We start from the raw sequence: 57,671 nt of genomic DNA, 5'->3' as shown, positions 1-57,671 counted from the left end.
TTTCATGTCCTCTTTGCTGGTGTAACTGCCAATCTGCTTATGGTATTTCAGCGCATTTTTAAGGGTAGCCTCGATTTTTTTCTTAGACCCCTCATGCAATTGCAGTTCATCGGTGTATTTCAATTTGATTTTTGCAGGCTTATCCGTGGGGTCCACCTCGACGAGGATGCGTACCCAATGGTTACCGCGCGAGTCAATACGGCTATGACCGTCTTCCCCGAGGTTAACAATTAACGGGATAACATAGGGTGCGGGAGGTTCATCATGTTGATGCTGCTCGCGCGCAAAATGAAGCGCCAGGCCAAGATCATCTTCTGTGAACGGGATAATGTGACAATCAGTAATGCCTAAAATTTTTAATTGCCGCTGGATATCGACATCTGTTAACCACTCATCTTTCCTTAACTTGCCGGCAAGGAATTTTTCAAAAAGACCGGGAAAATCGGCTCGCTCGGGACTGAAATTCATGCGAATGGGGCGTTCACCTTTCCATTTGAGCCAATGGGTTCTTGCAGCGAGGGTATCGAGCGTCAGATTGTAAGTGTCCTCTAAATCGCCTGATACTTTGTTGACTGCGATGTGTCGTATAAACACATCGTAAAAGATAGCAAAATCCGACAGATGAATAGCCAGTGTTTGTTCATTGGTGACAGCCAGGGGACTTAAGGGCAAATAATCGGCATGTTCCGCATCAAAGCGCTTTAACCCGTCCATCAGCGAAGCATCGGTATTCACAATGCCGGGTTCAGCTCTTGTTAAGAGAGCAAATAATGTTTTAATGGCCTTGTCCGTTGGGTTTGCTGAGTCCAGTTTCTCTGGATTGCGCGTTTTTTCTTCCAATTGCGCTGGAGACAAGCGGGCAATTTTTTGCAGCTCGTCAGGCGTGATTTCGCCCTTGGCAATGGCCTGCTGTAACTTCACAATACGAGAAAGCAAAACTTGGGAGCGGGATTCTGTATCAGGCGTATTAAAAAACATGGCTTAACCAACTGATTTAATATTATCTAGTTATAAAATAGCATAAAAAGCTTACCCGAATATTAACATCTGGGGCACAGTTATGATTAATTAATGATCAGAACCGCTTTAAAAAAGGGCATCAAGAGCATGCAAAATGATCTTATTGATTAAAAGTTGATTAAATGGTATAATAAAAGTATTTATCTATTGCAGGGGCTTTAATGAAATTCATCATCCGATTTGCATGTGAAGGCATGGAAGACCAAATCGAGACAACCATAGACCATAAACAAGGGCTTTATGAGCTCGCCCGCTCTTTAATCGCGGCTCACTTAGGCCTCGATAAGAATGAATGTGAATTTATTCGTCTCGCCGTCAATGAATCACTGGGTTATCAAAATACTAAAAATGATGAAGTCTTTTTAAACTATTTAGTCAAGAAAGTGGGTAAAGAAGAAGAGGAGACTGAATCGGTTAATCTCTATGCCTCGGAATCTCAGGAGTCACGAATTACTCATGGAGGCTTGTCCGATGGCACACCATTAAGCCGTGTGGGCTCAGAACCTGGCACGGTCGAATTCACTGCAAATGCCCCAGACCTGAATCGGCCCCAGTCAACACCGCCTACTTTAAATCCCCGAGGACTGAATCGTTCCCAGTCGACGCCCTCGAGTCTCTTTACTAATAAAGAGCGATTGGATCCTCAGCTACGCCAGGATGACGATGAGCATGGTTCGAAACCTCAGATAAAATAGAATCCAAACCCGCGGCAAGCGGGTTTTTTATGTCAACGCTTTTGCCAGTCAGCCTGTTCTTCACCATACAACAGCACACCGCCAATGACCGCGGATGGCATGGTCAGGACATTCAATAAGGGAATGAAATTAAAGAGATTGATCATGGTGCCAAAGCCCAGCGACTTCAGGCGATGACGCTGTAAATGCTGTTTCATGGCGGTAAAGGTCAACAAATTATTATCCATGACAAAATCCTGGTATTGCATGCTGAGCATCCAGGCATTGAAGGTAAACCAGATAAAGGGGTAAACCGGTTGGATAAACGGCACAAAAAAAAGGGCTGCAGTGAACAAAAAGCGGGGTAGGAAATAACGCAGGAATTGTCCCTGACGTTTGATGCTGCGGCCAGCCATCTCGATAAAGGGTTGGGACGGGATATCGCTTTGAAAGAAATAGCGTTGCGCTTTTTCGGCCAATAACCCGTTAAAAGGGGCGGCAAGCACATTGCAAAGGGCAGTAAACAGCATCAAAAACAGCAAAAAGAAGCTCACCACCACCAGAATAAAAAACAGCGTACTTAAAAAGCTTAACCACGAGGGGAGTTTATCCAGGTAGTAGTCGGCATAGGGAAGAAGATAATGGTAAAACAGGTAAAACAAGCCAGCAAACAAGAGGGCGTTAAAGAGAATCGGCAATACAATAAAACGCCGTAATCCTTTGGTCGACAGCCGTTTTAAACCCGCAATGAAATACAACATGCCTTGGATGAAATGGCCCATGGTTTGTCCGTGAAAAGTCATCTGTTTAGTTTACACCACTTTTGTCCAGCCACAGAGTCATTGCTTTTGTTTGAAAACGAAGGTCATTTTGTCTTCTCATTGATCAATGTGTTATAATTTTGTTGTGTTTTGTAATGGAGTTCTTCATGGCTTATACCAAAAAATCGGCGGAAAGGTTGAGGGACATCAGAAATGACTGGTTTCATGTTGCGGGTGGTGTGGCAGATAATGCTGTACCGGATAAGCTCGATAAAACAAAACATGTTGAGCCGTTTTGGCAATTTCGAGTAGCCATCAAACCCACTCGCGAGAATGCCATAAAGGCGGCTGAAGCCTTAGGTAAGCTTGAACAATTCAGTAGGGACCCGCACCCGGAATTTAAAGTATATATTCCAGATGAGAATAATCAACTTGACGGTTGGGATGGGACTATTAAAGGTGCCGATCGGGCTCAGCGCGGGAAAGAAATCTGTGTTTATATGGAGCATGAGCCTGGAAAAAATCCTGGGTACTATGAAAACGGCTATCCTAGTGCGGAGTATTTAAAAAAATTAATGCTGGATATGTGGGAAGCCTTAGAAAAAGCGGGTGTGGAAATGGCCTATATTGCCCCGGACCTGGTGAGAAGGCAATTTTAGTAGACGATGGGACGTTAACACCCTTTTCATATAGTAGTAATAAGCCCTGGAAAGGGCGTCACGGCATTCTGCACTCGGAGGAATATAATCCTCACAACTTTCAAGATCCTTTGCAAAACGTTCGTTTTATTGCGGCTGATTTGGAAGAACATAGTATTACGCCGCTAAAAGCAGACGCTCGTATAAAGCAACTGGTTTATCAGCGTCTACATTACACCAAAGGGATGACGTGTGCTAATGCTGATTTACATACTCCGTTTGAGAAAGATGAAATTTATTCTTCCGTGGTCAAACAATTAACTCAATTAGTGAACGGGAAGAAGACACTGACAAACGAGGAGATTAAAAATTTTATTAACCTGCTTCAAGAACCAAACAAATCGCGTACCCATGAACCATTTCATGCTTTAGGGGCGTGTGGTTCGGAAATTTTTACTAAGGTACGAAGAGACTTGTCCCAAAGACCTCAGGACGCAAAGCAAATCTTGAGCTCGTTATTGGAGAGAATTAATACCGAAAGGGTGATGGCGGTTAATGAAATGTTGGATATATTACCGGCCTCTTCAAACATCAGCAAAGCCAGGTTGGAAGAAAAATTTGACAGTAACCCGGCGGCATTTCATCGTCTTTATCAACGCTATGCTTTATTGGCTCAGGAAAACAAAACGAATGAAACCTTTATCAAAAAAACCTTCCCCACGTCTTACCAGAAATTAGATCAGGAAGACTCATTGAGTGCTGCCCGCAATCTTTTAAACGATTATACCAAGAATAACTCAGCGGGTGGGCGAGCATTTACGTTCCATTGGTTTCGTCACCACACAGACGAAGTTAATCAAATTGTCGAAAAGATCGATAAAGGGAAGATTATGAGTGTTGATGAACTGATTAAAGAGCTGAGAGAGATTAAACTGACCAACTCCAAAGGTTCATTGTCCCGACGCATTGATTTTATTGTATTTCAGCATGTGGAAGCTCAGGCGAAAATGGCTGATCTGGGGGACATTCAGACTAACCAAGCGGACATAATAGAAGACACCGATAAGCAGTCATTTAGAATTTAAGGGCTTCAGGTTTCCTCATCGTCCCGCGGTTGGGGCTCTTTCATGAGCCGCCGCAGTTCGACGAGTGAACCTTCGTTTTTAAAGATTAGTTTTTAGCTACAGCCAAACCTTTGAGAATCGTTAAAGCGGCATACAGTTGATAGTCCTCATACAACAGGGTCTGATCATCTTTATTGGAATTATCCGCTTTTTCACTCGAATTATTATTTTGATTGAGCAGATGCCCATTCAGTTCCGCTTCGCTAAAGCTGGTTAAATCCTTTGCTTTACTGGATTTAGGCACGGCGATTTCTTCAATAATAATATCGGGGGTAATGCCTTTCGCCTGGATAGAAACCCCGGATGGTGTGTAGTACAGGGCGGTGGTTAATTTAATTGCCCGTTTCTCATCCAGCGGCAGCACGGTTTGCACCGAACCTTTACCAAAGCTTCGCGTTCCCACGATAATGGCGCGTTTATTGTCCTTTAAGGCACCGGCCACAATTTCTGAGGCGGAGGCAGATCCATTGTTGATAAGCACAATCAGCGGCGCATTTTGCAGAATATCGCCAGGATTAGCGAGGGCGGTAAATTTAGATCCGGGGAGTCTCCCTTGCGTGTAGACAATCATTTCTTCGCTGCCTTTCTTGTCGTTATCGATGAAGGCATCGGAGACTTGAATGGCTGAATCCAGTAAACCACCGGGATTGTTTCGCAGGTCAAGGATTAAGCCCTTGAGCTTGCCGCCGGATTGCTGTTTCAGCTGGGCAATGGCTTTTTCCATGTCCTGAGCGGTCATGGCCTGGAATTGAGTTAGACGCACATAGCCATAACTGTCATCAAGCAGTTTGCTTTTCACGCTTTTGATGAGGATTTTTTCGCGAATCAGCGAGAACGTGAGCGGCTTGTTCACCCCTTTGCGCAAAATGGTCAAATCGATGGTTGTTCCTTCCTTGCCGCGCATCATGTTCACCGCATCCTGCAGGCTGATGCCCTGCACGGATTTAGCACCCAGTTTAATGATGTAGTCGCCTGCTTTGATGCCGGCTTTAAATGCCGGGGTATCCACTAAAGGCGTCACGACTTTGACAACGCCGTCTTCCATGGTGACTTCAATGCCCAAACCGCCAAACTCCCCGCTGGTGGAGGTTTGCAATTCCTTGAAGGAATCCTCGTCCAGATAGGTTGAGTGGGGATCCAGACCACTTAGCATGCCACGAATGGCATTATCAAAGAGTTCCTTGTCATCGACCGGCTTGACATAATATTTCTTGATTTGGCCAATGGCATTGGAAAATCGTTGCACATCTTCCAAAGGGATTCGCTTGTTCGGTTCTTCCTCCGTTGCGGCGAATCCAGGTAAAGGCAGAAAAGCTGTTGTGACTAATGTAAGTAATGCACCAGATAACAGGTTGCCACGCATTGTATTCTCCTTGGATAGTTGTGGGGCGCGGCGGGCGCCCACCTCTTCCCGCTTTGTATGAAGCAAGCAATATAGATGCCAGGGGGCAAGTTAAGAGAGCCAATCAAGCGGAGGAACAGCTTTACCACGTTGCCTTACCTCGAAGTATAGTCCGTTTTGTTTTAGTCCGCCGCTGTGGCCGACGGCAGCGATGGTCTCTCCCTGCATGACATAAGTGCCTTTGTGTTTAAAGAGAGACTGGTTATGAGCATAAAGGGTCATAAAGCCTTGCCCATGGTCAATAATCATGAGTAAACCATAGCCATTGAGCCAATCGCTAAAGACCACTTTGCCGGGATAGACGGCATGAACCGGTGTGCCTTCGCCGGCAAAAAATGTCACCCCCTGATTTAAGCGCTGCACCGCATTGCGGGCAACCTGCACCGGTCTCGGCAATTTATGACGCATGACCGTAAACGGTTGTTTGGGGCGGGCAATGCTTTCAGTAGCCAATGTTTTTAACAGACGCGACAGATTGTCCTTGTTGCGTTGGTATTCCGAGAGCGTGTGCTGTTTGCTTTGAATATCCTGGTTGATAGTGTGGATCACGGCCGTATGGTAACGTTTATTCTGCTCAAGCTGTTGCTGATGGGCGTGTAATTTGTGCTGAAGTCTTTCTTGTTCGGCCAGTTCGGTTTTTAAATTGTCCTGGTTGATGGTCAGGTTTTTCCTGGTGGTGGCGATTTCATCGATGATGGTTTGACGGGAATGAACCAGGTATTGATAAAAGGTCAACAAACGGCTGACCGTATAGGGGTCATCCTGATTCAAAAGCCATTTAAGAGGCTGGTATTCTCCCATTTTGTACCGGGTGCGTATGTGTTGAGCCAATAATTGTTGCTGTGCGGCCAACTGTTTGTTTAATTCATTGACATGGGCTTGCAAGGCGTTAATGCGTTGCTGTTTACTGGCCATGTTATTCTGAATGCTGCGTAAATGCCTGACGTTTTCACCGATTTGTTTTTCGGTGCCCTCCAATTCGCGGGTCAATGTGCCGCGTTTATCATGGGCAGTGGCTAAGGTTTGTTTCAGCTTGTTGATTTGATTATCAAGTTGCTTCAGCCTCGATTTGGTTTGAGTAACGCGCGCATTTTCAGCGCCGATCCATGTAACAGGCAATAAAGTCAGCAGAATGATAGCCAGGCGGCCAAAGCGCGAATTAATGTGAATGGGCATTATCTTCCACCAGCAGTGCGTGGCCGGTCATATCGGCCGGTTTGTCAATACCAAGCAGGGCGAGGATCGTAGGCGCCACATCAATCAGGCTGCCCTTGCTTTGCTTGAAATGCCAATCTGCACCAACGTATACAAAAGGCACGGGTTGACTGGTGTGAGCGGTATGGGCCTGATTGGTTGTCTTGTCATACATGCATTCTGCATTGCCGTGATCCGCGGTAATTAACAGGGCACCGCCTACTTTGGCAAGAATCTGCCATACATTGTGCAGGCATTGATCAAGGCATTCAATGGCGCGAACCGTGGCTTGAAAATCACCGGTATGTCCTACCATGTCGGCATTGGCATAATTACAGATAATAACATCGTAGGCCTCGCTTTTAATGGCGTCGATAAGGGTCCGTGTTAATTCCGGCGCACTCATCTCCGGCACCAAATCATAGGTGGCGACAGGGGGTGAAGGAATCAGAATGCGATCCTCATTGGCAAAAACCTGTTCATTGCCGCCATTAAAAAAGAAAGTGACATGGGCATATTTTTCCGTTTCGGCTATGCGAAGTTGGGTTAAGCCCTGACGGGATAATACTTCCCCCAAGGTGTTACGCAGGGTTAAGGGGGGAAAGGCCGTTTCGGTTAAAAAATGTTTCGCGTAGCGGGTCATGGTGACAAAATGGGTCAGAATCGGCTGTTTATGGCGAATAAAATCATCAAAGTCGTCATCAACGAACGCCTGCGTCAATTGCCGGGCCCGATCGGCTCGGAAATTAAAAAAGAAAATCGAATCACCCGATTCGATGGCCCGTCCTTCACCAATGAGGGTAGGCGGTATAAATTCATCGGTTTTCTTTTCATCATAGAAGCTTTTGATGGCCTGTTCGGCGGTGGCAAAACGATAACTGCTTTTGGCTTCGGTAAGCATGCGGTAGACCGGAGCAACGCGTTCCCAGCGTTTATCCCGGTCCATGGCAAAATAACGGCCGCAAAGAGAGGCAATCGTGGCAACAGGGGTGCGCTCAAGTTGAGCGTTTAACGCAGCAAGGCTTTGCAATGCGCTTTGCGGCGGTGTGTCGCGCCCATCTAAAAACAAATGCAGATAAACCTGATTAAACTGGTATTCGTGACATAAATTTAAGAAAGCAAACAAATGCTGTTCATGGCTATGCACGCCACCTGGTGATAATAAACCCATGACATGCAAGGCTTTGTTTTGTGCTTTCATGTCCTGGATGACCTCAATGAAAAGAGGGTTATTGGCAAACTCGCCAGAGGAAATGGCTTCGTTGATTCGAGTAAAATCCTGGTAAATAATCCGCCCGGCGCCAATATGCATATGACCTACTTCGGAATTGCCCATCTGCTTGTCCGGAAGCCCGACGTCATGCCCTGACGCATCCAGTAGAATATGGGGACGGGTATGCCACCATTCATCCCATTGCGGCGTGTTAGCTGCAGCGATAGCATTATGGGCCTTGTCGTTTTGATAGCCCCAGCCGTCAAGAATCATCAGGACGATTGGTTTCCGAGGTTGCATTGTAGCTCCGTAAAGCAATTGATTGGGTTTGAAACACCGATGCCTATTATTACATTTACCTGAGCGATTGACGAGACTGTCGGTTAGAATATCGCCTGGGAAGCTATCGGGGTTGCGCGTCAACCACGGGTTGAAATAACGCAGAGTGGGAGTCCAGTGAACAAGCGGGATCCTCTGTGTGTGGCTTAAAAAAAAGAATGCTGCTTTTATTCAATGCGGTAACCGGTTTTTTTTCGGGAGAAGAATCGGGTAATGGCAGCATTGATGGTTGCTCTTCGGGATCAAAATCGTCCTGTGCATTCAGCCCTGATTGGTCGGGATTTGCAGTTTCACCGGTTGTTTTGTGAACCAGACGATAAACCAGATACGCCACAAGCGACGTGATAATCAGCGTGATCATCATGGTCAACATCACGGCCAGGATGGGATGCATGAGCGCGGAACAAGCCAGTGCAAAAGCAGGTGAGGCTTTAAGAAGCAGGGAAACGGCTATGCAGGCTAAAACAGGAACTCCCAAAGAAACCGTATAATAGCCAATAGGCCATTCTCGACTGGGGGTAAAAAACGGGTGGCACTGGGTTTGCCATCCCGGTGTGATTGCTGTTTCAACCGCGAGCCGATTGGATGCCGTTGTAAACAACGAGAGTTTAAAGGATTGCTTTGGTCCGCCCAGGTTGACAAAGGCCTGTTTAAAGAGTGCGGCAAGATGCTCAATGTTTTTGGCCTGGACCATGAGTTTTTTATGATTGGCATCAACAAAATACCAGTGTTTCTTTTTAATATCATAACCGAGGCTAATCGCATGCCTGAAATTAGAGCAGTAAATGAATACGGCTTGCTTTGGTTTATGCGGATTAAGGCATGAGTCCAGATTGTGAGCCAGAGCTACTAAGAAATCCTTAAATTTTTGCGCATTGTTTAAATCGATATCGACAAGCGCTTGGGAATCGATCAATGCTAATCCCCCCTCCTGCTCCAATTCGACAGACTCTAATGCCTTAAGGAGCCTTAACGTGGATGGGGTAGCCTGACCCAATGCCTTATCCCATTCTGAGTAATCACAGGATTGCGTTAATTCTACGCCTTCACTGAAGGTGGTAAAATCGAGGTAATCTTGTTGACTTTGACTTAAATTATCCTTATTGGCCCGATGAATTTCCGCTTGCTGTATTATACCCGGTAGGTCGATGTACGTTGTGCTTTTGACCAATTTTGTACGGCGCATAAACTGGCTGGCGCCATCCGCCAACAGCGCTTGTCCTCCAAAGATAGCCACAGCATGACAAATTCCCTCCGATCGGACAGGCAGTCCAAGGCTTTGCATGCGACGAATCAGCCAGAGTTGGGTATTGAGTTCAAGTGACGTGAATTTTGTCTTTAAGAAAGAAACCAATAGACTATCGCCGGTTATCAGGCTCAACATGCGATAATGGCCTGCCGCCAGTGCCATTTCTTGCGGCGTATAGCCGTATCGTTTTTCACGAAAGGCGGGATTAACCTGATAACCCAGTTCCTGATAGCGCTTAAAAGCGGCTAAATGATTATTGCTGATTAACCAGATGAATAGTTCCTGGGGCGTTGTGTTGTTGCGCTCCATTAAATACTCAATCAGGTTCGTATGGAGAGGATCGCGGGTAATCGCTTCAGTCAGCAGGGCGGATAACTCTCTTTTTTTTAAGTTGGGTGTATTTTTTAAACAGGTCAATGCTTCGCCAGGATTTTCCCTGATTAATTGCTTCAGGAGCTCAATGGCGGGATTGGCTGCAGGCATTGGGTTGGCTTCAAATTGATTTAATTTTGAACATTATAACGTTTTATTAGTCATCCGGCAACCATTTGTTGCCGGTTCTAGGGAGAGGGCTCTAAAACCACGACAACAATCGGACTATCTTTTTAACCCAGGGTGAGAACAGTTTAGGCGCATAGAATTGATTTGCCAGACGTTTACTGAGTTCATTGCGGGTAGGGTAGGGCATGATGGTGTCGGTAAACAGGCGTAAAGAACGGCGTTCCCGTACAGCGACTATCCAGGGAAAAATCAGCTCACCTGCGTTATCAGCGCACAGACTGGCCCCTAAAATCCTGCCTTTTCGGGTAACGACGACTTTAAGCAGACCCAGGGTATTCCCCTCGGTATGTGCGCGGTCATTGGCTTTAAAATCCAATTGCAGAATGCGGTACTGTTTGGGGTGTTGCAACGCCTCTCGTTCACTCATACCGACCTGGGCAAGTTCAGGGTGGGTGTAGGTGACGCGAGGGATTGCTTTTTCCTGTTGTTTGGCCGGTAATTTAAAAGCAATCTGTTTTAAAACAAGGCTCGCATGATCATTGGCCACATGGGTAAACTGAAGCCCGCCAGCGGCGTCACCGATTGCAAAAACACACCGATTGCTGGTACGCAGTTTTTTATCGACTTCAATGCGTTGGCCATGACAGCGGATTCTCGCGGCGTCAAGGCCCAATTCATCCACCCTGACTTGTCTGCCCGCGGCTACCAGCAAGTGGCTGCCTGTCAGCTCAAGGCTTTTTTCATGATGTTGCGCCACAAGGCGGATGCCGTCTGCATCTTTTTTAATGTGGTTGATCTGAGCCCCTTCATACAGACGCACGCCCGTTTCCTGCATAGACGTACGGACGATGGCGGTGCACTCGCGATCATCGCGGCTTAACAGGGCATCGCTTTCAAGTAAAGACACGTGACTACCCAGCATGGCAAAGGCTTGTGCCAATTCACAACCGATGGGGCCGCCGCCGATGACCAATAAATGCCTGGGGAGTTGAGACAGGCTGAAAATCGTTTCATTGGTTAAATAAGGAACATCATCGAGGCCGGGTATGGGCGGTATGGCTGGCGATGAGCCGGTCGCAATGACAACATGCCGGGCTTTAATTGTATAATCACCTGCTTGAATGGTTTTTTTATCCACAAAACGGGCCTGGGCTTGAATAACCTTTACACCCAATGATTCAAAACGCTCGACAGAATCATGCACCGCCAGGGTTTGGATGGTCTGATGGACATGCTGCATGACCTGGTGAAAATCCAATTGCTCTCGTGGGCTTGCAAAATTAATTAAACCCAGCGCTTGGCTATGGCGCGCCTGCCAGAAATTTTTGGCACTGGCAAGCAGGGCTTTTGAAGGGACGCAGCCATAATTCAGGCAATCGCCGCCCATGAGTCCTCTTTCAATAAGGATAACAGACAGGCCCAACTGGCTTAAGCCGGCTGCGAGACTTAAGCCGGCTGCCCCAGCACCGATGATAGCCGTATGGCAATGCAATGAATTCATGGTGGTTATTAGCTTTGAAGATAATGCCTTACCTTAGTTTATGGCACCAAGGCGCGTCAATGCACGACTTCTTCAGACAGTACTTAAAATTTTTGTTCAAAGCGGTTAGACTATGCCCCAGTCGAAGTCGTAGGAAGAAATTGTTTGAATAGTAAATTACCGCAGCATATCGCCATTGTGATGGACGGTAATGGGCGTTGGGCTGAAAGTCGCGGCATGCTCCGTTTTGAAGGACATAAGGCAGGGATTGCTACGGTTAAAACGGTTATCCGATCCTGTCTGGAACATCAGATTCCGGTCTTGAGCCTGTTTGCCTTCAGCAGTGAAAATTGGTCGCGTCCCGAGAGCGAAGTTGAATTTTTGATGCAACTCTTCCTGACAACACTTCGGCATGAAGTCCAGGAATTACACCAAAAAGCCATCTGCCTGCGTTTTACCGGCAACCGTCAAGGCTTGCCTCCAGCGATTTGTACTGAAATGGATAGTGCTGAGCAATTAACCAAAGACAACACCGGTTTGATTTTAAACCTGGTCTTAAATTATGGGGGTAAATGGGAAATAACCCATGCCGTGAAAAAAATAGCTGAAAAAGTGAGCAAAGGCCAGCTTCGCCTGGATGACATCAATGAAAGCACTATCAATCAGCATTTATGCACCCATGATTTACCAGAACCGGACCTTTTTATCCGCACCAGCGGCGAGCGGCGTATCAGCAATTTCTTTCTGTGGCAACTCGCCTATACGGAATTGTATTTTACTGACACGCTTTGGCCTGATTTTACAGCGGTGGAGTTTGAAGAAGCCTTACTCAGTTTTAAGCAACGTGAGCGCCGCTACGGAAAAACGTCACAACAGGTAAGTGAGAAAGAATATGTTTAAGCAGCGATTATTAACCACCCTGATTTTAGTTCCCGCTGTACTTGCAGCCATTTATTATTCCAATTTCTGGGTATTTGCTGCAGCCGTTTTCTTACTGGTCATGGCCTGTGGTTTGGAGTGGCAACCGCTGATCCCGGTCGTGCATCTGCCCACCAGGCTGTTGATTCTGGCGGGGTTATGGGTTTGTTCCCTTTTTATCCATTTAGTGATCGGTTATTGGCTTATCGCTGGCTTAACCATCTGGTTTTTCTTGATTTTTGCTGTCTTGCTGTTTCCCGAATCGCAACGTGTCTGGGGTAATCGACCAGTGGTCACGTTGCTTTGTTTTGCCCTGCTGCCTCTATTTGGTCAAAGTTTGCTAAGCATTTATGAGCTTGAGGGTGGCAAAGAGCTTCTTTTTTATCTATTGTTTTTTGTATGGGCTGCTGATATCGGCGCCTATCTTGCAGGTAAACAGTGGGGAAAACACAAGCTTATCCCGGTAGTCAGTCCAGGAAAAACCATAGAAGGGTTAGCCGGCGGCGCTGTGTTGGCTTTGGTGGTGGCTGTTTCAGGCTATTGGTATTTTCAGCCCCATGCTCCGCTCATGTGGGTTGCCATGAATACTCTGGTATTTTTTATCGCGCTTTTAGGCGATCTATTTATCAGCATCCTGAAAAGACGCCAGCATCTGAAAGACACAGGGCATTTAATCCCGGGGCATGGGGGAGTACTTGATCGTCTGGATAGTCTTATCGCTGCTGCACCTGCCTTTTATTTTGGGCTTGAATACCTGGCTTCGGGGACACTCAAATGGCTTATACACTAGGTTTTTTTATTCTGGCGCTGTTGCTTTTAGTGACAGTGCATGAGTTCGGGCACTTCATCGTCGCCCGTTTATGCGGTGTGAAGGTGCTGCGTTTTTCCTTTGGTTTCGGCAAAGTCCTGTTTCGCTGGCACGACAGGCAGGGCACTGAATATGCCTGGTCGCTGCTGCCTTTGGGCGGTTATGTCAAAATGTTGGATGAAGGCGAGGGGGAGGTGCCTGAAGACCAGCGTCACCTGGCCTTTAATAATAAATCGGTTTGGGCGCGTATCGCTATTGTGGCGGCTGGCCCCCTGTTTAATTTAATGTTTGCCTTTCTGGCCCTTTGGCTGGTTCTGGTTATCGGTATTTATTCGCTGGCGCCGATGATTGAGGCAGTAAAGCTTGGGAGTCTCGCTGACAAAGCAGGTCTTGCCCCGCAACAGGAAATCATTCGTCTTAATGACGAGCCCGTCCGCAGCTGGCGTGATTTCCAGTACTTGCTCCTGCCGCTGGTGGGCAGCGATGAAACTGTGTCCATGACGGTGAAGCCTCTGGCAGGCGGCCAACAACAGACTGTATTTCTTCCTTTAGGTGAATGGCATCTTGACCCGCAAAAGCCGGATCCCCTTGCCAGCCTCGGCATTACTCCCTTTATCCCGACTATTCCGCCGGTTGTGGGTGAGGTCATGGTGGATTCCCCGGCAGAAAAAGCGGGTTTAGTGTTAAACGACACCATCAAAACCGTCGACGGCAAGCCGTTGTCTGATTGGCTTGATCTGGTGGAGATAGTTAAAAAAAATCCGAATCATGTGTTGATGCTCGGGATCGTTCGTGACGGCAAAAATGAAACAATAGCCCTGCGTACAGGCAGTAAAGACGTGAACGGCAGCCAGGAAGGCTACATCGGTGTCCGTTCTAAAAAAGTGGATTGGCCCAAAACGTGGTTGCGTGTGCAGCGGGAAGGCCCGCTTGATGCCTTGGGCACCGCCTTTCGGCAGACGGTGGATCTCACCGCTACGACCTTTTCCTTAATTGGCCGCTTTGTCACCGGCAAGCTGGCTTTAAAAACCATCAGCGGTCCGGTGGGTATTGCTCAGGGAGCAGGCGAATCCGCACGCAGCGGCATCGCCTATTACCTGTCTTTCCTGGCATTAGTCAGCATCAGCCTTGGCGTACTGAATTTATTACCCATTCCTATGCTGGATGGTGGCCATCTGCTGTATTATTTCATCGAAATCATTATCCGCCGCCCCTTATCTGAAGGGATAAGAACCGCTGGATTATATGCCGGTTTGGCCTTTCTCATCGCGTTGACGGTTCTGGCATTAACCAATGATATTTCGCGATTAACCAGTTAAAGGAGATAAGCCCTTGATTCTGGCTTACTGTTTTGTCAGCCGGTTTTTTGTGCCCTGAGCCGGGAACAGGACAGGAGTCCGCTTGAGCAATTGTTTGCTTGACAGGGCTTGTCAGTTCCTATAAAAGGATTGCAAATTTTGAATTATTCCCGCCGGTTTGAAATCCCGGCATTCGTTTTAGTTGTCGTGCTGGACGTAAAATAATAATGAATAAAGTCAGTAAAAAAATTATCCTGGGAGTATGCTGTTCATCTCTTCTTACCTGGACAGCAGCTGTTAACGCCGCGAATGGTTTTATTGTTCGCGACATCAAAGTCACCGGCCTTCAGCGTGTCAGCGTGGGAACGGTGCTTAATTATTTACCTGTACAGGTCGGCGAGGAAGTCAGTGCCGCAAGCACCGGACAGATTATCCGCGCACTGTATGATACCGGTTTTTTCCAGTCAGTTTCTCTTGAACGGCAAGGAAATACCCTGATTGTCAATGTCATTGAGCGGGCAACCATTGGTTCCATTAATCTGACAGGCAATAAGGAAATTCCTTCTGATAAATTAAAGGAATTGCTTAAACAAATGGGCTTGGCCAAGGGACGGGTTTTCCAGCGGTCAGCCCTGGAACGTCTTGAGAAAGAGTTAAAGCAGGCCTACAACGCCCGTGGGAAATACAATGCGCGCATTGATACCAAGGTTACAGCACTCACTGAAAACCGGGTGGCTATCACCATTAATGTGTCCGAAGGTCGGGTCGCCCGCATCAAAGAAATTAAATTTATCGGCAACCATGATTTTTCAAGCAACGAGCTGATGCCGGAGTTGTCGCTGTCCACCAGCGGTATCTTTACCTATTTCACCAAAAAAGATCAATACTCCAAAACGGCTATGGATGCTTCCCTCGAGTCCTTGCGTTCGTTTTACTTAGACCGTGGGTATTTGAAGTTTAATGTCGTGTCCTCGCAGGTCATGCTGTCACCGGACAAAAAAGACGTCTTTATCAATATTCATATTGAAGAAGGTCCGCAGTACCGCTTTGCCGGCTATGCGGTCATGGGTAAAACCGTATTGCCTAAAGAAAAAATCGATTCCCTGATCCAGGTGAAGCAGGGGGATGTCTTTTCCCGTAAAAAAGTGACTGAAAGTATTTCCGCCATTGGTCTTGCCTTAGGGGATGTGGGTTATGGTTTCCCGGCGATTAATGCAGAACCGCGTTTGGATGAGGAAAACAAAACCGTATTTATTACGTTTGTGGTGGAGCCGGGACGGCATGTGTATGTACGCCGTATTAATTTTCACGGCAATACCAAGACAGCAGATTATGTTTTACGCAATGTTATCCGCCAGGACGAAGGATCGCTGCTCTCGCTGCACAATATTAAAGAATCAGAGCGTCAATTGCGTTTATTGGGGTATTTAAAAGACATTAATGTCAAGACCACGCCTGTACCGGGTGCCAATAATCAGGTTGATCTGGATGTTAACGTTGAGGAAGCGCCTTCGGCTGAAGCCACGGCCTCTATCGGCTATGGTACCAACGGACCAACATTCAATACGGCGTTTAATCAGCATAATTTCATGGGTACCGGCCGCTCCATGGGTATCGGTTTTAACGCAAGCTATTGGGGACAGGATTATTCCTTAAATTATTACAATCCCTTCTACACCAAAACGGGTATAGGTCGCGGCTTTAACCTGTATTACCAGGTGGTTGATCCGCAAAAGCTCGATGTCAGTGCCTACTCGTCCGATCGATGGGGCGGCGATGTCAATTACAACGTGCTGTTAAGCGAGAAAAGCAGTCTGCAGTTTGGTTATGGTTATCAGGATCTGAACATTAAATCCGTTGGTTTCGTCCAGCAGATTCAGAATTTCGTCAATATTCATGGCCGTCACTTCCAGCAAATTCGTTTATCGACAGGGTGGAACAGAAACAGTTATGATCAGTTGCCATTCCCAACCAGCGGCATGAATCAACAGGCAACCGCCATGGTGGCGCTGCCGGCAACATCTTCCTCACTGTCTTATTACAAAACCAGTTATATGGCGCATCTGTACCAGCCGCTGTATAAAGGCTTTATTTTCTCCATACTGGGGAATGTCGGTTACGGTAACCAGTTTGATAATCAGGGTTTACCCTTCTTCGAAAACTATTATGCAGGGGGGATTGCACAGCCTGGGCAAGTACGGGGTTACAGCAGTTACTCACTCGGTCCTCAGGATAATACCGGCAACGCGATTGGTGCCAACCTGCTGGTCAACGGCACGGCCGCGTTGATTTTCCCTTATCCTTTAAGCCGGGATAATGTCCGTACTTCCGTATTTGTTGATGCGGGTAATGTGTTTGTTCGGGGAACGCCGGCTGCCCTGGCGGGTTCTGATGCCGGTCCGCTGCGTTATTCAGCGGGTGTTTCCCTGGAATGGCGCTCGCCCTTTGGTCCCTTGGCCTTTAGTGTGGCGAAACCCTTGAATAAACAACCGGGTGATGATGAGCAGGTATTCCAGTTTACATTATCCTCAGGGTTTTAAAAAAACGAACGCTGGCTTATTTAAAGAGCTGATGGCAAGACGGGTGTAAAAACCCTGATAATTCTTGCCATTTGCGTTGCACAATTGTCGCAACCGTCTTTGAATTATGCTAGCATCATAGCCTTTCAACCAGGAGATAAATCATGAAGTGTGTTAGCGGGTTTTTAATGGCGTTGGTTTTCAGCTTGGGTGCTGCTAATGCCTTTGCCGATTGGTCAAAAATTGGTGTTGTTGATTTGCAGAAAATCATGCAAACCTCATCACAAATGAAGGCCATCCAGCAAAAACTGGAAAAAGAATTCAAGCCTCGCCGTGACAAATTAGTTGCCATGGAAGAGAGCCTCAAAAAAGACATGGAAAAATTCAAGCGTGACAGCGCCGTGATGAGTCAGACTCAAAAGAAAGAGCTTGAGAAGAAAATTGTTGCCGCGCAGCAAAGTTTTGAACGTCAAGGTCAGCAATACCAGCAAGAATTGAGTACAGCGCATAATGAAGCCATGGAAGAGTTGTATGGCAAAATCCGTAAAGCCATCACCAAAGTCGCTGAAACTGAAAAATACGACTTGATTCTTCAGAAAGATGCCGCACCTTTCAGTGACAACAAGTTGGATATTACTGCCAGTGTCATGAAAAATATCGACTGATTTCGTGGCTACAGCATATACCCTCAGGGAATTAGCTGACCTCTTGGGCGGCACTTTGCACGGTGATGCAGGGCTGCTGATCCAAGGGGTTTCTTCGTTAGTGAGGGCTCAAAAAAACCACATCGCCTGTTTCGATGATATAGCTCAGGCAGAATTATTATCCAGAACCCGGGCAGGAGCTGTCTTGCTCACGCCACAGCAGGTTAGTGACTATCCATTCAGTTGTATCGTTGTGTCCAATCCGTGGGAGTCTGTTAAATTTATAGCCAATTTATTTAAAATTGAACCGATTCAAAGACAAGGTATTCATCAATCTGCTATTATTTCCCCCACTGCCGAATTGCCGCAACACATTTTCATTGACGCCCACGCCATGGTTGGGGAGCGTGTAGTCATCGCACCCGGCGTTAGTATCGGTGCTCATTGCCTGATTGAAAGCGATGTATTTATCGGTGCACAAACGGTTATTGAACCCGGTGCGGTGATTGGAGCCGGGACAGTCATTGGTGCAGAGACTTGTGTTGGCAGCGGCGTGATTATTGGCGCCAGCCCGTTTAACAATCTTAAGGACAGAGGCTATTGGCATGCAAGCCATGCGCTTGGCGGCACGGTCATTGGTGATCGCGTCATGATCGGGGCGAATACCGTTATCGCCCGCGGCTCGTTAAGTGATACTTTCATTGGTGAGAATGTTTGTATCGATAATTTGGTACATATTGCTCATGATGTTACTATTGGCGCTCATACAGCCATTGCCGGCTGCGCCGTCATTGGTGCTTTTGTACGCATTGGCGCCCATTGTGTGATTGGGGGGGCCAGTTGTGTTGCTGCGAATGTCCATCTGGCTAACGAAGTGGTCATTACTGGAATGTCTACCGTCAGCAAAAGCCTGCAAAAAGCCGGTGTGTATTCGTCGGGCACCTTGGTCAGCGAACATCAACGCTGGCGGCGCAATGCGGCTCGTTTTCGGCGTCTGGACGACTACATGAAGCGATTGACAAAATTGGAAAAAAATTGGCAGGACAACTCCATTACTTGAGTTGGATGGTGGAAAGGGAATCGTATGATCATTGATTGACTCAGTCTGATCAATGTTTCTTCGTTGGAATAGAATTGAGTGAGATGATGCATGAATGAACCAATTGATATTATAAGAATTCTGGAGCTTTTGCCTCACCGGTATCCATTTATTCTGGTGGACAGGGTGCTTGATTACAAAACGCTGGATTACCTGATTGCCACAAAAAATGTCACGATTAACGAACCGTTCTTTATGGGGCATTTCCCCGGCAATCCGATTATGCCGGGTGTATTGATGCTGGAAGCGTTGGCTCAAGCCAGCGCGATTTTATCCAATTTGTCAAGAACCCCGAAAGAAGGGCATGAGTTCCTGTATTATTTTGCCGGAATCGACAATGCCAAATTCAAACATGTGGTAACTCCAGGCGATCAGCTTCGGCTGGAAGTGAAATTAGTAGGGCAAAAACGAGATTTTTGGCGCATGCATGGCGAGGCCTTTGTTGGCGATAAACTTGCCTGTTCCGCCGATTTAATGAGTGCAGCGAAGGAAATTAAAAGTGATAGATGAACGCGCAATGATTCACCCCTCAGCCAAAATAGCAGCAGGGGTATCGATAGGTCCGGGCAGCGTGATTGGCGCCGACGTAGAAATTGGTGAAGGAACCTGGATTGGACCCTATGTCGTGATTGAGGGGCCGACCCGAATTGGAAAGAATAACAAGATTTTTCAATTTGCTTCGGTCGGCGACGAGCCTCAGGACGTCACCTATCAGGGGGAAGCTACCCGTCTTGAGATTGGCGACAACAATGTCATTCGTGAATATTGCATGATAAGCCGCGGCACGGTAAAAGGCGGCGGAGTGACCCGCATCAGAAATAATAATTTTTTGATGGCTTATTCGCATATCGGCCATGACTGCATGGTGGGTAACCATACCATCATGGTGAATCACGCAGCGCTTTCAGGGCATGTCATCGTCAATGATTACGCCATTATCGGCCCTTATGCGGCCGTTCATCAATTCTGCCTGATTGGCGCTTATGCTTTTATAGCCCGGGCAACCTATGTCACCAAGGACGTGTTGCCTTATGTCATGATTGCGGGGCACACGACATCCGCTTGCGGCATTAATACCGTGGGCTTAAGACGCCGTGGTTTTTCATCGTCGGCTATTGATCATTTACGTCGTGCCTATAAAATAATTTTCCGTAAGGGGCTCACTGTACAGCAGGCGGTTGCCGAGCTGGAACTGATGCAATCGGATTGCCCGGAAGTCATCCCCATGATTGATGCCTTGAATCAATCGACCCGAGGCATCGTTAGATAAGGATAGAATTATGTGGGCTGCAATTGGAGCTGTGGCTTGCGGCGGGGCGTTGGGCGCTGTTTCGCGCTTTGGTTCCGTCGCCCTGATGGCAAAACTGTTTGGCAGCCATTACCCGGTTGGCACCTGGTTTGTCAATTGGCTTGGATCGTTTTTGGCTGGCTTTATCATGATCCTGCTGTTGGAGCGTTTTGCGGTCACTGATTACTGGCGTTTATTTCTGGTGGTTGGTTTCCTGGGCGGATTCACAACGTTTTCAAGCTATTCCTGGGAAACCTGGGTATTGTATGAAGGAGGGGAGCACGTGGCCGCCTTGTTAAACATCGCGCTAAACAATATTTGTGCTCTCGGGATGGCCTTTGTCGGAATAATGGTCGGTCGATGGATAGGAGGGATGGTCTGATGCAAGTCAAAGTGGTGCGATTTTATTTAAGTGAAGATTCACCTCATTTAAAGCAGATTTATGATTACCTGCATGATCAACAGGTCATGGGTGCGACCATGTTTCGCGGCGTGAAGGGGTTTGGCAGCTCAGGCAAATTGCGCGAAGCGAGGTTACTGGATATTCATTTTGATTTGCCTATCGTGATTGAATTTGTGGAAGAGCCGGCAAAAGCCGATGAAATCCTGAACCATTTCAGCACCCTGGTCGAAGGCAATCGCATCTTGTCCTGGACTGCGGAAATGGGTGTTAGCTAGACAAGAGTGATGGAAGAAAATTATGTTAGATCCCCAACTGTTACGTGACGATGCGTTTGCTGTGGCTGAACAACTGGCTAAACGCGGGTTTAAATTTGATGCGAAAGCCTTTATTGAGCTCGAAGAGCAACGCAAGGCATTGCAAGTGGCAACCCAGTCACTGCAGAATGAGCGCAACACGCGTTCTAAAGCAATTGGCGCTGCGGTCGCACGCGGAGAAAATATTGAAGCCATGCGTGCCGAAGTCAATCAGCTGGGCAGTCAGCTGGAGCAGAAAAAGCAGGAGATGGAAAGCATTCTCAAGCAGATTGAGCACATTGCTTTATCCTTGCCTAATTTGCCGCACGCGTCAGTCCCCTTGGGGCAGGATGAAACCGGAAATGTGGAAATACGTCGTTGGGGGGACATTCCCTCTTTTGATTTTGCTGTGAAATCCCATGATGAATTGGGCGAAAGCTTGGGACAAATGGATTTTGCGCTGGCCGTTAAAATAACAGGCAGCCGGTTTGTGGTCATGAAAAACCAGATTGCCAAATTGCATCGCGCCCTGACTCAATTCATGCTGGATATCCATACACGTGAGCATGGCTACGAAGAAATTTATGTTCCCTATATCGTCAATGCTGACAGTTTGCTTGGAACCGGCCAATTGCCGAAATTTGAAAATGACTTATTTAAATTAAAAGGCGAAGATAATTATTACCTGACCTCCACGGCTGAGATTCCCGTAACCAACACGGTCCGGGATACCATCATTGCCCATGATGCTTTACCCATACGTCATGTTTGCCATTCACCTTGTTTTCGCAGCGAAGCCGGTTCTTATGGCAAAGATACCAAGGGGATGATACGCCAGCACCAGTTTGAAAAAGTGGAGCTCGTGTGGATTACTCAGCCGGAGCATTCCTATGACGCATTAGAAACGCTGACTGGGCATGCTGAAACCATTCTGCAACGCCTGAAATTACCCTATCGCGTCATGGCCTTGTGTACAGGGGACATGGGCGCCGGTTCTGCCAAAACCTACGATTTGGAGGTGTGGTTGCCGAGTCAGAACACGTACCGCGAAATTTCTTCCTGTTCGAACATGACCTCCTTCCAGGCACGCCGCATGAAAGCACGCTACCGCCACCCGGAAACGCAGGAAACCGAATGGGTGCATACTCTCAATGGTTCAGGACTGGCCGTAGGGCGTACTCTGGTGGCCATCATGGAAAATTATCAGGACAAAGACGGTCATATCCGCATTCCAGATGCCCTTAAGCCCTACATGGGCGATGTGTCGGTCATTACCCTCAATTAACAGGACGTAACCGCTCAAACGCTGGGTGGTCGGGAGTGAGAATCATGGGACGATTAGCGGGCAAAATAGCGTTAGTGACTGGTGCGACCAAATCCATTGGCTTGGCCATTGCGCAGGAATTCAGTAAGCAGGGCGCATGCGTGATTATTACAGGCAGAATGCCCAAAGAAGAGGGACTTAAGAAAGCCAAAACCATCGGTGCGGCAGACTACCTTTGTCTTGACGTTACCCAGGAAGAAGACTGGCAACAGGTTCATGCTCATTTGGAAAAACACTACCAGAAGCTTGATATTCTGGTGAATAATGCCGGCATTGATACAGCGCCAGGCAGTAAAACCCCCCAGGACATTGAAAGTATTTCCTTAAAAGACTGGCGGGCTGTTCTTGCTGTGAACCTGGACGGACTGTTTTTAGGGTGTAAAGCCATGCTGCCCCTGCTTAAGCAAAGCGATAATGCCTCGATTATCAATCTTGGTTCGCGTTCTGGCCGGGTCGGTGTTCCCTCCAATATTGCCTATGGCGCCAGCAAAGCGGCCAGCGATAATGTGACTAAAACCTTAGCCTTGCACTGTGCTAAAAAGGGTTACAAAATACGTTGCAACGAAATTGTACCGGCAGCTATCCTGACCGACATGTGGGATCAGGAGTTTGGGCAGGACGAGTATCGTGAACAACGCATCGCCCAGTACAGCCAATCGATTCCCCTGCGTCGCATGGGCACAGCAGAAGAAGTCGCCAAGATGGCCGTGTTTCTCGCCTCCGATGAATCATCCTATGTTACCGGCGCACCTTTCTTAATCGACGGTGGCATCATGGCCAGTGCCGCATCCTATGGCTCCACTCCTCTCAACAAGGAATCTCCCCTCGAACCCAATATCACCGTGACAAAAGAACAATCGTCCCTTATCGCCAATACCTTGTTTCAACCGCCTCTGGTACAGGTAAAGGAAAAATCACAGCAAGATGCAGCCCCTGGTCTCATCAATGGATAAGCCGCCACACCTGCGACTGGCTAAGATGCTGGTATGCGCCTACATTATCCTTGCACCTTCACGCCCATAATCAACGGCTGCCCGCCGGGCAGGACAAATTAAATTTGCCTTTGCCTTAGGGTAAACCCATTTAATTGTGCACCTAAAGCGTAGAAATAGGCATTGAATGTGTAAATTCAGTTTAAATGGGCTTGCCCTGAAGCAGATTGGTCTCACGATGCCTAAGTAAACCTTAAGAAAACAACTTTATAATGCACTCATTGTTTTTTATCTCATCTTGGTGATCATTCGGTGATCATCTTGTGTAAGAGGTATTTATGTTGTTTGCTCTCGTCAAAAAAAATCTTCTCGGAACCATTCATGAAAAACTGGTTGAAAAGTGGCTTAAGGAAAAGGACGATGAAATCAGGAAAAAAACCCAATTAGAGGTTGTGAGTCGTGAGAAGGAAAATCTGCGGCTGGAAGCGAATAAAGGGGATAAAACCAAAAAAATAGCGGCACAAGCCAATCCGCCAGAAACACGTGAGATGCATGGGTACCATGTTTATACCGGTTACATTCACGAATTCAGCGTGAGTGAATATGTCGTTATCCGGGAAATAAAGAAAACCTACACGGACACGTTTAATCAATTAATGTGGGAGCGGGGGTTAGACAAGCTGTTTTCCGACGCCATTGACGCGTTACAGCCTGAAACGGCCGAAAAACAACTGTTAACACGGCACCCCTGGATAAAGCGCAAAGACATGGAGTACTCGTCGTCAATTCCGTATCAATTTTTATACAGCTATCTGGAGCAACGCCTTTTAGCCACCCTGCAACCCAACGCACTGGTTTCCTGGTCATCTGCCAAACTGAGCGACATTGAAGAGAAGGCTTTCAAATGGGGTCCATTTTCCGAAACCTGGCTTAATAACTACATTGAAAACTATCCCTTTCTCAATGTGCGAGGGTTATATATCGATGCTACCCGGTTTGAATACCTGACCCATTACACATTGAGTACATTTCCAAGCGATGGGTTAACCAGGCTGAACATGGCACCCAGTCGAATAGATGTTTTCCGCTATTTATTTAACCTGTCCTACATGTCCATGCAGGCCAGAGAACGCGATGGTCTTGCGATTACGGCCAACGCACCTGTGCACTGGGGAGAGCTTGAACTATTAAAACCAGCTCAATGGGCAGAGCTTCAAAATATCCTGGTTAATATAAACAGTGAAGAGGCACCTGTCTGGGCTTTAATAAAAAGAACGAACACTGGCTGGACCGCCTACCTTCCGCCTTTTGGTGATGAAAGTCAAAAGAAATCCTTACTGGCTGTTACGGCGTTAAAAGGACTCGTTTTTGAGGAAGTAAATTGCAAAAACAACATCAACCTCAATGATCTTGGCGAATTGCATGAAGTGGCGCGATGGCATGCTGTACTGTTTGGGCGAATCGTTCCATGGAGTATCCAAAATAGTCATCAACCCTTGGCTGAATTCCGGGATAAAGTCCCTTTGCCTGTATTGCATCAGAGCGTTTTAGAACATTGCCTGTCTGGCGTTGGTGGTAAATCGTCCAATGCTGAGGAATTAAAAAAAGCGGCTAGAAACCGCAAACCGTTCAGTGATTTATCCTGGACTGAACTTAATCCACGGAATACAAAAAAACAATTGAGTTATCTCCTGGATCAAGAGGGCGCCCTGGATACGCTTGAAGTATCTGACGTGCTTGATGGCTTTGATAAAAAAGAATTGCAGTTTTCCCCGGATCTCAGCACCTTAACGGTCAAAACGGATTCGTATCTTAACGTGGACAGACGATTAACCCAGGCGTTGCATATGGTTTATCTTCATGCCCCTGCGCGCCTTGTCCTGCCATCCACCAGGTTTAACGCAACGAATAAAAACCTGGTTGATTATGATAATAATCTTCGGACAGTCAAACCGCTGGATAAGTTCCAGTTTGATAAAGCCAATTTCAGTTTCCTCATGCATTGCGCTGCACGTAACCGATTTCTCGCCGAGGTTAATCCGGGCATTATGCTGCCTGGAAAAATAACAATAGCAGCCCGTAAACGGCTTTGGAAGGAAGCGGGGAATGCAATGGTCGCTTTCTTTCAAAAGCATGGTGAGAGCCTTGACCTGGATTTTATCAATGAAGCCAAAGCCTTCGACAAGCATTGGCGTGGCCAAGATTGTGATCATGAGCATCGTGAGGGTATCCCTGCAACACAGTGGTCTTTTGCCCAGATAGCCCAAATGGGTCAAGAAGGCCTGGATGAATTATTTACTGTGCTTAAGGCCTATTCCGGCGATCCGGATAGGCGGGATCCTTCGCCCAATTTACCCTGTACCTTCGATTTAAACGGCAGCCTCACCGACGAGCCGCATCAGTACATCGCCTATTTGAGCGAAAAAATTCAAAGTTATTATCCAAAAAGTGAAGGCCACACGCCTCTTTTTAAACGCTTATCACTCATTCTCCCGGACAATCTGGATGAAAACACAGAGCAGGCATTAATTAAATTAATCACTGTTCTTGATGAGCGCAAAAAACGCTTCCCGCAGGAATTGTCGGAAGTGAATTTGTATAATCTTAAAAATTACTCCAAAGCAAGTGAGTCGCTAATCCAGGCATTCGCTAATAGAGCTCGCTATAGCGATCTGAAGATACAAATCAATATTCCAGCCTGGAATCGTGATGTTTACACAGCAACTGAGCAACAGCGTTTAAAAGCAAGTTACCGCGATTTACAGAATATTATCCAAAATAATCAACGCCGCGTGCGTCATGAGAAGCTTGAACTGAATACACGCAGTATTTATCTAGGTGCGGCTAAAAAGCTTGATCCCCAATTGATTCTTGATAGCAAACTCGAACAAGAGCATCAATCGTTTGATGGCGAAGACGTGCTGTACCCACTGACCGCGCAAACACCAGGCATTCAGCAGCAATTGCAACAGGAGGTGGCGCAGGAATTTAAGCTTGGGCAAGAAGATAAGCTGCAGCAGGAGCAAGAACAGGAGCAGGAGCAAGAACAGCAGATTATGCAGTTTTATGGCGATGAAAGCCAATTAATTACCCGCGATAACATCGATGAAAAATGCCGGGACAATTGGCAGGGTTTGCCCGATCAAATCAAACATCTTTCCGGTTGGGAAAAACAAAAATTAAGCCAGCTGTTCTCCCTTTGGGTGGGCAGTCATGAAAATGCTCCGCTGGTTATTGAAAAAATTCACCCCGATGCCATGCAGAAAATCATGGCTCATGCGCCTCAATTCCGTATGGGAATTGCCAAAGATAATTTGCCGGCCGGCTTTTTCCTGCAGTACTCCTCAAAGGGGAAAGGCCTTATCCTGTGTTTTGATGAATTACGTGAGCGGAAGGAATTAAGGGCGCAAAAATTTAAAGAATTAAAATTACGCAATCCATTTACCCTGGAATTGTATACACCCCGGTCTGCAGCGGAATTTAAAGGGGACTATCGCCAATTTACTCCCTTTAGCCAGTCGAAAACCGCAAAACAAACCTTCTGGCAATACTTGGCCACGGAAGATAGCGATAAGATTCGTCTTCATAATGCCGCCAGATTAGTCGATAATTCCCATTTGAAAGCGGCATCAGTCATTCTGCAACACGTTGACATTCAGGGTGAATTTTCCATACCTGACGATTATTCTGCCTGCCTGTCTTATCTGCGTCAGTGGGTTCAATCCTCAGAAATCAAAATTTCGGATGAATTGGCCTTGGCTCTGTTTAATGAAAAACGTGCAACGGTCCTCACTGAAAAAAATCTGCGCGCTTTTGGACAGGTTTTTGATCATTACGATGTTCTTAATGGCAAGAGCACCAATGGCAGCGAACATTTCCTTTTTATCGCTGACCAAATCCTCAAGCATTTTGGTGAGCAGGGCTTTAGAATTTGGAAAAGCCGTTTTCTCGATGTGTCAGAAAACTGGTCTGAGTACCTTGAAAAGTCAGAAGTGGATGCGATTGCTTTAAGTATTGTCACACTGAAAGATTTCCCCCGCCATCAAGCACTTTGGTGGAAACTGGTGGATGCTCATGGTCAGGCCGTCGGCCATCTGCGTTATGCCGATTTATGGTATGCCTTCCAAAAAGTGTTGAAATACGTAGAAGAGAGAAACCTTACGTTTGATGAGCAAAGCTTTAATCGCTTGCTTGAAAGCACACCAAATTTTAACGCCCGGGTGTTTCTTGATCGCTTGTACACTGTGTTGAAAGAGCAGCGTAACCAATTTGACAGTGCTCATCTCCAACAGTTGACCTTAAACCATCTTGATCAGATCGACTGGCGGCACAATGGTTTTTACTATGCGTCCCGCTACCAGCAATTTCCCTATTGGGATAAGGGGATGGCCTTTAGCGAATTCCATTCTGCAAGGGAAGACAGGAAGCCTGGTTACCCAGTGGATTGGGATTCTAAACTTCAACTGAAACATCCCACTCTGCACGCCCTGCGTTTCGCCAGTAAAAGAATGCAGTTAAGCCAGAAGCAATTCCTGGTGCTAAAGGGTGTTCTCGATGAGAAACTAACCGTTGAGTACAGTCCCGCCATTCGCTTATTGATGGCCAGTATCAGCCTGGGTGTCGATCATCTGGAGGATATGGAACGCGAAAAAATGAATCGACTGTTAGAGGAATTGACCCATGTTTCCCCTGATTTGCTGCAATGGATGAATGAAGCAGTATTCCTTGAGCAAGAGCTGCTTCCCGGACTTTTGCGCATGCGCTATGAGGATATCCCTGTATTTTCCAAAATAGTCGGTCCGGCTTATCAAAGCGTCAAAGGCAACCCACTTGACTTTATCAATGCTTCGGGCCGCGCTTTGCATTGCTTAGCCCGTATAGGCAATCAAGGCGTTCTCTTTCAACATTTGATTGATCATGTTCACCTATCCGGTTTTAATAAACCGCTGCCCCTGCTGTTTACGACCTATCCCTGGCTTATCACCGAAAGCATGAAGCCTACCTGGCAAAATCCTGCTGATGAGGCATACAAAATTGCCAAATCCAGTGAAACGTTTAAACAACTTCAGGCCTTTGAAAAGCAGCTTCAGTCCATTGATTTTGATCACAATACCTATTGGCCAGATGCATTGGAACTGCAGGGTCTCTTTAAGGGGATAGCTGAATCGCCGCAACCGGCCCACGCCAGACGAGAGGCTGTTTCTTACCTATTGAAAAAACAATGTGCCATTACGTTCCAGGATGCCCCATTCCGGGCGCTCGAGAGCAAAGAAATTGACAAGGCTTATGGTTACCTCGATACCTATTTAAAGCCAGGATTTAAAAACCACAACCTGCATCTCGCTGGATGTTTTCTTAAGGAATATGCAGCGATCAAAGCGGATACTGACGCAGAGAAACAAATTGAGCGTTTCTTGAAGCTCATCATCCGGCTGGATAATAAAGCTTACTTCGACGAAGTAGGGCAGGTATTGGGCACTTTAATTTCAAGACCCGGTCATAGTAAGAAACGTTACTCTCTCCCGCAACTGACCAGTTGGTTGGAAAGTCTCATGGACGATAAAGTCCCGGAACATCATTATCCGATTAATTTATTAACGGTTATTCTGGACAACGCGTTAACGAATGACTTGAGTTTAATCAACAGTGACTTAAATCAATTAAAAGAAACGGATAAAAACATCCTTGTTCAGCAAGCCTCTATCCGGGGTATGGTGCAGGAGCCTCTGCCAAACCAATATAAACCGGTTCTGGTTGAATTACTCCTTATCCATTGTGATCGACTATTTGTCCGTCATGCTCAGGACGCCCTGGGAAGGCTGCATGCTTTAAAAGTTAGCGGTGAGTGGCTTAAGGCTGTAACCGAGTTCCTCGCCCAATGCAAGCATTCTCATTTAATCCCTTATCGTCAAGAATTACTCAGTAATTTCGCTGAGCCTGCTGGAAAACTGGACGCAGGATTAGTGGGTTTATGGCAAGAGACGCAGGTTAAACTGATTGATTTGTTTGTTAATAAAGGGATGAAGCCAGAAAGCGTTCATGCTTTTTTCAGCCACGACACAACCAAACAGGTGTACATCAAAATAATATTGTTGCAAGCATTAACTGATTGGGACAAAGAGAAATCATTGGTTGCTGAGGTGAAGGAAAAACTGGCTCGTTTTCCCGAGCAACAATTGAGTCAGCTAGCCCAGTACTATGGTTCTGATCCCCGTCCTTCCCTGGCCATGTTATCGACGCTGTTAGGAAAGCTGCAATTAAACACTGCAGAAAAGGTCATCCATCATTTTGAATCAGTCGAACAAGGCCTAAACGACAAAGGGCTCCCCAAACGTCATTACAGCCTCCGTGATGATGACAGGTCAGGTTTGATGCGGGTTTTAGCTGGATTTAAGCGCAAAGGTCAAGCCTATTTTGAAGACGCGCAACAGAAAGAGTTAATTAACCTGTTGTATTATGCCAATAATTTCAGCCAGATTGCCTTTTTGGATCAACTGCAAGCCAAGGATTTAACCGCGGCGTTGTCTCTGGCTTTAGGTCAGCTTAAAACCGCTCCTTCAGCGATGGAAAAGCATGAAGCCTCCGCCCGTGTTTTAGCCTGTATGCGTGAAATTCTGCTTCGCAAGTCAGGTAAATGGGCGAATCACACCCAGATGCTGTCCTTATTGTACGCAGCCCTCTATAACGATGAGAGCCTGCTTCATCAGGTACGTACAGGTCAGGGTAAAAGTATCATTACCGTGATGCGGTCCGCCTACCTTGCGCTCAATGATTATGTCGTCGATGTATTCAGTTCGAAAGACAGTTTGTCGAAACGTGATCACGATGAATTCGCTCCGGTGCTTGATGCCATGGGCATCAGGCATGCCTATATCACCGAAAGTTCTGATGCTGACACCTATCAAACCCGCTCCGCACCTGGTATAGGCGCTATTAATTACGCCACCATAGGCAATTTCAGTCTGTTCCAATCCGGCCACATCTGGAAAGGTGAGCATGCCATTGAGCTTGATCCCAAGCGCCGTGCCGCATGGTTAGACGAAGCGGATTACATTTTACGGTTTGAACAGACGCAATTTAACTATTCTGACAATGCTGAAAGCGATCCCATTTACAACATGGATGAATGGGTGTACCGCGCGACATATGACTGGTATCTTGAAAACCAGAGTACATTTCACAATCTGAAAGAAAACGGCATTGTTGCTGTGTCCCGCAAAGAGCATTTGGAATCCTTGTGCAAATACTTGCAGGAAAGGAAAAGGCCATGCAGCCCAAAACAATCCCATTTCTTTGAAAATTACTTAGCCCCCGCTTTAACCAAAAACGAAGCGGCATTAAAAAAACGCGACAGGCAACTTAAGCAATTGCTGACTGCCGCTCACATTGCTATCTCGCTGAAAGAAGGGACTGAGTTTTGTATCAGACCAGACAGCAGAAGGGTAGCTGGTGGGCTGGTTATTAACACCAGGTCGGCTAAAGTTGTTATCAGTAACCAAATCCGTCACGGTTCTACTTACAGTGATTTGGTCCAGCAATTTTTACATATCCGATTAAATAAAGAAGCCATTCGCCGCGGCGAAACCCCTGATTTCTTTGTCGAGCCGGAAACCCAAATTGCCTTGTCACAAAATGCCCCTTACCTGTTAAAGAAATACTACAGCAAACTGGAGGGCTGTACAGGGACTGCCGGTAACGCGGCCGCACTTCATCATTACCGGGAAGAATACGGCATTGAACACGTGTCCAAATTGCCGACACATGAGGCAATTCGCACCACCTATCTACCGATGATCTTCTGCTCATCTGAAGCGGAGCAGGTCGGCGTCATCTCCGATCTTATGGTGGAGTATCAGGATCAACCGATACTGCATGCCTGCCAGGACGATCCGACGGTTAAACGCTTAAGCCAACAAATTGGTAAAACGTTAGGGAAGAAAAATCGCGATATGAGCCGCTTCCTGGTGGATACCAATGACAGCGGCAAGCAGGAAAGCGACATTCTACCCGGTGCGGGTTTCAAGGGGGCGATTAGCAACAGCGCTCGCCTTGGACGCGGCACGGACATCAAGCCACAATCGGAAAAGGGACTGGTGGTTATCCGCAGCTACCCTGCGGATCCTGATATTGAGAAGCAGGAACGTGGACGTCAGGGTCGGAATGGAGCCAAGGGCGTGTGTATTGATGTCATTGATTATTCAAAAATTGAGAGTCAATACAATGCTTATCATCGTTCCATCCATAAGGATCGACTGGAAGCGATTGTTCTTAGACAGCAAGAGCACATTCATCATCGTTTAGAAAAGCATAAACATAATGGTTCAAGCAAATGGAATTGGCTTAACGAAGCTCAAATACAGAAAAAATACATTATTACCCGCTCGGTTGTGCAATTAAATCTGGAACTTAAGCACGAGCGGGAAAAATTCCTGCGCCGTAAGGAATACCTCATCGCGACTTTGTCCGGTGAAGTCATGGATGCGCTGCATGATGCTATCCGCGACAAGGATAATCACGCGCATAAGCGTTTAAGTACAGCCTGGCTTGAGCATCGCAGGCAGATTGAAGATGCCTGGAATAGCCGGCTGGCGGGGAAACAAGGCGATAATGAAGAGGTTTATGGCGAATTTTTTAAGCAGGCGGATGCGATATGGCAAGGACTTTGTGCGCTTTGCCCGCAGTTAAACGCCCTTAGTCTGCTGCCATTGGCAGGAAAAACAGCAGATATGAACCAGGGAGCCCGCGGCGTTCTCAAGTACCTTGAAGAGCAAGTAGTGATCTGGAAGGGAAAACTTGAAAGTGGGAAACTGCATCCGAATGATAAGCCGACTTTGATGAAGTTAAAGAAGCAGTTAAAGTCCCTGGTCATCGAATGGCACCCGGACAGATTATCGGGCTCAGATAAATCAGCGGAGGATAAAGAGCTTGGGCCGGACATGATTCGCGTTATCACCCAGCTTATCGAATTACGCTCAGACTGTGAGAACAAGCTTGACGGAAAAGGCAGTGAAAACGAGCAAAACGCCTCCGAGGGTCCACAAGAGGAGATAAGAGGCAATGGCAATATGGTTATTTATAAGCCAGGCTATCGTCACATTCCTAAGAACCAAAAAAGGGATATGGCCAATGTGGTGAGCTTCTACCAGTCCTGGGTTGATCAAACCGAGCGCCATTATATCCAGTCCATTGCCTCTCCTGCTGAAAGGCGTGAGGTGATTAACGCCGCATACGGTGCTACTCAGGTGCAGATGAACAGGTTTTATCAGGAACTTGACAGCTTAAGTCATGCGGAACAAACAGGTGAAGCAAGACGTGCGTCTCTGTTTATGAAATTAACTGCTTGTATTAACCAGCACAAGGCGGCTTTTAGTGTTTCCTGTGGGGCCTGGGCGGATGTCATTGAACTGTTAAGAAACCAGCCTGACAATAAACGGGATGATTCATTGTTTGATGCCTTAAATACCTTTTTTGCCCAATCCTGGATTAATAAGAAAGATCCTATTCGATTAAATGCAGAGAAAATTAACAATAACAGCGCCCTATTGACCTTAGTCATGAAGATATCTGCCACAGCCTATGTGACGGAGAACGACGCGTCGAGGACGTTCATCCGCAATTTCTCCGAAGTTATCCGAAACGACTTCTGGAGAACTTTTGTGCTGATTCCAGAAATAGAGGAAGTCTTTGCGTCCAAACCCAATGTTACGCGATTGTTAAGTGTCCATACCAACCAAAATGATTTGGGTTATCTGCTTGGATTGATAGCAGAGAATCACGAGAGGGGACTGCATGGTGACGCGGCGGCTCAAAAATCCAAAGGAAAAATTAAAGCCCTTCTTGCTTATCTGGATGAAAATACCAATGCCCTGATGAAGAATCCTGCGCTATTGAGGCCTCTTGTTGCCATCCTGTTATCCAATATCGATTACGATTATCTGCCGAAAGCCGATATTTTGAGCAATTTAAACCCGGAAGCACAGGGTCGTTTCTGGTACTTCCTGTCGCAGCGGCTCCCTCTTCAAAAGAAATCCTGTGACCAATTGGTCCGACGTTTGGCGAGTTTCGAACAAACTCACGAGTTTAATCAAAAAGTCCTTGAGCCGCTTTGCAAACTGCCGTCTTATCTGTCGCTTGATTACATCAACGAACAGCTTCAGTTCAGACCAGGTCGTTATCAATTGGATGACTGTCAAGCTGTCTTGCTGGCAATCCATGACGCCGGTAAAGTATTCAATGAATTCTTACGCAATCGAAAGATCATTGAGTCGTCTACGACCTTATCCACTCCGTGTGATTCTGAAGCCTTTTTGCAATGGATGAATTGTTTTACCCGCATGCCGGCTGCTAGAGCCAGGGATTTATTTAAGGCAATTAAAAAATCAAATGTGCCTCCTGAGGAGTTAGTGGATTTGGCAGGACGCTTTACCTTAGACAAGAGCATGTCGCTAATTCTGTTTGAATGTTATTTAACCATTCTTGAGTCTCTGGAGAAGGTGAAAGCTCATAAGGAAAAATTTGCTTTTCTTAAGAAAGAGTATGAGCACCAATTCAATTTACCCAATTTGGAAAGAACAAAAGCGTTTGGCGCATTTGTGGAATGGATGGTTGATGCTCCGGCTGAATTAACGACGAAGGAAACGACGGCTTTATGGGGGCTTTGGGAAAAGGACCACGATCGGGCATTAATGAAAGAATCGTTGGACCTGATGACTGAGCTTAAGCGTTTTGATCAACGTTACCCTGAAATCAAGTTAATGGAAGACTACCTTGGCTCGACAAAGGACAAACAGGCCAATGAGTTTTACCGAGATTTCCTTGACGTTGTCAATTCTAATCAAAACAAGGGCGTTGATAAGGAGGGGGAGAGCGACTTACCCATCATGCACTCCCTGGTCCAGGCTTATTTTAAAACCAAAGTTATCCGCAACAAGAGTGAACTCAACGAGGCGTTTCGTGTGGTGTCTGAGGCGAAAAGTCTGAATAAAAGCCAGCGATGGGCTGATTATTTCGGAGATATTGGTTGCAAAAAACAGCAGGATCGCCGCCTGATTATGCAGTATCTCCACCATGGTCTCCTGGATTTAGGCGAGAAATTTTCGAGCCGATGCTATAAAGAGTATAACTATTTGGCCCAAAGAGTTATCCCGGTTGCCCCTGAAAAACTGGGGAATGACAGGCAGGGTAGAAGTCAGTTACGCCAGTGTTTCAGTCATTTAATCCAGTTTACTCAGGAACTGGTTGAGATCACTAAGGCACCCTTTATTAAGGTGGCTGCGGTGAATAATTCTCATCTGGCGCATGAAGGATTCATTAAGCAACAGAAAGCGTATTTTGGCAGTCAGCAGGCTAAATATGCCAGTTTCTGGTTGACGACGAACAGCATTCGCAAAAACCAGGCTCGCGACTTGTTTATAGGCTTAAACGACTTAAAGCTGAATACCAGGGAAGCATTTTACGAGGAAAGCCTGAAAACCATCTGGGGGTCACAACGAGAGATACTCAAGAGTGATATAGGAACAAAGCATAATAAAAAGGGATACAGCCGCCTTTACGATATAAGCGTACAAATGTTTTTAAAGATCGCGCGCGATATGATTGCCGATACGGATGTGGCGGCGGAATCGAAGGTTTTCCTGAATGATATCCTGAATAAGCAAACCCGGCATCATGTCGACATTCTCTATGCGCGATTGCCGGACAATCATCCCCTCAAGGGACCCATGGGCGCCTTGATGAACCACAATGCCGGGGATTTGCTTGCCTGGACGCCAGGTTCTGTCGAGCTAACCCAGCTTAAAACCTTGTTGGAGTATCACGCCGATAACATACCTGACCCCCTGAAATATTTAACGAATAATCTGGTGTGCCTGATGGAGGTTCCCATAACTGAAACGCGTGAAATCACTCATGACAGAGTGAGTTAATTTTTAGATTAAATAGTAAATAAATAGTCAAAACAAGAGTGGTATGAAAGTAAGGTGTTATAATATTAGTCAGTGTGATTTAAAATCGCTTTATTTGGCTGGAGCTCATTATGCCGCTATTAAGAGATAAAATACGCCAAGACCTGGAAACATTGATTGCGACGCAATACACCTTACCCCCTAAAGCATTTGCCGAGGAAGAGCTCGCCGTTAAGCAGAGTGTTGAGAAACTGGTTCTTGTATTGAGTGAGCCCGCCAGGCAAAAGTCGCTGCTTGCTGACATACCTACTGATTCAATTGAAAACATGACCCGACGCGGGCATTTAACCGTCGTGGCTAAGAACATGGATGACCATTTTCTGGTTGCCATCGAGAAGATACTAAAAAATGGCCATTTTACAATGGAATATGGCGGGGAGACGGTTGATCTGTCGGAATTATACCAGGGGTGTAAAAAAGCACTGACTAAACAGGGGAAAGAACCTAATTTTGAAGACGTCCTGCTGAGAATGTATTCGGTGGAGAGCCCTTTTTACAAGAAATTAAATGCCATTGTCTCAGGCTATAATAATCCCAAAAGTACCACAGACGAAGAAAAGAAAATGGCTTTGTTATTGAATATGGCTGTTCACAAAGCCGGGATAATGAAGCGCACGTTCGAAGTCCATAAAACACCATCAGTATTGTACCGTGGACAAAGTTTTGGGCGGGATGATTTTATTAGTAAATTGATACTGGTCAGGGCATTGCATGACCGAGGCGAGCTGGCGACTTTAGCGCCTGATAAGTTGGCTGATATCAATATTGCTGATATTGTCGCGAAAAAAAATGTCAGCATGTCATCTGAAGTAGCTAGTGCGGCCGCTTTTGCTACTAATAAAGGGATTGTTTTGCATGTCCAGAATCCTGAACAGCTGGCAGATTTTTATGCCGTGGCTAATGTATCTGCCCACCCGAATGAAGCGGAATTTTTATCCAGAATGCCTGACGACGTCGCCATGATTCCCATTGGTATTGATGAGGATGACACTTCAAAAACCATGCATATTCATGTCATGTGTATTCATTCAGAAGCCACACAACCGACGAATTCCACACGCCTTACTGACATTAAAAATGCATTGAAGACTACTCTTCACAAAGAACTGAACGAACCTTATGGCTTTTTTACCTCTTATCTGTACTCACGATCGTATACCCAGCAACAAAAAATGTTGCTGGAGCAGTTAATAGCCGTTATAGAGACGCCTCAAAATAATCCTGATCCCACCAAGCAGGATGAGTTTTTAGAAACCTCGATTAAGCTGCTTAAAAAGCTCTATGAAACCAACCCCACGGATTACCAGAAAAAAGGTTTTGACGCCATCAATGCGTTGCTTCAGGACTACAGTGCAGTGATTGCGGATTTAAGTGTCAAACACAAGTTGACCGATGTGAAGGCCATTATTGCAAGCGAGCAAAAACAACTGGAAAAAAATATACAGGGTAAACGCTTATGGCTTGCCGGTATAACTGACGAGGCCGATAAAAAACGGCTGGAGCCTTTAAAGAAAGACATGGACGTTTTGCTGCGGCCAGATAATAATCCGGTTGATTTAAGGCAGGCGGCAAATAACATACTCGATTTATTAAAAGCCAACCCGGATATTGGCAGCCATTTCAAATTGCTGGAAGAAGGAATAAAACACATCATAACTTCCCTGGATAAAATAGAGGAACAACAGCAGATTCTTATTAAGAATCCGTCCTTATTGTTTAAAGATTGCCTGCGCTGCCTTGCTGTTCCAACTCATGAGGGCAAGCAAGAAAAAAATGAGATTGACCTGTTCATCAGCAGTGCGATGAATAAGTTTTTTTGAGTGATGGTCGGGAGACGGTTAATCATTAACCTGTACCTCATGCCCGACTGGGTGCCGCGGACAAGCCGCGGTATGTAGATGGAGAGCCAGGCTTCTATTACTATCGCTCTGTCCACCATTCAAGGAAGTATGATTGCACCCATCGTATGTTTATATACTTGCAAGTCAGCGTAACGGCACGCTTTATGTGGGTTCTACATGAGACCTCATTAAGAGGATATGGGAACACAAAAATAGAGTTATGCCTGGATTCACAACGAAGTACAATGTACAGAGGCTCGTATATTACGAAGAGCATGAATTGTATATTGAAGCAGCACGTCGTGAAAAACGCTTCAAAAATTGGCCAAGACTATGGAAAATAAATTTAATCGAAAAGTTGAACCCTGATTGGCTTGATCTATATAAAGAAATTTGCCGATGAGTCAGGTGGGCTGGATGCCGCGGACAAGCCGCGGCACGTAGACGGACGATTGATCCTCTGGCGCCAATGTGCGCGGCTGTCCTCGGCGATCTCTGATGCCTACGTGCCGCGGCTGTCCGCGGCGATCTCTGACGCCTACGTGCCGCGGCTTGTCCGCGGCATCCATTGGGGTTGATCCAGCACTTGGTGTCGGTTGGGGAGCTATGTGTCTAAATTGTAAGGGTTCGTGATCATCCATTGGCCTCAGGCCCTGATGAATGGTCGGAGTGACAGGAATTGAACCTGCGACCCCTGCCTCCCGAAGGCGAATTCAAGTAATTGTTAATGTAATCCCATGTATTCCCATGAATAAAATCTCCTTGTAAATAAAGGGGTTGTTGGGATTTTATGTTGTACTGACATATATTGTTATGCTACATTCCATAACAAAAATGCACCCTATATGCACCCTGTTATTGATGGCTGAATTTTTTGATGATTAGAATAATAAGATGAGGGAAATTTTATAAGGGCTAGAAACCAAAAAACCACCGAAAGGTGGTTCTTGGTCAACTGCTAAAAGGGGCGCTTTCGCGGGTCCCTAAAAGCTTACGGTATAATTATGAGCCATTTTACGTGGATATGTCAATTTTTCTGGTTTTTTCGGGATAACCATACTAATTTGATGCAACAGGACTTTGTATGGAAGAATATATAAGTGCATTATCAATAGATAGGCTGACAAGCTATGAAATATTATGTCCAAGCAAAGTGGATACGGATATTATAGGGGCTTATCATTGGAATTTATTAATATGTCAGGCATTGTATCCCTTCATACACTCAGTAGAAGTTGCATTACGTAATTCAATTCATCACGCAGCCACCAAGAAATTTGAGAATGAATTTTGGTTCGATATCGTTGTAACTGATGGTAAGTCACAATCAATTCTTCAAGATACCAAAAATGATTTGCATCGTAGATTTAGGCAAGTAAGAGCATCAGACATTGTTGCAGGATTAACATTTGGATTTTGGACAAATTTAATAAAACAAAAAACATACACTGATCAATTTAATCCAAATCGACTGTGGCCTGACTTAATTTCTTCGGTTTTCCCCCATTATGCAAGAGGGCATGATGATAGAAAGAATATTTCCAAGCGATTTGAGGAAATAAGGCTAATTAGAAATCGTCTGTTTCATCATGAGCCAATCTGGAAATTTAAAAACGCTGAAACATCTCAAGAGTGTATTGCTGAATTACGTCGAAAATTCAACGACATATTTAAAGCAATTGGCTGGATTTCAAAATATAAACGAAATTGTTTGAGGGAATTTGGTTTTGTTGAGTCGTTTAAGCACAATTGCACACATGAGGTTCTGGAGAGTTATATGAAGAAGGGTGCTGAAATACTACGACAATTAGCGGATCAAAGGTGATTGGATAAATGAAATTGAAAATTAATAATACACTTATTAAAAAACTAATCCCTGCAGAAAAAGAGTATGAGGTTCACGATCTGGATTTAAAAGGCTTTATGGTAAGGGTTTTCCCCTCAGGAACCATGCGTTATGTTTGCCAATATAAAAGAGGCAAAAAAATTAATATAGGAACTGTTGGAGTTATTACTGCAGCACAAGCTCGAGAAAAGGCTCTTGAAATATTAAATAATGTTCATAAAGGGATTGAGCCTACTGCCCAAAAGGGGGTCAATAAACCAAAGACGCTGCAGGAATTTATTGAAAATGAATATAAGCCTTGGGTTCTGGCTCATCATAAAAGAGGAGAGGAGACACTGGCTGCTCTGCAGCGGTGTTTTAAAGCAATGTATCCAAAACCTTTAGCAGAAATTACACCGGTACTTTTAGAGCAATGGCGCGTAAAACGTTTAAATGAGGGCACCGCTCAAGCCACTATTAATCGTAACATCACTACGCTTAAAGCTGTTATTACAAAAGCGGTGGAATGGAGCTTTTTAAAAGAGAATACTTTAAAAAATTTAAAACAATTTAAAATTGATCGTTCCCCAAAGGTGAGATATTTATCCATTGATGAAGAGTCTTATCTGAGACAGGCATTGCAGGATAGAGAAAATCAGTTAAAACAGGAGAGAATAAATGCCAATCAATGGCGCAAAGCTCGTGGCTACTCTTTATACCCTGAGTTTGAGCAGGAAGAGTATTTCGACTATTTAATGCCTATGGTACTTATTTCTATTAATACTGGTTTGCGAAGAGGAGAATTATTTAATTTAACTTGGGAAATGGTTAATCTAGTTGAGAGATCAATTTTATTAAGTGGCGAAGTTACAAAAAATGGTAGTTCTCGTTTCATTCCGTTGAATGATGAAGCATACCATATCGTGAAACAACTATATCAAAAGAGCGTTTCTAAAAAAGGGCTTATGTTCCCCAGTAAAAATAATCAGCCATTTAATCACGTAAAAAGATCATGGGCTTCTCTTTTAGAAAAAGCTCAAATCACTCAGTTTAGGTGGCATGATTTGCGTCATCATTTTGCTAGTAAACTGGTTATGGCTGGCGTGGATTTGAATACTGTTAGAGAGTTATTAGGTCATTCTGATATCAAAATGACCTTAAGATATGCCCATTTAGCACCTGAGTATAAAATTAAAGCGGTTGAAAAAATAAATTGGGCATTGTGATACGGTCAATAATTACTCTTTAAGTGTTTTTGCACTTTGACCATATAATATTCGTTTAGCTTCTTCTGTTAAGATGGGCTCTATATTGAGGTCGTTGGCCTTATTATATGCACGTTGCGATGCGGGTCGTGCTTTAATCCCTAAAAACCATTGTTTTAAATGTGGAAATTCATCTAAATTTTGCTGTTGCTTTTCATGAGAGACAATCCAGGGATAGCAAGCCATATCAGCAATTGAATACTCATTTGCTATAAACTCGCGACCCGTTAATTGCTTATTAAGGACGCCGTATAATCTGGCTGTTTCTCTAACATATCGATCCACAGCGTAAGTTAACTCTTTAGCATGATGGCTAAAATGATGATTTTGCCCCGCCATGGGTCCTAATCCGCCAACCTGCCAAAACAACCATTGCAATACTTCATAACGAGCATGTATATCTTGTGGTAAAAATTGTCCTGTTTTCTCTGCCAAATAAAGTAGAATTGCACCGGACTCAAAAATGGCTATAGGTTTACCGGCGATTTTAGGAGCATGATCAACAATTGCCGGTATTCTGTTATTCGGTGATATTTTCAAAAAATCTTCAGCAAATTGTTCACCTGTGAAGATATTTATTGGAATGAGATTATAGGATAAGCCAGCTTCTTCCAGGAATATTGTAATTTTATGACCGTTTGGAGTAGGCCAGTAGTATAAATCGATCATAATATTATCCCTTAATGAAAAGCTTAATCAGATTTTAATTTCCATCGATGCCAAATAATTGGAGTGGCTGCAAGAATTTTCTTAGAAAAAATAACGGGTTCTTCAACTTCGGTCTGAGAATTCAAGCAGACTAAAGCATATCCATTTGTCCTTTTTATCAAACGGCGAAAATAAATACCTTCGCTAATTTCAACAACACAATCATGGCCTATACATTCCTCAATATCAGATGTATTCATATATTGAATACCTCCTACAAAATCACCTTTTGAATAGGTGGGTTCCATTGTGTCATCAGAAACCATAATAACAATGGCATTGGGATTGTTCGTTTTAAAAAATTCAATTTCTTTTTGAATAGCGCTTTCTTGACTAAGTAAAGGTGCAATATCTTTATCTAGTGCAGGATAAGGCATAAATTCTGAAGTAAATAAAGTAGGGCTTTTACCTGCACCGTCTAAAAGCCATTGTACAGAGCAGGTTACCCCAGCATCATGAAGTATTTCGATTAATTTAGAGGCTGTTTTTTCTGTCAGTGGGTTTCTACCTAATTCCCATGATTGCAGAGTATGCATACTAATACCATATTTACTCTCTAAATCCTTACGTGATATGCCAGCCAAATTTCGTACCATTTTAATACGACGCCCAACGCTTATTTTTTGAGTATTACTATTAATTTCTATCATAGATCAACCTTTATAGATACCGGAAACAGGTATAAATCCATTTACATATACGTGTAATAGGTATAATATTGTTTATTATATACGTATTATGGCACAGAAGAAGCGTCATACCTGTGAGCAATCCTCATTGTCAATAATGCTGGCCTGTTCTTAATGAATTTAGCAAATACTCAATTTATTTGAGTATACAAACAAAATCAAGCTGTATGGCAGACATGGAAAGAGTAGAGAAAGCAATGGATTTACTTATTAATAAAGATGAACTGGATCGACTGTACGGACTGCCTCATATCCAGCAGTTGGTCTACTTAAGAGGGATTAGGCCGTATATGGATGTAAAAACCGGCACGGTTGGATTAAAGCGCGGGATAAGCTATCAATCGCTGACTGAACAACTCTACATTGAACCGCATCCTGGCATCAAAGCCACGTCTTTTTCACGCGCACAGGTTCGCCGGGCGATTGATGGCTTAGAACGTGCTGGCCTGATTGAGGTTCAATCCGAAGCTCAGCAACTTATTTTAAAATGCCCTTTAGCAAACAAGCCTTACTCCGTCCAAAATAAAGCCGTCACAAACCCGTCACAGTTAGCCGTCACTGTGGATAACGCAAATAACCACGCCAGCACTGGGTTTTCAGCGAGTGAAGCGGCGAAAGCCGACACAGGTAAAATGGCAAAAGCCGTCATACCTCATAATAAAGATTATTTATTATTTTTTTTATTATCCCAATTCGAGCAATTCTGGTCGCTTTATCCACAGCAACAAAACCGGGAGAAAGCCTGGGAAGCGTTCCAGTGCTTAAACCCCGATGAAACCCTTTGCCAGAAAATCCTTCATGCCCTAAAAGCGCAAATCAATCACCGCAACGAACTCACCGCCAATGGCCAGTGGGTTCCTGCCTGGAAATATCCTGCCAACTGGCTTAGCCAGCAGGGCTGGAATGAAACATTACCCGCAATCAACCACAAGGAGTCACCCCATGAAACCCGTCAAGGATTTACTCGATCCCAAAATCAAAGCCAAGGCATTTGGCATCACTTCGACAACGTCAACTTCGAATTCGACGACCCCTCTCATGCCTCGGGAGAAACATCCAATGTCGTCTACCTGCGAAAAGGAACCTAACCACTACGACAAACGCATTGACACGCTGTTTAGCCGCTTAGGCAGCATTTACGGCTATGTGTGGTGGAGCTGCTTCAAAACCGAATCGATGCTGAACATGGCGAAAAAAGAATGGTCGGAAGGACTTCATCGCTTCGACAACACGGTCTTGAAGGACGCTTTGTTTTACTTTCGTGAAAACAGTAACTTCCCACCCACGCTGCCACAGTTCATTGAGCGCTGTAAAGCCAGCGTCAGGCGCAATGACTTCTGCTCGGCAAAGGCGGAACTACAACAACGCATCGATACCAAAATCGCCTTAAAACACATTCAAAACCTGTACGCCCTGTTAAAACACTAAACCTCAAAAGGAGACATTCCATGTTAGTTATGACCCGCAAGTTAGGTGAAAAAATTTTTATCGACAAAGGGAAAATTAAAATTACCGTACTGCGTCAGAAGGGAGGGCAGGTTGCTCTCGGCTTCTCTGCTCCCGAAGAAATAGAAATTGATCGCGAAGAAATTTATAAGCGCAAATTAGCTTATGCCCAACTGCCGCAATTGGCTCTCAGAAAATAGGGAAGGAACGTGATCATGCATCGTTTAGGTAAAAAGATAGCCCGTCTGCATCAACATCTCCTGTGGGGGCTTGTCTTAGCCCCCACCACTAGCTTTGCTACGGACCTTGAAAGTGTTCTTGATGGTGGCATTAGGTTTTTTCAGGGGTCCATAGCTCGATTGATTGGCATATTGGTCATTATTGGTTGCGGTTATCTTTGCCTGGAAAAGCAAAAATTCCCTAAAGAGCGCTTCGTCATTATTTTAGTCGGCTTAGGCATTATCTTTGGCGGCACTACCATCTACGGCCAACTGGCGAGCTAAATCATGGAAGCCATTCAACAACACATCCTCTTTGGTGCGTTAACGCGCCCGGCCATGACCGCTGGGGTGACCTACGAGTATCACCTCTTAAATCTCATGATGTCCATGTGTGCTTTCATTGCCTTCAATCCGCTGTACGGGCTGATTTTTTTGCCAACGCATGTTTTCGGCTGGCTGGTTTGTCGTCAAGACCCCCATTTGTTTGCGCTGGTGTTTAAGCGTTTCACGCTGTTGCCTGCTTTACCTAATCACACGCTTTGGGGAGTGCGCGCCTATGAGCCTTTTTAACGCCTTAAAACAAGTGCGTAATGAAACCCCGGTGTCGCGCGTGTTTCCCATTACCCATTTCAACTCACCCACGGTGTTTGAATCACATCATGGCTTGTTAGGCGCCACCCTGCAAATCGCCGGTATTCCTTTTGTGACAGAAAACCCTGATTTTCTCAATCACATGAACGAGCGCCTGCATCAAGCCTTGCTAAGTGTTGATGAGCGTTTCATGGTGTATGTCACCGTGCATCGCAAAAAAGAGAGCCTTCCTTTAGGCGGCAATTTTCAATCGCGTTTTGCCTGGCAGGTGAATGACAAATACCACGCCCGTTTTGTCGGCAAAGCCCTTTATCGCAATGTCATTTACATGACCTTAATCCTTAAAGGTGACGATTCCAGCCGCACGGCCCGTTCGTTGAATTGGTTTGAACAATTAAATGCCGCCCGCCACCTTGACTACAAAATGGCCCACCGTGACGCGCAAATTCTGCTCCTTAATCAACAAATGGATAGCCTGCAAACCGCCTTGTCAGCCTTTGGCGTACACCGTTTAGGGGCACAGGATGAGTACTTAGGTTATAGCGAACTCATGGCCTTTTTAGGGCTATGGGTGAATGGGGGTGACGCAGCCACCTTGTCCTATCCGACCTTTTGCCCACCGATTAGCAGTAGTTTACCCGATACATGGGTCAGCGAAAGCCTCTATCCCGAAGGCCATATCGGCCAGTATTTAAGCCGTAAGCAATTATTTTTTGGAAACGCCATTCAGTTTCAAGGCAATGCCGATGAGGACAAGCGTTTTGGCGCGATGCTTTCGATTAAAAAATACGGCAAGCACACGCATGCCTTGATGCTCGACCCCTTATTGCAACTCGATGCCGAATTCGTCATCACCCACACCTTTGCCCCCATTCCCCGCGATGCGGCCTTAAAAGCCATCCACAAAAAACGCGGTAAGCTGGTCAATGCCCATGATTTAGGTGTCAGCCAGATTCAAGCCCTGGAAACCTTGGAGGATGATTTAGCCAGTGATAACGCGCGCTTAGGCTACCATCACAATACCTTAATGCTGTTAAGTCGTGATGCGGCCCAATTAGAACAACGCATTCGCGAAGCCGAAAACCTGTATGCCCAGGTCGACATGACGCTGGTGCGCGAACGTTTAGGTTTAGAGCCGGCTTTTTGGGCGCAAATTCCTACGAACCATTCGTTTATTGCCCGTGCCTCGCTCATTACCTCCCCTAATTTCGTGAGCTTTTGTTCCCTGCATAATTTTAAAACCGGCTTTCGCGATGGCAACCACTTAGGCAGTGCCGTGACCCTGCTCGAAACCCCCTCAAAAACACCGGTGTATTTTAATTACCACAGCCAATCGTCTCTGACGAATCCCGCCAAAGGCCACACCGCCATTTTCGGCGCCACCAATGCCGGTAAAAACACCCTGGTGGCTTTCATGGATGCGCAAATGGAGCGCTACGGTCATCGCAGTTTCTTCTTAGACCGCGACCAGGCGTCCAAGATTTATGTATTAAGCAGTGACAAAAGTGCCTACACCGTGATTTCACCCGCTCACCACGTGCGCATGAATCCGCTGCAATTGCCGGATAGCCCGGCCAATCGCAGTTTCATTAAAGACTGGTTTGCGCAACTGATAAGACAACCTCATGAAGACGATTTGCCGAGTACGCTTACCGAAACCATCAACGAATGCGTGGATTACGCTTTTGAGCACTTACAACCGTGTTACCGCACCTTATCCAACGTCAGCCAATTACTGCCCATGGATTTCGCCCGCTGGCCAGAGCTTCGCCGCTGGTTGAAAGGCAACGGCAGTGCGACTGACGGTGAATTCGCCTGGCTGTTTGACCATACCGAGGATGCGCTCAATTTTGATTTTGACAAGGTGGGTTTTGACATCACTTATTTGATGGATGAAGTCTCCTCACTGATTTCAACACCCGTTTATCTGTATCTCTTACACCGCATGCGTCAGTGCCTTGATGGTCGCTTAACCTCGTTTATTATCGATGAAGCCTGGCAGGTACTTCATTCGCCGTTTTGGTTAAAGCATTTAAAAAGCTGGCTTGCCACCATCCGTAAGAAAAACGGTCATTTCATTTTCATGACGCAGACCCCGGAAAGCGTGGTGCAATCAAGCATTGCCAATGTCATTTTAACTAACTTGGCCACCACCGTTTACTTCCCCAATCAAGCCGCCAATGCCGACACCTACTTAAACCATCTGCAATTAACCCCCACCGAATACGACAACATCCAAAGGCTTAACGCCAGAGTCTCGTTTGTTTCTCTACAAACAGGGGCATGAATCACTGCTTTGTAAACTGGATTTAAGTGATTTGCGCGATGAAATCCGAGTGTTTTCTGGCAACCAGAAAAGTGTTGCCTTATGCGATGCCATTATCGCTGAAGTGGGAAGCAAGCCCGAACAGTGGCTGCCGGTCTTTTTAGAAAGGAGTGCCTGATGAAACGCTACGCGATGCTGTTATTAAGCCTGTTATCCATGCCGCTTTATGCTGACATCTTAAGTGTCGCCGATGCCGCCATGCTCGTTAAGGCCATCGAGCAATTGGAACAACTGCGAAGCCAATACCAATTGCTTAGCCAAACCTACACCACCGCCCAATCGCAGTTAGAAGGCATTCAACAACTGAAACAATTTAACAGCGGCCATTATGGTTTTGGCGGACTCGCCAACAGTGCGGCGGATTTAAACGCGCGGCAATGGTCGGCCAACACCTGGGAGGATGCCCTGCATAACATCGCCGGCGGCAACCCCGCGCGTTATCAGGAATTAGTCAACGCCTATCAAAAAAATCACGTGATTTTAGATGACGCCACCTACCGCAAAGGGGCATCCAGTGAGCGCCTGACACAATACAAAAACAACGTGGCCGTCAATCAGGCGGTGAGCGTGCAGGCGACTTATGCCTTTAACGAAGTCAACCGCCATTTAAAAGCCATTCATGATTTATCCAATCACATCGATAAAGCGGTCAACACCAAGGCCGCCGTTGATTTAAATTCACGGCTTTTAGCGGAAATTGCCTACATCCAAACCGAGAACTTAAAGCTGCAAACACTGTTAAGCCAGCAGGCCGCCCAAGGGGGCAGCAATGATTTGGCGATGGATAACGACAGTGTGCGCTTTAATACCCTGCCTGATTAATAAGGAGAGACTCATGCGTTTATTGTTTTTATCCCTGGGCTTTTTACTGTTATCCGCCTGCAGCAAACCGCCGGATTTAACCACCCCGTGCCCTGATTACGGCCGCTTTTGCCCACAAACCCCGATTAATGTTGATTAAGGAGAGCCTCATGAAACAATTCGCCTTCCTGCTGTGCCTGGTTGGTTTTTTAACCGCCTGCCATGACAACCCGCTTAAACGAATGCCTAAGCATGAGCAAATCAAATCGCTGCTCACCGCTTCCCGCGCGGCGGAAAAAGCCATGCAGGTATTTCACTCACCCGGTGGCGGCTTTTATTTAAGTTGCATGGGCAGCAACGACCAGCACGCCTTATCCTGCGACACTTTTTTTAATGAAATGCTGCACGCCGCAAGGCAGTTGCCGCAATTAAAAGGCGTCACCCTGATGCAATTAACCGATCCAACCCTCTTTGCTGAAATCGCTATCGACTATCAAAACGTGTTTTTTAACAGTCTGGAAGGATAAGCATGGATACGCCCACCTATGCCAACATCATTTTAAAACTGGCTAACCACATTGATGAACTCACCAAAGCCTTTATTTTTAATGGCTATCAGGCGCTGGCGAAAGCCTTGAGTGCGCCGTTAGCGAGCCTTTGTATCCTGCTCATCATTTTCATGGGTTTTGGCCTTTTACGCGGTCTCATTAAAAACCCGATGGAAGAATTTCAGAAAAACCTCCTTCGCATTGGCGTGGTTTATATGCTGGCGATGAATTGGGGCGTGTTTTCTGAATACGTGGTTACCCTCTTTGTGCAGGGTGCCAGTGAAATCGGTGAAGTGATTATGTATGCCACGCCGTTTAAAGTGCCGGTGATTACCGGCAGCGGGGTGAATGGTGGGTTGCAATCGGTGTTCATTGAAGTGATTCGCGTGGGCGCCTGGACTTGGGATAAGGCGTCCTTCAAGCACTGGGGGCCTATTTTTACCGCCATCATGATTTATCTGGCAGGCCTTGCGGTAGTCGGTTTAGCCTTGTTTGAAATCATCATTGCCAAGCTGATGCTCGCCATCTGTTTATGCAGCGCGCCGCTTTTTATCCCCTTAACCCTGTTTGACAAAACCCGTGCTTTTTTTGACCGCTGGCTGGGTACCATTGTGGGTTTTTCCTTAGTGCTCGTGTTTGTTTCCACCGTGGTCGGTTTTGCCATGCACCTGCTGCACTGGACGATTGGCGGGCATTTTGAAACCCATGCGGCGAATGTCACGGCAGTGGATTGGATTCCGATTGCCATTGCTGCCTGTCTCTGTGTCATGGCCATTTTGGAAGTCACCGGTATTGCCAAAAACATTGGTGGGGCCTGTTGTACCGCCAATGGCTCGGCGATGATGGGCGGTTTTATTGGTGGCTTTTTAGGCTCAGGCCGTGTCACTCAGCAGCTGGGGCAGAAAATGAGCCTGCTGGTTAAAGCCGCCACCCCTGACAGTGCGCGCGCCAATATGCAGACCATGCGAGGAACGATTTCCACCCCATCACAAGGACAATTCAAATGAAGAACCACTATCCATCCTATTTTAAAGACGCCAAACGCTGGGCCGATGACAATTTTGCCCGCATTGACGTCTCACGCCGCCGCTATCAGGTGGCCTTCCTAAGCAGCATGGGGCTTAACCTGCTCTCCATCATCACGGTGATGGTCTTGGCCAATTGCCAGACCTTAATTCCATTGATGGTGCACCATTACGACAACGGCTTAACCACCGTTGAACCCTTAACGCAAAGCCAGGCGCCAATAGACCGCGCCCAGGTCGAAAGCGATTTGGTACGCTACATCACCAACCGTGAAAGCTTTGATGTCAGCGCCTATCGCAGCCAGTTTGATTTAGTGAGCGTGCTCTCCAATGCCACAGTGAATAAAGAGTACTTAAACGAGCAGGCCAAAGCCAATAAGGAGGCGCCCATTAATCGATTGGGCATGCAGGCTTCGCGTAACGTGCGCATTGTGAGTATTCATTTTCTCGATAACCTGCTTGCCAGTAAAGACGACCTGCATCAAGACCACCACAATGTCGCCGAAGTCGCCTTTACCGTTACCGACACGGACAAGCTCAGCGGCCATGCCGAACAAAGCCATTACAACGCCCTTATTGCCTGGCGTTACGTCAAGCCCTCAACCAACCCTGAGGTGCGCTGGAAAAACTGGGATGGTTTTGAAGTCATTCGTTACAGCAAACAAATTCAAGTCACGGAGAAGCACGCATGAAATACCCCTTGATTGCCTTATTGATGCTGACGGCCTGCATGGCCAAAGCCCAACAAATTCCGGCCAGTTTCGCCAGTGATGCACGGGTGAAGCACGTGCCCTTTCACGAGCACAACGTGGTGAAAGTGGAGGCCGCGCCTTTCACCGCCACGCAAATTTTATTCAACCCCAAAGAAGTGATTCTCGACATTGAAGGCGGTGACACGGCGGGCTGGATGGTGACTCATCACCGCCAGTTGGGTAACACCCTGTTTATCAAGCCCACGGCGTTGAACAGCAACACCAACTTAACGGTGATTACCACGAAGCGCACGTATTATTTTCAGGTGGTGAGTGCTACTCAATTAGACGCACCTGCCCAGCAAAAAACTTACGCTGTGGTGTTTACCTATCCCGAGGAAGAAGAGGCGAAACGCAAGGCCCTGCAACAGGCGAAGGCCAAAATCCGCGCCGTCAAAGCCGCGCCTAAGAAAGTGTACAACTGGAATTACCGTTTTAGCGGCAACGCGCAGGTTACACCCCAACACGTCTATGACGATGGCCACTTTACCTATTTTGAACTACGCGCCAATCAGCCGGTGCCGGCCATTTTTGCAGTCGAAGGTCGTGACGGTCGCGAGTCCATTGTCAACACGCGCCGTCAGGGCAATGTACTGGTGGTGCAGCGTTTAGCGCCGCAATTTACCCTGCGTAATGGTGGGCTGGTGGCCTCAGTCTTTAACACACTGGAAATTGCCAAAATCAAACAAGGTCGGAGATAAAACATGACGGATAATCAAGACAATAAGGTTGCTGACGTATCGCAGGTTACGCCTAAGAAACACAAAAAAAGGTATTTTACCCGCAGCAATGCCTACCTGCTCGCCGGCATTGTTTTCATTGTGCTGGTGATGGTGTTCACGCCCCATGCCAAGACCGAGTTACAAGAGGCAGAAGTGACGCCTCACAGTCAAAAGGAATTAACCCTCTCACAAAATCTCGCCCTACTGGAGCGCATGAAAACCTCCCTGCAACAAAAAACGGAGGCAGAGCCTGTGAAGCCTCCGGTTTTACGCCATCGCACGCCATTAAGCAAAGACACCATCGCCCGCATGAATGCGCCCACCACCTTTTTTAATGAGGATGAAACGCCAACGCATGCCGCCAGTAAGGTTCAATTGGGCAATAGCGGAGTATTAACCGGCAACAGTCAGGATGTGCAGTTTGTTAATCAGCAAAACGACATCACCACCGCCATGGCGAAAAAGCTGCCGCACCCGCGCTTTACCGTACCGGCCGGTGAAATGATTCCGGCGACTTTAGAAACCGCCATCCATTCCGAATTACCCGGCATGGTGCGTGCCATTACCACCCGCGATGTCTATTCACTCGAAGGTGAGAATCGTTTAATTCCGCGCGGCTCGACCTTAGTCGGGCAATTTAATGCCCGTGTCGCCGATGGGCAAAGCCGCATTCTCGTGGTGTGGAATCGTGTGCAGTTAGCCAATGGCGTCATTATCACCTTAAACAGCCCGGGTACGGACAGCATTGGCCGCTCAGGACAAGGCGCTGATTACATCAACCGCCATTTCTTTGAGCGTTTTGGCGCCAGCGCCTTGCTCTCCATTCTAGGCGCTTATACCGCCACCAGTGGCGTGAGCGGTCAAGACCAGTACAATTCGCAATCGCAATACCGCACCGCTTTAGCCGGCAGCCTGCAACAGACCTCCGGTCAGACCCTGCAAAACAACATGGCCATTCGCCCAACACTGGCGATTAATCAGGGTGCTCAAATTCACGTGTTTGTCGCCCATGATTTGGATTTCTATGCAGTCGGAGCCAGTGCATGAGTCAGTTTGCACCCGGCTCTGAGGGGTTATTGGCCCCGTTAAAACCCTGGCTTGATAATCCAGCGGTATCGGAGATTCTTATTAACCGCCCCGGGGAAGTGTTTATTGAGCAACGGGGTGAGATGACCTACCATCAGCTACCTGTGTTGACTGCCCGTCATCTTAAGCATTTGTTTACCCTGCTCGCCAATGAAAACCAGCAGGGTTTAAATGAAGCTTCGCCCATGTTGTCCGGTAATTTACAGGATGGCTCGCGCGTGCAGTTGGTGATTCCACCAGCCGCCAAGCATTACACCTTGTCCATTCGCCGCCAAGCCATAGTCGTGCGGACGTTAGGTGATTACGCCAAAAGCGGCTTTTATCAGCAGGTGAAGCCGTTTTACTTAGATTGCGGTAGGGAGACGCTGCAGACGGCTGACGATAAAATTTTATTGGCTTTGTACCATGAGCAGCAGTGGGATGAATTTATTGCGCAAGCGGTACAATTTAAAAAAAACATCGTCATTGCCGGTGAAACCTCCTCGGGTAAAACCACCTTTTTAAACGCCTGCTGCAATCACATTCCCGCTCATGAGCGCTTGATTACCCTGGAAGACACTTACGAGGTGATAACCCCGCATCGCAATCAAGTCAATCTCCTGGCTCCAAAGCGCCGCGACAGTGAGAAGGGCGTGACCATGCAGGAGTTAGTGCAATGTTCGCTGCGCCTACGTCCCGACCGCCTCATCATGGGCGAAATTCGCGGGCGCGAAGTGCTTGATTTTGTCAGCGCCTGTGCCACGGGGCATGCCGGCTCCATTACCAGCATTCATGCCAGCAACCCACGCGTGGCCTTCATGCGCATGACCCAGCTTTACAAGCTGAATAACGTGCCCTCCATGCGCGATGAGGACATTCTGCGCGAGCTCCACGAAGTCATTGACATCATCGTGCAGGTGAAGCGCCTGCCAGAAGGACGCATGGCGACCTGGGTTTATTTTAAAGAGGCAGCCCAAACCGGAGTGACGCTGTGAAAATTCTTAAATGGCCGTTGTTGATGGTAATAACGCTGGAACTGATGGGGCTTGTTGCCCTGCGCTTCATTGGTTTGCCGCAGTGGCCAACGCCGCTTACCGTGCTGACCTTGTGGCAGCATGGCTTTGCCATGGAGTTAGCGATTGCGGCCGCACTGGTGGTTTTGCCGCTGTTGATTCTTGTAGGGCTTAATCAAAACGGGTTTTGTCGTTACGTCAGCCTGCTGGCAGCGGCTTCATTTAGTGTTGCAGTGGTGATGGCCTTGGGCGGGGTGGCCTTGTTTATGGGCTATGACGGGGTGCCTTACACCGACCTTTGGGTTTTGCTGCAACGTGATGAGGTCGCCTTAATACACTTTCAATGGTGCATGGCCGCCTCCGTTGCTCTTTTTTCACTGGTCATTGGCGTCATTTTATTTGAGCGCTTACGACCGGCCAGTAAAGCGCTGGGGCAGGCTCATTTTGCCAATGGCTTTGAAATGAAAAAGGATGGGTTTTTTAAAGCGGAAGACGAAAGTATCCTCATCGGTAAAAAATGGGATGCGCCGCTCTATGCCAACGGCTTTGAACACGTGTTAGTCTTTGCCCCCTCCGGTAGCGGCAAGACGCGAAGCATCGCCATTCCCAACTTGCTGCATTACCCTCATTCCATCGTCTGCAATGATGTGAAATTAACCCTCTATGAAACCACCGCCGGTTTTCGTCAAAACGTGTTAGGGCATACCTGTTATTGCTTTGCACCAGCCCATCCCGAAGGACGCACCCATCGCTTTAATCCCTTATCGTTGATTGCTAACGACAAAACCGAGCGCATGACCAACATTCAACGCATTGCTCATATTTTAATGCCGGATAACAGCAAAGATCCCATCTGGACACAAGCCAGCCGCAAGCTCTTTAAAGCCTTAGTGCTTTATCTCCTGGATGCTAATGAGCGACCGCTGACATTAGGGGAAATTAATCGGCTGGTAAAACAGCAGAATTTTGATGCCTGGCTGCAGGAGCAACTCGACACCACCGACCATTTTGATCCTGAGTTCTACCGCAATGGCTATTCCTACATCAACAACCATGAGAAAACACGCAGTTCGATTTTAGAAAGTTTTTCCGGCTATTTTGAATTGTTTGACGACCCCCGCATTGATGCCGCTACCAGCGGCAGTGATTTTGATTTTCGCGATTTACGCCGTAAAAAAATGACGATTTACGTGGGTTTTAGCGATGATGACATGGAGCGGTTAGCGCCACTGCTTACCTTGTTCTGGCAGCAATTGATTTCGGCGATGATTCGCGAAATCCCCAATCCCAAAGACGAGCCTTATCCCTTGTTGTGTCTGATTGATGAGTTTTCATCGCTGGGCCGCATTGAACGCTTGCGCCGCTCTTTAAAACTCTTGCGTGAATATCGGGTGCGCTGCGTGCTGATGTTTCAATACATCGCCCAGACCTTTGAGAAATACAGCCATGACGAGGCGCGCGCCTTTACCAACATCAAAACCAAAATCGCCTTTGCCACCGAAGACATTCAGGATGCGGAATTCATCAGCAAAATGCTGGGCACCCGCACCAAACGGGTGATGTCGCGCTCCGTTTCAGACCAGCACCACGGCGTCAGCGACAGTAAAACGGTGAGCTATCAGGCCATTCCTCTAATGCGGCCCGATGAGCTGATGAAAATGCCGGCGCACGTCAATTTAATCCTGCGCTCAGGCTCTTCCCCCATCAAGGCACGGCAGGCCGTCTGGTATGAAAACCCGGACATGAAAAATCGAGTTCAGGCAGCCCCGATTGTGCCTAAGCAGGTGATTCAATTAAACCCCTTTATTCGCTACACACCCATTGATTCATTAGACTAAGAAGGACGTAATTCATGAAAAAATTATTCGCACTCATTCCCCTGTTGTTTAGCGCGGCTACCTTTGCCAATGACAGCGACAACATCTGGTACAACATTCAGGTGCTGTACAATTTCACCAGCGAACTGCGGCAACTCACCCAGAGTCTCCGTGCTGATTTAACCAGCCTGCAGGCGAAAGTGGATGCCTTACCCAAACCCATCCACTACAGCGCCGGCGATGGCATTGAAATCAACGGCAGCGTCATTCAAGCCAAGGTTGCACGTCATTTTATCGGTGAAGAATACCGCGGCGGCATCGTCTTTTACGTGGATGAATCCGGCCAGCATGGCCTTATCGCCAGCAAACGCGATGCCCTGGACAAAGGCATTTCATGGCGAAATGGCGATTCCGGCAACAAAATCACCAACGCCCAGGGGGATGGCATTGGTGCCGGTGAAACCAATACCCGCTTAATTATTTCTCAGCAGACCGCTGACAATCAGCAGGGAACCTTTGCAGCCCTGGTGGCAGCGAATTTCATGGTGTTAGGCGATGGCGTCACACCCTGCAAAACCCCGGTGGCGCCGGATGCCGTCTGTTACGGCGACTGGTACCTGCCCTCAGCCTACGAACTGCAACTACTGTATCAGAACCTGCAAAGCAATAACCTATCGAGCTTTGCACCGGAGTTTTACTGGAGCTCGACCGAGGCGGGGGTTTCCAAAGCTTGGTTGGTGAATTTTTCGAGTGGGGAGGTGGTTTCGGGTAAGAAGGCGAGTACCTTGGGGAAGGTTAGGGCAGTAAGTAATTTTTGAAGTAAGTCAATGGATCAATTACTCTCACACTTCTTTGAGGTAACTTAAAAATGCGGAGTCTCCACGATTTGCCCACTTACTTAAATAATCGCTTGATTTTAGATCAAGAGTCAAATTACCAACTATTAAGTCATTATCCGGTGACATCCAAGAGGGGCTAGGTTGATCGATGTATCGCTCTCTTATGGAGCAGTAATAATGTAAACTTGGACTGAATTTAAATTTTTCAATTAATTTTAATGTTAAAACATGTTCAGAATAGTTGTCATAAAGGCATCCAAGTATATTAATTCCTGTTAGAGAAAAACTATCCCCTCTTAATACTAATTTTGTAATATGCTCTGCTTTTAATGTATTTCCATGCGTTTTAACATAATCAAAAAGAAGGTTAGTTATTTTAAATCCCTCATTTGATCTTTTTATATATTCTCCCAAATCAATAAATCTAGTAATTAGATAATTCATGTTGTCGCTATCTATTTTATCTTTTTCCAATTTATCAAGATAGCCAAATAGAAATTCAGATAATTCATCATCATATAGAGCAGCGGGAAGATGGGCTAGCTCTTTAACACTTATATAAAGTTGGGATCGATCAAGTAGCAGAGCAAGATCTCTCAGTTCCTTTTGAAGCCCGGTAATCCCCCCAAAAAATGACTGATGTGAAAAGTAGAATTTTCTCGTAACCTATGCGCAGGAGATTCTGCATGAAAAGATCAAAATTTAGTGATACTCAAATCATAGCCATCCTAAAGCAAAATGAAATTGGCCTGTCAGTTCCTGAACTATGCCGAGAGCATGGGATTAGCTCTGCGACCTTTTATAAATGGCGGGCGCAATATGGTGGTTTAGACGTTTCCATGATGTCCAGGCTTAAAGAACTGGAAGCAGAAAATACTCGTCTTAAGAAGATGTATGCTGAGGAACGTTTGAAAGCTGAAATATTGAAAGAGGTTCTCGAAAAAAAGTTGTAACACCGTCGCGCCGCAGGGAATTGGCGCAAAAGACGGTGGAAGAAAAGAAGATTACCATTCGCGTGGCATGCTTAATATTTAGCATCAGCGAAACATGTTATCGCTGCGAGCCAAGGTTAAGTGACGAAAACGAAGAAATTGCCGATTGGTTGTTGCGCCTGACTGGCGCACAACGTAACTGGGGCTTTGGCTTATGCTATTTGTATCTTCGGAATGTGAAGCACTTCAAATGGAATCATAAAAGGGTCTATCGCATCTATCGGGAGCTAGAATTGAATTTACGGATAAAACCCAAAAAACGGTTGTTCAGGGAAAAGCCTGACGCATTAGCAGTGCCCAGTGCTATCAATCAATGTTGGTCGATGGATTTCATGCATGACCAACTGCAGAATGGTCGCAACTATCGACTCTTCCACGTGATCGATGATTTTAATCGTGAGGGCCTTGGGATTGAGGTTGATTTTTCATTGCCTGCTGAAAGAGTGATTAGGGCATTAGATCAAATCATTGAGTGGCGTGGGAAGCCTTTCAGCATTCGCTGCGATAATGGGCCGGAGTACGTCAGTCATTTGCTGGCTGACTGGGCAAATAAAAGGGGTATAACTCTATTATTTACCCAGCCAGGAAACCCGCAGCAGAATGCCTACATTGAGCGATATAATCGGACAGTAAGATACGATTGGCTAAATCAATATTTATTCAGTACGATCGCTGAAGTACAAGATTTTGCTACCCAATGGCTATGGTCTTATAACAACGAAAGACCTAACATGGCTATTGGTGGTATACCGCCAAGGCAAAAATTAGCTTTGGCGGCTTAAGCCTCTACTTTTAATATCGGTTAAAAATGGGGGGATTACCAGACGGCCCATTGAACCACATAACGACTATACCAATCCATAATGGCGAGCAAGTAAACGTGACCACCTTTCATTCGGACGTAGGTGATATCCGCTGCCCATACTTGATCCGGCTTTGTGATATCGATATCTCGTAATAGATAGGGGTACACAGTGTGCTCTTTATTGGGAACGCTTGTATTTGGCTTTGGGTAGACGGTTTCTAACCCCATGACCTCCATAAGTCTCTTGATACGGCGTTTACCAACAGGATAACCAACTTCTTGAGATAGCCACTGTGCGCGCTTAATTTTACCTTCACATGGGTATTGGAGATAATGCTCGTCCAGCAGCGCCATTAATTGCTCATCTTCTGCCGATATAGGGGACGCTTTGTAATAGTAACTGGAAACGTTCAATCCGAGTAGGATGCATTGCTCTCGGATTGTTATCTCGGCATCACTATCAATTAATTTGCGTTTCTCATCCAAGCTCAGGTGGACACTTTTTTTTTAACCAGGACAATTGTGCTTGAAGCCGCCCAATTTCCTCGTATAAAGCATCGACAAGCTCTGCTTGTACTTTTTTATCCTTGTCTCGAGCATTGGAAAACACTTCGGATATTGCTTGTAACGCTGTTTGCTTCCAGGCTTTAATCTGTGTAGGATGAACACCGTACTCGCTGGTCAGCTGAGCTTGTGTCAGTTTGCCTTCAATTGCAGCAAGTGCAATTTTTGATTTTTTTGATGCCGTGTAATAATTTCGCTTTTTGGCCATTCCATTCTCCTCTTATACTTAGAAGAATAGCTCTTAAAAATACCTTTTTTTCGTCCAAAAATCCGCGCCTATATCAGGTATGTCGATGCAACATTTGGTTGAAATTAACTCTATTTGAATATATATTATCAATACTGATAATTTTGATTTCATGGCTCGCTGGAGAAAAAATGCAAACTAAACTTGAAACAGCACAGTTAAGACCTCATTTATCGTCAATGGAATTGGCAAGGCTAGTGTTATCCAGTTATAACGGAAAATTACCATTCGAAATTCCTGACTCAAAGAGCTTGTTGAACGTCGAAGAAAAATTAGCTTACTGGCTTAATTATAAGTCTTTCTTAAAATATAAAATACAACAATTTGCCAGCCAATACGAAATTAGCAGTGGAAATGATTTCCCAGAAAAATTAAAAAACGAAATTAAACAATTTTTAGATAAACATATTGAATTAAAAGAGAGGAAAAGGAAACTTCCGAAACTAGTCCTTGATGATTTTAAAGTAACTAACTATTTGGAGCTT

The 57,671-nt window shown here is 46.2% G+C and carries 50 protein-coding genes and 1 pseudogene (1 of these 51 running past the window's edge); 39 read left to right on the top strand and 12 right to left on the bottom strand.

Annotation, left to right across the window (positions count from 1 at the left end):
• On the bottom strand, positions 1-978 hold the 5' end (the start) of the coding sequence (locus Lery_RS06545; protein ID WP_058526446.1) for a hypothetical protein. It extends 9,561 nt beyond the left edge of the window; the window shows 978 of its 10,539 coding nt (coding positions 1-978); the start codon lies at positions 976-978; the stop codon falls past the left edge of the window.
• A gap of 203 nt (positions 979-1,181) precedes the next feature.
• On the opposite strand from Lery_RS06545, the gene Lery_RS06540 reads away from it, so the two are divergent.
• Positions 1,182-1,715, top strand: coding sequence for a hypothetical protein (locus tag Lery_RS06540; protein WP_058526445.1), 534 nt, complete (start codon positions 1,182-1,184; stop codon positions 1,713-1,715).
• Between the two features lie 32 nt (positions 1,716-1,747).
• Here the strand turns inward: Lery_RS06540 and cysZ are convergent, their stop codons facing one another.
• Positions 1,748-2,476, bottom strand: coding sequence for a sulfate transporter CysZ (gene cysZ, locus Lery_RS06535; RefSeq protein ID WP_058526444.1), 729 nt, complete (start codon positions 2,474-2,476; stop codon positions 1,748-1,750).
• A gap of 146 nt (positions 2,477-2,622) precedes the next feature.
• Here cysZ and Lery_RS06530 point away from each other — a divergent pair, with 146 nt between their 5' ends.
• Complete coding sequence (locus tag Lery_RS06530) at positions 2,623-3,114, top strand: hypothetical protein (protein ID WP_058526443.1); 492 nt, start codon at positions 2,623-2,625, stop codon at positions 3,112-3,114.
• A gap of 110 nt (positions 3,115-3,224) precedes the next feature.
• Positions 3,225-4,178, top strand: a complete 954-nt coding sequence (locus tag Lery_RS06525) for a DUF5617 domain-containing protein (protein WP_058526442.1) — start codon at positions 3,225-3,227, stop codon at positions 4,176-4,178.
• 85 nt (positions 4,179-4,263) lie between these two features.
• Here the strand turns inward: Lery_RS06525 and Lery_RS06520 are convergent, their stop codons facing one another.
• From Lery_RS06520 to Lery_RS06500, 5 genes are all read right to left on the bottom strand, one after another.
• Positions 4,264-5,580: a S41 family peptidase gene (locus Lery_RS06520; RefSeq protein ID WP_058526441.1), complete on the bottom strand. Its 1,317-nt coding sequence runs from the start codon at positions 5,578-5,580 to the stop codon at positions 4,264-4,266.
• A gap of 90 nt (positions 5,581-5,670) precedes the next feature.
• The gene (locus Lery_RS06515; RefSeq protein ID WP_082657145.1) at positions 5,671-6,795 is read right to left on the bottom strand and encodes a murein hydrolase activator EnvC family protein; all 1,125 of its coding nucleotides are present in this window, start codon (positions 6,793-6,795) and stop codon (positions 5,671-5,673) included.
• The gene (gene gpmI, locus Lery_RS06510) at positions 6,779-8,326 is read right to left on the bottom strand and encodes a 2,3-bisphosphoglycerate-independent phosphoglycerate mutase (protein ID WP_058526440.1); all 1,548 of its coding nucleotides are present in this window, start codon (positions 8,324-8,326) and stop codon (positions 6,779-6,781) included. The genes Lery_RS06515 and gpmI overlap by 17 nt, the downstream gene beginning before the upstream one ends.
• A gap of 103 nt (positions 8,327-8,429) precedes the next feature.
• Positions 8,430-10,097 (bottom strand): hypothetical protein, encoded by a 1,668-nt coding sequence (locus Lery_RS06505; protein WP_058526439.1) that lies wholly within the window; start codon positions 10,095-10,097, stop codon positions 8,430-8,432.
• A 91-nt stretch (positions 10,098-10,188) separates the two neighbouring features.
• Entirely contained in the window at positions 10,189-11,616 is a 1,428-nt protein-coding gene (locus Lery_RS06500; protein WP_058526438.1) for a dihydrolipoyl dehydrogenase family protein, read from the bottom strand.
• A gap of 144 nt (positions 11,617-11,760) precedes the next feature.
• Between Lery_RS06500 and Lery_RS06495 the strand changes: the two genes are divergently transcribed.
• The 17 genes and pseudogenes from Lery_RS06495 to Lery_RS06420 all read left to right on the top strand — a co-directional run bounded on the left by Lery_RS06495 (position 11,761) and on the right by Lery_RS06420 (position 39,976).
• On the top strand, positions 11,761-12,495 hold the full coding sequence (locus tag Lery_RS06495) for an isoprenyl transferase (protein WP_058526437.1): 735 nt from the start codon (positions 11,761-11,763) through the stop codon (positions 12,493-12,495).
• Complete coding sequence (locus tag Lery_RS06490; protein ID WP_058526436.1) at positions 12,488-13,303, top strand: phosphatidate cytidylyltransferase; 816 nt, start codon at positions 12,488-12,490, stop codon at positions 13,301-13,303. Before Lery_RS06495 ends, Lery_RS06490 begins: the two co-directional genes overlap by 8 nt.
• Positions 13,288-14,640 carry an RIP metalloprotease RseP gene (gene rseP, locus Lery_RS06485; RefSeq protein WP_058526435.1) on the top strand — a complete coding sequence of 451 codons (1,353 nt, stop codon included), beginning with the start codon at positions 13,288-13,290 and terminating at the stop codon, positions 14,638-14,640. Before Lery_RS06490 ends, rseP begins: the two co-directional genes overlap by 16 nt.
• Positions 14,641-14,846: 206 nt before the next feature.
• Positions 14,847-17,159 carry an outer membrane protein assembly factor BamA gene (bamA, locus tag Lery_RS06480; RefSeq protein WP_058526434.1) on the top strand — a complete coding sequence of 771 codons (2,313 nt, stop codon included), beginning with the start codon at positions 14,847-14,849 and terminating at the stop codon, positions 17,157-17,159.
• Between the two features lie 143 nt (positions 17,160-17,302).
• The gene (locus Lery_RS06475; protein WP_058526433.1) at positions 17,303-17,803 is read left to right on the top strand and encodes an OmpH/Skp family outer membrane protein; all 501 of its coding nucleotides are present in this window, start codon (positions 17,303-17,305) and stop codon (positions 17,801-17,803) included.
• 4 nt (positions 17,804-17,807) lie between these two features.
• On the top strand, positions 17,808-18,842 hold the full coding sequence (lpxD, locus tag Lery_RS06470; RefSeq protein ID WP_058526432.1) for a UDP-3-O-(3-hydroxymyristoyl)glucosamine N-acyltransferase: 1,035 nt from the start codon (positions 17,808-17,810) through the stop codon (positions 18,840-18,842).
• Positions 18,843-18,932: 90 nt separating this feature from the next.
• The gene (gene fabZ, locus Lery_RS06465) at positions 18,933-19,391 is read left to right on the top strand and encodes a 3-hydroxyacyl-ACP dehydratase FabZ (protein WP_058526431.1); all 459 of its coding nucleotides are present in this window, start codon (positions 18,933-18,935) and stop codon (positions 19,389-19,391) included.
• Positions 19,381-20,151: an acyl-ACP--UDP-N-acetylglucosamine O-acyltransferase gene (gene lpxA / locus Lery_RS06460; RefSeq protein ID WP_058526430.1), complete on the top strand. Its 771-nt coding sequence runs from the start codon at positions 19,381-19,383 to the stop codon at positions 20,149-20,151. Before fabZ ends, lpxA begins: the two co-directional genes overlap by 11 nt.
• A 10-nt stretch (positions 20,152-20,161) precedes the next feature.
• Positions 20,162-20,551, top strand: coding sequence for a fluoride efflux transporter CrcB (crcB, locus tag Lery_RS06455; RefSeq protein WP_065230256.1), 390 nt, complete (start codon positions 20,162-20,164; stop codon positions 20,549-20,551).
• Positions 20,551-20,847 carry a DUF190 domain-containing protein gene (locus tag Lery_RS06450; RefSeq protein WP_058526429.1) on the top strand — a complete coding sequence of 99 codons (297 nt, stop codon included), beginning with the start codon at positions 20,551-20,553 and terminating at the stop codon, positions 20,845-20,847. Before crcB ends, Lery_RS06450 begins: the two co-directional genes overlap by 1 nt.
• Positions 20,848-20,869: 22 nt before the next feature.
• On the top strand, positions 20,870-22,150 hold the full coding sequence (gene serS, locus Lery_RS06445; RefSeq protein WP_058526428.1) for a serine--tRNA ligase: 1,281 nt from the start codon (positions 20,870-20,872) through the stop codon (positions 22,148-22,150).
• A gap of 44 nt (positions 22,151-22,194) precedes the next feature.
• Positions 22,195-23,142 carry an SDR family NAD(P)-dependent oxidoreductase gene (locus tag Lery_RS06440; RefSeq protein ID WP_065230255.1) on the top strand — a complete coding sequence of 316 codons (948 nt, stop codon included), beginning with the start codon at positions 22,195-22,197 and terminating at the stop codon, positions 23,140-23,142.
• Between the two features lie 317 nt (positions 23,143-23,459).
• The gene (locus tag Lery_RS06435) at positions 23,460-35,045 is read left to right on the top strand and encodes a hypothetical protein (protein ID WP_058526427.1); all 11,586 of its coding nucleotides are present in this window, start codon (positions 23,460-23,462) and stop codon (positions 35,043-35,045) included.
• A 110-nt stretch (positions 35,046-35,155) separates the two neighbouring features.
• On the top strand, positions 35,156-36,904 hold the full coding sequence (locus tag Lery_RS06430; protein ID WP_058526426.1) for a hypothetical protein: 1,749 nt from the start codon (positions 35,156-35,158) through the stop codon (positions 36,902-36,904).
• A 133-nt stretch (positions 36,905-37,037) separates the two neighbouring features.
• Positions 37,038-37,328, top strand: a pseudogene (locus tag Lery_RS15625) (GIY-YIG nuclease family protein).
• Positions 37,329-38,009: 681 nt separating this feature from the next.
• Positions 38,010-38,750: an Abi family protein gene (locus tag Lery_RS06425; RefSeq protein ID WP_058526425.1), complete on the top strand. Its 741-nt coding sequence runs from the start codon at positions 38,010-38,012 to the stop codon at positions 38,748-38,750.
• A gap of 8 nt (positions 38,751-38,758) precedes the next feature.
• Positions 38,759-39,976 (top strand): site-specific integrase, encoded by a 1,218-nt coding sequence (locus Lery_RS06420; protein ID WP_058526424.1) that lies wholly within the window; start codon positions 38,759-38,761, stop codon positions 39,974-39,976.
• A gap of 12 nt (positions 39,977-39,988) precedes the next feature.
• Here Lery_RS06420 and Lery_RS06415 read toward each other — a convergent pair whose 3' ends face one another.
• Both Lery_RS06415 and Lery_RS06410 read right to left on the bottom strand, forming a co-directional pair.
• A complete protein-coding gene (locus Lery_RS06415) occupies positions 39,989-40,684 on the bottom strand; it encodes a glutathione S-transferase N-terminal domain-containing protein (protein ID WP_058526423.1) in 696 nt (231 codons plus the stop codon).
• A 23-nt stretch (positions 40,685-40,707) separates the two neighbouring features.
• Positions 40,708-41,373: an XRE family transcriptional regulator gene (locus tag Lery_RS06410; protein ID WP_058526422.1), complete on the bottom strand. Its 666-nt coding sequence runs from the start codon at positions 41,371-41,373 to the stop codon at positions 40,708-40,710.
• A 236-nt stretch (positions 41,374-41,609) separates the two neighbouring features.
• On the opposite strand from Lery_RS06410, the gene Lery_RS06405 reads away from it, so the two are divergent.
• From Lery_RS06405 to Lery_RS06335, 17 genes are read left to right on the top strand one after another with little or no spacing between them, the layout of a single operon-like run.
• Positions 41,610-42,500, top strand: coding sequence for a hypothetical protein (locus Lery_RS06405; protein WP_058526421.1), 891 nt, complete (start codon positions 41,610-41,612; stop codon positions 42,498-42,500).
• On the top strand, positions 42,472-42,840 hold the full coding sequence (locus Lery_RS06400) for a hypothetical protein (protein ID WP_058526420.1): 369 nt from the start codon (positions 42,472-42,474) through the stop codon (positions 42,838-42,840). The genes Lery_RS06405 and Lery_RS06400 overlap by 29 nt, the downstream gene beginning before the upstream one ends.
• Positions 42,841-42,860: 20 nt before the next feature.
• The gene (locus Lery_RS06395; protein ID WP_058526419.1) at positions 42,861-43,058 is read left to right on the top strand and encodes a carbon storage regulator; all 198 of its coding nucleotides are present in this window, start codon (positions 42,861-42,863) and stop codon (positions 43,056-43,058) included.
• 15 nt (positions 43,059-43,073) lie between these two features.
• A complete protein-coding gene (locus tag Lery_RS06390; RefSeq protein WP_058526418.1) occupies positions 43,074-43,361 on the top strand; it encodes a TrbC/VirB2 family protein in 288 nt (95 codons plus the stop codon).
• Positions 43,362-43,364: 3 nt separating this feature from the next.
• Entirely contained in the window at positions 43,365-43,649 is a 285-nt protein-coding gene (locus Lery_RS06385; protein WP_058526417.1) for a VirB3 family type IV secretion system protein, read from the top strand.
• Positions 43,636-45,957 carry a VirB4 family type IV secretion/conjugal transfer ATPase gene (locus Lery_RS06380; RefSeq protein WP_237759163.1) on the top strand — a complete coding sequence of 774 codons (2,322 nt, stop codon included), beginning with the start codon at positions 43,636-43,638 and terminating at the stop codon, positions 45,955-45,957. Before Lery_RS06385 ends, Lery_RS06380 begins: the two co-directional genes overlap by 14 nt.
• The gene (locus Lery_RS15620; protein ID WP_237759162.1) at positions 45,932-46,114 is read left to right on the top strand and encodes a hypothetical protein; all 183 of its coding nucleotides are present in this window, start codon (positions 45,932-45,934) and stop codon (positions 46,112-46,114) included. The genes Lery_RS06380 and Lery_RS15620 overlap by 26 nt, the downstream gene beginning before the upstream one ends.
• Positions 46,114-46,818, top strand: coding sequence for a type IV secretion system protein (locus Lery_RS06375; RefSeq protein WP_058526416.1), 705 nt, complete (start codon positions 46,114-46,116; stop codon positions 46,816-46,818). The genes Lery_RS15620 and Lery_RS06375 overlap by 1 nt, the downstream gene beginning before the upstream one ends.
• A 13-nt stretch (positions 46,819-46,831) precedes the next feature.
• Complete coding sequence (gene lvhB7, locus Lery_RS15790; protein WP_272946888.1) at positions 46,832-46,957, top strand: T4SS-associated protein LvhB7; 126 nt, start codon at positions 46,832-46,834, stop codon at positions 46,955-46,957.
• 10 nt (positions 46,958-46,967) lie between these two features.
• Positions 46,968-47,324: a hypothetical protein gene (locus Lery_RS06370; protein WP_058526415.1), complete on the top strand. Its 357-nt coding sequence runs from the start codon at positions 46,968-46,970 to the stop codon at positions 47,322-47,324.
• Between the two features lie 2 nt (positions 47,325-47,326).
• Entirely contained in the window at positions 47,327-48,352 is a 1,026-nt protein-coding gene (locus Lery_RS06365; RefSeq protein ID WP_058526414.1) for a TrbL/VirB6 family protein, read from the top strand.
• Positions 48,349-49,062 (top strand): VirB8 family type IV secretion system protein, encoded by a 714-nt coding sequence (locus Lery_RS06360; protein WP_058526413.1) that lies wholly within the window; start codon positions 48,349-48,351, stop codon positions 49,060-49,062. The genes Lery_RS06365 and Lery_RS06360 overlap by 4 nt, the downstream gene beginning before the upstream one ends.
• The gene (virB9, locus tag Lery_RS06355) at positions 49,059-49,823 is read left to right on the top strand and encodes a P-type conjugative transfer protein VirB9 (RefSeq protein WP_058526412.1); all 765 of its coding nucleotides are present in this window, start codon (positions 49,059-49,061) and stop codon (positions 49,821-49,823) included. The genes Lery_RS06360 and virB9 overlap by 4 nt, the downstream gene beginning before the upstream one ends.
• A 3-nt stretch (positions 49,824-49,826) precedes the next feature.
• Complete coding sequence (locus tag Lery_RS06350) at positions 49,827-50,891, top strand: TraB/TrbI/VirB10 family type IV secretion system protein (RefSeq protein ID WP_058526411.1); 1,065 nt, start codon at positions 49,827-49,829, stop codon at positions 50,889-50,891.
• Complete coding sequence (virB11, locus tag Lery_RS06345) at positions 50,888-51,904, top strand: P-type DNA transfer ATPase VirB11 (RefSeq protein ID WP_058526410.1); 1,017 nt, start codon at positions 50,888-50,890, stop codon at positions 51,902-51,904. The genes Lery_RS06350 and virB11 overlap by 4 nt, the downstream gene beginning before the upstream one ends.
• Positions 51,901-53,760: a type IV secretory system conjugative DNA transfer family protein gene (locus Lery_RS06340; protein WP_237759161.1), complete on the top strand. Its 1,860-nt coding sequence runs from the start codon at positions 51,901-51,903 to the stop codon at positions 53,758-53,760. The genes virB11 and Lery_RS06340 overlap by 4 nt, the downstream gene beginning before the upstream one ends.
• Before the next feature lie 14 nt (positions 53,761-53,774).
• Positions 53,775-54,557 (top strand): Lcl domain-containing protein, encoded by a 783-nt coding sequence (locus Lery_RS06335; protein ID WP_058526409.1) that lies wholly within the window; start codon positions 53,775-53,777, stop codon positions 54,555-54,557.
• Positions 54,558-54,581: 24 nt separating this feature from the next.
• Here the strand turns inward: Lery_RS06335 and Lery_RS15255 are convergent, their stop codons facing one another.
• Complete coding sequence (locus Lery_RS15255; protein ID WP_131751181.1) at positions 54,582-55,052, bottom strand: hypothetical protein; 471 nt, start codon at positions 55,050-55,052, stop codon at positions 54,582-54,584.
• Between the two features lie 212 nt (positions 55,053-55,264).
• On the opposite strand from Lery_RS15255, the gene Lery_RS06325 reads away from it, so the two are divergent.
• Positions 55,265-56,352, top strand: a protein-coding gene (locus Lery_RS06325) for an IS3 family transposase (protein WP_131751180.1) whose coding sequence is annotated in 2 segments (ribosomal slippage) — positions 55,265-55,526 and positions 55,526-56,352 — 1,089 coding nt in all. Because the reading frame shifts where the segments join, the coding sequence is not laid out codon by codon here.
• A gap of 35 nt (positions 56,353-56,387) precedes the next feature.
• On the opposite strand, the gene Lery_RS06320 is transcribed toward Lery_RS06325, so the two are convergent.
• Together Lery_RS06320 and Lery_RS06315 are read right to left on the bottom strand one after the other, a co-directional pair.
• The gene (locus Lery_RS06320) at positions 56,388-56,861 is read right to left on the bottom strand and encodes a DDE-type integrase/transposase/recombinase (protein ID WP_082657143.1); all 474 of its coding nucleotides are present in this window, start codon (positions 56,859-56,861) and stop codon (positions 56,388-56,390) included.
• Positions 56,854-57,147: a hypothetical protein gene (locus tag Lery_RS06315; RefSeq protein ID WP_058526406.1), complete on the bottom strand. Its 294-nt coding sequence runs from the start codon at positions 57,145-57,147 to the stop codon at positions 56,854-56,856. The genes Lery_RS06320 and Lery_RS06315 overlap by 8 nt, the downstream gene beginning before the upstream one ends.
• A gap of 170 nt (positions 57,148-57,317) precedes the next feature.
• On the opposite strand from Lery_RS06315, the gene Lery_RS15520 reads away from it, so the two are divergent.
• Positions 57,318-57,671 (top strand): hypothetical protein (locus tag Lery_RS15520; RefSeq protein WP_193392304.1); only part of this gene is annotated, 354 nt, incomplete at its 3' end.

This window comes from Legionella erythra (genome assembly GCF_001467615.1).
In the GTDB taxonomy this organism is placed as follows: domain Bacteria; phylum Pseudomonadota; class Gammaproteobacteria; order Legionellales; family Legionellaceae; genus Legionella_C; species Legionella_C erythra.
This window is presented reverse-complemented; position numbering and strand designations above follow the sequence as displayed.

Bases quoted from the DNA above. Each gene is read 5' to 3' on its own strand.
- Lery_RS06530 (WP_058526443.1), top strand. From the start codon at position 2,623: ATGGCTTATACCAAAAAATCGGCGGAAAGGTTGAGGGACATCAGAAAT.
- Lery_RS06400 (WP_058526420.1), top strand. From the start codon at position 42,472: ATGTCGTCTACCTGCGAAAAGGAACCTAACCACTACGACAAACGCATT.
- Lery_RS06500 (WP_058526438.1), bottom strand. From the start codon at position 11,616: ATGAATTCATTGCATTGCCATACGGCTATCATCGGTGCTGGGGCAGCC.
- Lery_RS06515 (WP_082657145.1), bottom strand. From the start codon at position 6,795: ATGCCCATTCACATTAATTCGCGCTTTGGCCGCCTGGCTATCATTCTG.
- Lery_RS06375 (WP_058526416.1), top strand. From the start codon at position 46,114: ATGAAACGCTACGCGATGCTGTTATTAAGCCTGTTATCCATGCCGCTT.
- Lery_RS06360 (WP_058526413.1), top strand. From the start codon at position 48,349: ATGAAGAACCACTATCCATCCTATTTTAAAGACGCCAAACGCTGGGCC.
- Lery_RS06370 (WP_058526415.1), top strand. From the start codon at position 46,968: ATGAAACAATTCGCCTTCCTGCTGTGCCTGGTTGGTTTTTTAACCGCC.
- cysZ (WP_058526444.1), bottom strand. From the start codon at position 2,476: ATGGGCCATTTCATCCAAGGCATGTTGTATTTCATTGCGGGTTTAAAA.
- Lery_RS06520 (WP_058526441.1), bottom strand. From the start codon at position 5,580: ATGCGTGGCAACCTGTTATCTGGTGCATTACTTACATTAGTCACAACA.
- Lery_RS06390 (WP_058526418.1), top strand. From the start codon at position 43,074: ATGCATCGTTTAGGTAAAAAGATAGCCCGTCTGCATCAACATCTCCTG.
- Lery_RS06395 (WP_058526419.1), top strand. From the start codon at position 42,861: ATGTTAGTTATGACCCGCAAGTTAGGTGAAAAAATTTTTATCGACAAA.
- gpmI (WP_058526440.1), bottom strand. From the start codon at position 8,326: ATGCAACCTCGGAAACCAATCGTCCTGATGATTCTTGACGGCTGGGGC.
- virB9 (WP_058526412.1), top strand. From the start codon at position 49,059: ATGAAATACCCCTTGATTGCCTTATTGATGCTGACGGCCTGCATGGCC.
- Lery_RS06540 (WP_058526445.1), top strand. From the start codon at position 1,182: ATGAAATTCATCATCCGATTTGCATGTGAAGGCATGGAAGACCAAATC.
- bamA (WP_058526434.1), top strand. From the start codon at position 14,847: ATGAATAAAGTCAGTAAAAAAATTATCCTGGGAGTATGCTGTTCATCT.
- Lery_RS06335 (WP_058526409.1), top strand. From the start codon at position 53,775: ATGAAAAAATTATTCGCACTCATTCCCCTGTTGTTTAGCGCGGCTACC.
- Lery_RS06490 (WP_058526436.1), top strand. From the start codon at position 12,488: ATGTTTAAGCAGCGATTATTAACCACCCTGATTTTAGTTCCCGCTGTA.
- Lery_RS06365 (WP_058526414.1), top strand. From the start codon at position 47,327: ATGGATACGCCCACCTATGCCAACATCATTTTAAAACTGGCTAACCAC.
- Lery_RS06405 (WP_058526421.1), top strand. From the start codon at position 41,610: ATGGATTTACTTATTAATAAAGATGAACTGGATCGACTGTACGGACTG.
- Lery_RS06350 (WP_058526411.1), top strand. From the start codon at position 49,827: ATGACGGATAATCAAGACAATAAGGTTGCTGACGTATCGCAGGTTACG.
- Lery_RS06450 (WP_058526429.1), top strand. From the start codon at position 20,551: ATGCAAGTCAAAGTGGTGCGATTTTATTTAAGTGAAGATTCACCTCAT.
- fabZ (WP_058526431.1), top strand. From the start codon at position 18,933: ATGAATGAACCAATTGATATTATAAGAATTCTGGAGCTTTTGCCTCAC.
- crcB (WP_065230256.1), top strand. From the start codon at position 20,162: ATGTGGGCTGCAATTGGAGCTGTGGCTTGCGGCGGGGCGTTGGGCGCT.
- rseP (WP_058526435.1), top strand. From the start codon at position 13,288: ATGGCTTATACACTAGGTTTTTTTATTCTGGCGCTGTTGCTTTTAGTG.
- Lery_RS06440 (WP_065230255.1), top strand. From the start codon at position 22,195: ATGGGACGATTAGCGGGCAAAATAGCGTTAGTGACTGGTGCGACCAAA.
- Lery_RS06380 (WP_237759163.1), top strand. From the start codon at position 43,636: ATGAGCCTTTTTAACGCCTTAAAACAAGTGCGTAATGAAACCCCGGTG.
- Lery_RS06315 (WP_058526406.1), bottom strand. From the start codon at position 57,147: ATGGCCAAAAAGCGAAATTATTACACGGCATCAAAAAAATCAAAAATT.
- Lery_RS06420 (WP_058526424.1), top strand. From the start codon at position 38,759: ATGAAATTGAAAATTAATAATACACTTATTAAAAAACTAATCCCTGCA.
- virB11 (WP_058526410.1), top strand. From the start codon at position 50,888: ATGAGTCAGTTTGCACCCGGCTCTGAGGGGTTATTGGCCCCGTTAAAA.
- Lery_RS06385 (WP_058526417.1), top strand. From the start codon at position 43,365: ATGGAAGCCATTCAACAACACATCCTCTTTGGTGCGTTAACGCGCCCG.
- Lery_RS06475 (WP_058526433.1), top strand. From the start codon at position 17,303: ATGAAGTGTGTTAGCGGGTTTTTAATGGCGTTGGTTTTCAGCTTGGGT.
- Lery_RS06425 (WP_058526425.1), top strand. From the start codon at position 38,010: ATGGAAGAATATATAAGTGCATTATCAATAGATAGGCTGACAAGCTAT.
- Lery_RS06505 (WP_058526439.1), bottom strand. From the start codon at position 10,097: ATGCCTGCAGCCAATCCCGCCATTGAGCTCCTGAAGCAATTAATCAGG.
- Lery_RS06430 (WP_058526426.1), top strand. From the start codon at position 35,156: ATGCCGCTATTAAGAGATAAAATACGCCAAGACCTGGAAACATTGATT.
- Lery_RS06435 (WP_058526427.1), top strand. From the start codon at position 23,460: ATGTTGTTTGCTCTCGTCAAAAAAAATCTTCTCGGAACCATTCATGAA.
- Lery_RS06415 (WP_058526423.1), bottom strand. From the start codon at position 40,684: ATGATCGATTTATACTACTGGCCTACTCCAAACGGTCATAAAATTACA.
- lvhB7 (WP_272946888.1), top strand. From the start codon at position 46,832: ATGCGTTTATTGTTTTTATCCCTGGGCTTTTTACTGTTATCCGCCTGC.
- serS (WP_058526428.1), top strand. From the start codon at position 20,870: ATGTTAGATCCCCAACTGTTACGTGACGATGCGTTTGCTGTGGCTGAA.
- Lery_RS06410 (WP_058526422.1), bottom strand. From the start codon at position 41,373: ATGATAGAAATTAATAGTAATACTCAAAAAATAAGCGTTGGGCGTCGT.